The organism is Pseudomonas sp. S3_G06 (assembly GCF_054667565.1).
In genome coordinates, this window is sequence record NZ_CP162738.1 from 2,100,181 (window position 1) to 2,156,796 (window position 56,616).

Here is a 56,616-nt window from a genome sequence, read left to right on the forward strand (position 1 = left end):
TGTACGAGTTTCAGGACGGCACGCTCAAAGGTCTTGGCCTTGGCACCGGACTGAAATACGTCGACGAGCGCGCCGGGCAGACCGCCAACACCGCGTTTTCCATGGGCAGTTACACCGTGGTCGACCTGCTGAGCTTCTACAAGGTCAACGACAAAGTGCGGCTCAACTTGGATGTGAAAAACATCTTCGACCGCGACTACGAAGAGGGCGCCTTCGGCAACGTTTACGCCTACCCGGGGGCGCCGCGAACCGTGCAGGTGGGGATTTCCTACACGCTGTAAATCGCCGCAGCGGTTGCCGCCGACCCATGCTGGCCTGAGAGTGGCATGTCGAAATCAGACATCGGCATGCCGCACTCAGGCTAGTTGTGCGGCGGTCGGGCCACGTAAGGTGAAGCATCATTTCGTCGGCAAAGCGTCTGCGTCGCAGCTTTCGCCTGATGCCGACACCGGAAATGATGATCGCCTGACGCTCAGTCAGTGGCCCAAACGTCGATCATGAGAACAATAAGAACCCATGACTAGCCTGAACCCCAAGGACTCCAACGGTCAGTTGGCGCAAGGTTTCAAACCGCGTCACGTCACCATGCTTTCCATTGCCGGCATCATCGGCGCAGGACTTTTCGTTGGCTCAGGCCACGCCATCGCCGCCGCAGGACCTGCGGTGCTGCTCGCTTATCTGTTCTCCGGTCTGCTGGTCGTGCTGGTCATGCGCATGCTCGGCGAAATGGCCGTGGCGCATCCCGACACCGGCTCGTTTTCCACCTACGCCGATCAAGCCATTGGCCGCTGGGCCGGCTTCACCATCGGCTGGCTCTACTGGTGGTTCTGGGTGCTGGTGATTCCGATCGAAGCGCTGGCCGCCGGGCACGTGCTCAACCAGTGGTTTCCCCAGGTCGATGCGTGGTTGTTCGCCTTGCTGTCGATCGTCCTGCTGGTGATCACCAACCTGTTCAGCGTGTCGAAATACGGCGAGTTCGAATTCTGGTTCGCCATGGCCAAGGTCATCGCGATCATCGGTTTCATCGGCCTGGGTTTTGCGGTGCTGATGGGCTGGATTCCCGAGCGTGAAGCCAGTGGCTTGAGCACGCTGATGGCCGAGCACGGCGGCTTTGCGCCCAACGGCATGTCGGCGGTGGTCGGCGCGTTCATCACCATCATGTTCAGTTTCATCGGCACCGAAGCGGTGACCATTGCCGCTGCGGAATCGAACAATCCGGCGCAGAACATCGCCAAGGCCACGCGCTCGGTGATCTGGCGTATCGGCATTTTCTATCTGCTGTCGATCTTCGTGGTGATTTCCGTGGTGCCGTGGAACGACCCGCAACTCGCCTCGGTCGGTTCCTACCAGCGCGCACTGGAACTGATGAACATCCCCAACGCCAAATTCCTCGTCGACGTGGTCGTATTGATCGCGGTGGCCAGTTGCATGAACTCCTCGATCTACATTTCCTCGCGCATGCTCTATTCGCTGGGCCGACGCGGCGATGCGCCGCCGGCATTGAAGGTGACTTCGGCGGCCGGCGTGCCACGCGCGGCGGTCATTGCCAGCACGGTGATTGGCGCGGGTGTGACCTTGCTCAGCTATTTCATGCCGGCCGGGCTGTTCCAGTTCCTGCTCGCCAGCTCCGGCGCAATTGCCTTGCTGGTGTATCTGGTGATCGCCATTTCGCAGTTGCGCATGCGCCGCCGACTGGAACGGGAAAAGGTCGAAATGACCTTGCGCATGTGGCTGTTTCCCTGGCTCACCTGGCTGGTCATCGCCTTCATCTGCGCGGCGTTGGCAGTGATGATGATCACCCCTGAACACCGCCTGGAAGTGACCTCGACCATTGGCCTGGCGTTGCTGATCTCGTTCATTGGCCTGGTCACCAGCCGCCAGCACGGGCCGGCGGCCAGAGTGGCGGCGGTGAGCAAAGCCTAAGCAAACAACGCCTTGAGCCCACGGGAAAACCAGCCGTTCGGGCTCGAAGGCAGATGCTCACGTTGATTGAATGAGCCCGTCAATGCGCAGGTTTCACCGGCGAGCGAGCCCATCAGTTGCGGCAGTAAAAAACTGCGTTCGCATTCACTGGCGGACAGTCCGGTGTTCTCTTGCGGCCAAACCACGTTGGTTTCTGCATACGGCTTCATGGCGCACCTCCTCATGATTCAAACGTCCAGCACCAGGGTTTCGCTGCCCTGCGCCGGGGCGGCGCAGCAGATCAGCACTTCGTCGTCCGCCAAGCGCATGGCCGGCGGGGTGAGGTAATGCACCTGGCCGCTGGTAAGGCGGGTTTTGCAGGTGCCGCAGGAACCGCCGCGACAGCTGAACTCCGGATTCAAGCCACGTGCCTCGGCAAGTTCCAGCAAGGTGCCGCTGCCCGGTTCCCAGCGTGCTTCCTTGCCGGACGTGGCGAACAGCACCTTGACGGGTTCTTCGGCGACCGGCACCTGCGGCGGCGCCGGGGTACTGATTTCGACATCGCGGATCAGCGTCGACGGGCCGAAGGTTTCGGCGTGGATGCGATCGTCGGGAATACGCATTTTGCGCAAGCCGTCGTACAGCGCCTGAGTGAAGCTGCCCGGGCCGCACAGGTAGAAATCGTAGTCATCCAGCGGCAGCAGGCTCTTCAGCAAGGCGATGTCGATGCGCCCGGCGTGATCGTAACCTTGCGCTGTTGCTTCCAGCGGCGGCTGGCTGACCACGCGCAGCACCTTGACCTTGTCACCGGCGCGCGCAGCCAAGGCATCGATTTCTTCGCGAAAGGCCAGATCCTCGACGGTGCGACTGCTTTGCACCACCCAGGTCGGGCGCATGCGGCTGATGCGTTTGCCCTGATAGACCACCTCGCGCAGCATCGACAGCAACGGCGTCACCCCGACCCCGGCGGCGAGCAACACCAGTGGCCGGCGTTCGGTGGCGTCGACGGTGAAATCGCCTTGCGGGGCGCGGGCTTCGATCAAATCCAGTGCCTGGACCCGATCATGCAGATGCGAGGAGACCGAGCCATCGCGTTTGACGCTGATGCGCAGAAACTCGTCCGACGGCGCGCTGGACACGCTGTAGGTGCGGATCGACGCGGCATCCTGACCGTCGAGCAAGACCTTGATCGGCAAGTGCTGGCCCGGTTCAAAGCGTGGCAGGCCGAAGCCGTCGTTGGCTTGCAGGTAAAAAGAACGGATCTGCGGACTCTCATCGACCACCCGCGTGACGTGCAGCGCGCGCCATTGATTGCGCAGCGCCTCGGCCTGCAAACGCTCGCGGGTCTGTTCCCAGCTGCCGGTCATTTGCGAGTTGGGCGAATCGCCTTCCGGTTGCTCGGCCCAGCGCAGTGGCAGCGCGGCCTGACGGTAAACGATGCGCTGCGGCTTGAAGCGCCACAGGCGCTCGGCGCCTTGAAACGCGGCGATTTGCGGATCGTCGAGCAGCACTTCCGCGCTGCCGGTCATCTGCAACAGATCGCCGCTTTCAAAATCGATGAAGGTCAGCCCGGCGCGCGGGTTGAGCAGGATGTTGCCCAGGGTGTTGAAGAACAGATTGCCGGAGAAATCCGGGATGGTCAGGGTGCCGTCTTCGTCCATATGCACGAAACCGGATTTGCCGCCGCGATGGGACACGTCGACTTGCCGCTCACCGTCGCGCACCACATAAGTGGCCACGTAGAACGAGTCGGCGGCAGCGATCATGTCGCGCACCAAGGGTTCGCTGACCGGCAAGTCGAGCGCGGTGTCGGTAGTCTCGTCGACGAAGGCGTAATGGCGCAGATTGATGTAGCGCGGGCAGTTGCCGTAAGCCTGGGTCACGCCGATCTCAAGAATGTTGTCATCGCGGCGGCTGATATTGCCGTTCATGCGATTGCGCCGACGGGTGTGCAGTTCGATGCCGAGCATGCCGATCGCATCGCCGGGTTGCAGGCCTTGATTGGCCGGGTCGTTGGGCTGCGCGTCGAGTTTGATCTTCAGAACCTCTGGTGACGGCGAATCCATGAACCCCGGTTGACCGGTGCGCAGCGTTGCCCACGGATCGCCCTGGCTGTCGACGGCGCCGAGCACGACGAAGGGCAGTTGCGCATAGAACTCGCGGTGCTGGTCCGGCATCCAGTCGCGGGCCAGTTGCCGCTGGCCGACACCGACCATCATCTCCACCGCGCCGACGGCACGTTGCAGGGTCAGCTCACCTTCATGCCAGGGCGAGGGCTGCGGTTTCGACGCTGTGTCCATTTCGATTCTCCTCGGGTACAAACGGGCCGGTGAGCCGCCTGGGGCTGAAGCTCAAGTGGGCTCATGTTCGCCCTCGGCCGGTTGCGAGGGAATGGCCAGAAACTGCAATCCACTGTTTCACGCGGTGAAATGATCCCTACGCGCGCCTAAGGACGAGGATGATTATTTCACTGGCTGAAATGCTCGATTGTATTGGCTGAGGATTCCGCGATTTGCGGCAGGGGAGCAGGATGAGCCCCATCGACACGATCAGCGGGTCGACCTCAAATAATCCAGGAGCACGTCATGTCTCAGTCAGCCGTCAAACTGTACCGCCATCCGTTGTCCGGCCACTCGCATCGCGTCGAGTTGATGTTGTCCCTGCTGGATGTGCCGACCGAACTGGTGTTCGTCGACCTGATGAAGGGCGCGCACAAAACCCCTGAATTCCTCGCCCTCAACCGATTCGGCCAAGTGCCGGTGATTGATGACAGCGGCACGGTGCTCGCGGATTCCAACGGCATTCTGGTTTATCTGGCGAGCAAATACGGCAACGGCCAGTGGCTGCCGAGCGATCCGGTCGAACAAGCCAAGGTGCAACGCTGGTTATCGGTGGCTGCCGGGCAGATCAGCTCGGGTCCTGCCACGGCGCGCTTGATCACGGTGTTCGGCGCCGGTTACGACGCAGCTGACGCGATCAAGCGTTCCCATGCGTTGTTGCAGGTGATGGAAGACGAGTTGGCCAACAGCGCATTCCTTGCCGGCGACAAGGCAACCGTTGCCGATGTGGCCGCCTACACTTACGTCGCCCACGCACCGGAAGGCAATGTCTCGCTTGAGGATTACCCGAATGTGCGGGCGTGGCTGGCGCGGGTCGAGGCGCTGCCGAAATTCGTCGGCATGCAGCGTACAGCGGTGGGCCTGCAAACAGCTTGATTCACAACGATGCACATATCCTGTGGGAGCGAGCCTGCTCGCGAAAGCGGTGTGTCATGCAACGGTGATGTTGACTGACAGAATGCCTTCGCGAGCAGGCTCGCTCCCACATGATTTCACTGTGTTTTCGAAGTTTTTTACAGGTTCCCGCCTATGGATCGTTTTCAGGAAATGCGCATGTTCCTGGCCGTGGCCGAGGAGGGTGGCTTTGCGGCGGCGGCCCGGCGTTTGAACACCTCGCCCCCCAGCGTCACCCGCGCCATTGCCGCGCTGGAGCAACGCATCGGCACGCGTCTGTTGTCGCGCACCACGCGCAGCCTGCACCTGACCGAAGCCGGGCACCGTTATCTGGACGATTGCCGAAGAATTCTGTGCGACGTCGACGAAGCCGAAGAGGCCGCTGCCGGCAGTTATCGGGTGCCGTGCGGGCATTTGAGCGTGACCGCGTCGGTGTTGTTTGGCGAGCTGTTCATCGCGCCGTTGCTGGCGCAATACGTCGACGCGTTTCCTTCAGTGCATCTGAAGGCGTTGCTGGTCGATCGCGTGGTGAACATGGCGGAAGAGGGTATCGATGTCGCCGTGCGCATCGGCCATTTGCACGAGAACAATCAGCATGCAATCAAGGTCGGCGAGGTCCGGCAGGTCATCTGCGGCACGCCGGATTACTTCGCCCGCTATGGCCGACCGCAACATCCGAACGAGTTGAGCCGCGCCAATATCGTCATGTCGTCCGCCAGTCATTTGCTCAGCGATTGGCAATTCGCCCATGCCGACGGGCCGTTGAGCTTTCGCTTCGAACCGCGTCTGGTGGTCACCGCGAATCAGGCGGCAATCAACATCGCCAGTTCCGGTTGGGGCATTACCCGGGTGCTGTCTTATCAAGTCGCCAGCCAGGTTGCGGCCGGTGAACTGGAATTGGTGTTGCAGGCCTTTGAGCCGCCGGCGTTACCGGTGCAACTGGTCTATCTGAAACATCCGCGCGTACCGGCGAAGGTGCGCACGTTTGTCGATTTCCTCAGCGAACGTCTACAACATCATCCAGCGCTGAAAGCCGTGAACAGGGTTCACGGCTAAGGCTTCAAGGTTCAACTCAGCAATGGATCACTTCCCGGTCGCAGCGGTTTCGATCAGGCTGGCAACGGCTTTCGGGTTGGACACCATCACCACGTGCGACGCGCCTTTGACCACGACGGTCTGCTTGGAGTGCGCGCGCTCGGCCATGAACGCCAGGGCTTGCGCCGGGATGTTCTTGTCCTGGTCACCGTAGACGAAGTACGACGGCACGGTTTTCCATGCAGGCTCGGTGGCGGCTTCGTTGAGCGCGGCGACGGTCACCGGGCGCTGGGTGGCGGCCATCAACTTCGCATCTGCCGGGGAAACATCAGCTGCGAACTGCTCATGGAATTTGTCCTGCTGAATGTACAAATCCTTGCCACCATCGGCCAGCTCAACCGGGGCCGACAGGGTCGGGCCAAGGGTGCTGCCAGGGAAGCGGCCGGACAATTCGGCTGCGGTTTCACCCTTTTCCGGGGCGAACGCGGCGACGTACACCAGCGCTTTGACATTGGCATTGCCGTAAGCGGCTTCGCTGATCACCGGGCCACCGTAAGAGTGGCCGACCAGGACCACCGGAGTTTTCACGCTGGCCAGCACATCCGCCACCGATTGCGCATCACTCTTGACCGAGCGCAGCGGGTTGGCCGCAGCGATCACCGGATAGCCATCCTTCTCGAGAATCTTGACCACGCCGTTCCAGCTGCTCGAATCGGCGAATGCGCCGTGTACCAGCACCACGGTAGGTTTGACCGGCGCGGCGAACGCAGCGGTGGCGCCGAACATGGCAGCGGTGAGGGCGAGGGTAGCGAAGACTTTGTTCATGGTGATGTCCTGTCGATTGGTTAAGGTAGGAATGGAAACGACAGTGGTATTTAGCGCGCTAAATGTGTCAGTTCTGTGTGCGCAAGGCTGAACTTCGCATGCGTGTGTATCTGTGTCGGCAAAAGCTACATGCTGATACAAACCGCTCAGTTTTGGCTCAGCAGTGCAGCGGAATCGAACTTTTCAGTCCGCTGCAGCGTTTCCGGAACAGCGATCAACAGCAGCAGGAATGCTGCCGCTGCAACTCCGGCGAGAGTCAGGAATGCCGCGCTGTAACCGGCGGCCTCGACGACGAATCCGGCCAGCCCATTGCTCAGCGCCGCGCCAAGGCCAAATGCTGTGGTCAGCGCGCCGAGGCTGACATTGAAATGCCCGGAGCCGAGGGTGAGATCCTTGACCATCACCGGGAACAGCGCGCCGAACAGCCCAGCGCCGACGCCGTCGAGCAGCTGCACGGCGACCAGCCAGTACGGATCATCCGAGAAGGTGTAGAGCAAGCCGCGCAGCGGCAGGATCAGAAAACCCGCCAGCAATAACGGTTTGCGCCCCCAGACATCGGCTTTCGCACCGGCCAGCAGCGCCATCGGCACCATCACCAGTTGCGCGGCGACGATGCACGCCGAGGTCAGCGGCGTGGCCATGTGCAAGTTGGCTTGGGCGAGTTTCTGGCTCACCAGCGGCAGCATCGCCGCGTTGGCCAAGTGAAATAGCGCGCAGCACAGGGCAAACATCAGCAACGGGCGATTGCTCAGCAGTACCTTGAATCCGGACGGCTGATGGCTTTGATCGCCAGGCTGCAAACCGCGCGCGACGTCGTGATCTATCGCTTCTGCCGAAACGAACAGCACGGCAATCACACTGGCCAGCGCCATGACCGCCATCAGATAAAACACCGCCACCGGACCGAACAGATAGGCAAACAAACCGGCCAATAACGCCGCGCACGCGTTGCCGGCATGGTTGAACGTCTCGTTGCGACCGGTACGCCGGGTAAATGCTCGTGGGCCGGTGATGCCCAGGGTAATCGCGGAAATCGCCGGGGCGAAAATTGACGCTGCCGCCGCGCTCAAGGCTTGAGTCAATGCCACCAGACTGAATGACGAAATGAACGGCAGCAGCAGACAACTCACCGTGACCAACAGCGCGGCGATGATGACCAGCGCCCGTTTCGTCCGGCTGCTGTCAACCAGCGCACCAGCGGGCGTCTGCGTGATCAGTGCGGCGATACCGGCAATGGTCATGACCACGCCGATACTGGCCGGGTCCCAGTGGTGTACGGCGAGCAAGTAGATGGCGAGGTACGGACCGAGACCGTCGCGGACATCGGCGAGGAAGAAATTCAGACTGTCCAGCGAGCGGTTGTTGCGGCGATCGAGATGGCTGATCACGTTGGGCAGTCTCTTGAAAGTGAGGTCTGCGTAAATGTATCAACCTCGGCAAACCTAATGACCGAAGCGGCGGGAGATTAGTTGCAGAACGGCGGAGCAGTTGCTGCTCCGCAGATATTCATGCGTCAGGAGTTTGCAGTATCTCGATCCACAATGCGCCTTTGCCGGAGGCCGCTTCACCGACACGCTTCAGCGCGCCATCCTTGCTCACTGCGTACGTACCGACCTTGGCGCTTTTCTCGCCCGTCACCAGCAGCCAGTGGCCATCTGGGGAGAAGGCGATATTGCGTGGTTGTTGTTCCTGCACTGAGTAGTTATCGAGAAACGTCAGTCCTCCGGTTGCCGGATCCACAGCAAATGCCGAAACGCTGCTGCTGGTGCGCTCACTCATCAGCAGCAGTTTTCCATCCGGCGACATGCGCAGGTCAGCGGCCCAGATGCGTCGGGTCGGATCGTCTTTCAAATCGTTGTTGCGCGCATCACGCACTTCGCCGTGGGCCAGCTTCAATCGCTCGGGAATGCCATTGGCTTCAGCGATGCGGGTCAACGCGCCGCTGGCCTCGTCGATCGAAAACGCCGTCACGGTGCCGCTCATTTCGCCGACCACGTAAAGGAATTTGCCGTTGGGCGAGAACGCCAGGTGCCGAGGCCCGGTTTTCTCCGGAACACTGACCGAGCCGCTGCCGATCGGGCTGAGCTCGCCAGTCTTGGCGTCCAGGCGATATTGCAGCACCTTGTCGGTGCCAAGGTTGCCAGCGTAGGCAAAACGATTGCTCGGCTCGGTGCGAATCGAATGCGCGTGCAGGCCGGTCGGGTAACGCAGGATGTTGGCGGAAGGCTGATGATCCTCGCCGATCTTTTGAACGCTGAGGGTATCGGCGCCGTAGGACGCGGCGAGCAGGTAGCGACCTTTTCGATCGGTCGACAAGTAGGCCATGCTCTCTGCCAGCGGAGCTTGGGTGAATTTCGTCAGGTGACCGCTTTGGCGATCGATCCGGTAGCCCAGCACCTGGAAGGGTTTGACGCGCAAGGCTGCAAACAGCACTTTGCCGTCCGGGGTGAGGGCCATCGGATTGACCTGATCGCCGGCCTGGATTTGTTCAATGAGGGTGAGTGCGCCGTTGCTCTGATCAAGGCGATATTGCGAGATCAGACCGTCGCCGGGGCTTGAGATGTAAGCGTAGGTAGCGGCGTTAGCCGTCACGCTCAACGTGGAGGCGAGCGCAGCGATCAAGAGGGTTCTTTTCATCATTCCCAGCCTTATTGTTGTTGTGATCAGTCATCCTATGAGTGATTGGCTGGGCCATCAATGGCTATTTCGTAGGCCTGTAACGTCGCTACGTTTATTTCACATGCTTGTTCCAGATGATTTTGATCAGCGGAAATGATCGGAGAGGGCCGTCGTCATTGAGGTTTGACACATTTCTACATACTCTCCCGTTAGCGTTGTTGTACGACATCCTACCTAATGTGCGCAGTGCAACAACTCTCACAAAAACAATAACGGAGATACCCCTATGGCGAGCATGGCTCCACTCGATCATCAGGCCGCTGCGAAACCGCAAAACCTGTTCCTGCGTACGCTGAAACTGCTCGGCCCCGGCATTATCGCCGTGCTGTCGTGGCTCGGTGCGGGCGATCTCATCACGTCTTCAGTGGCCGGTGCGAACTACGGCTACGCAATGATGTGGGTGCTGGCGGTCTCGCTGTTGCTCAGGTACCTGATCGTCAACATCATTGCCCGGTTCCAGCTGTGTAATAACCAGGGCATGACCATCCTGCAGGGCTACGCCCAGCTCAACCCGGTGTTTGCCTGGTTCATGCTGGTTTATGCCCTGTTGATGGGGCACTTGATGAACGCCTACATGATCAAGGGGGCAGGGGAGTCGCTGGCGATGCTGTTCAAGATCGATCAGCCATTGCTGTGCTCGGTGGCGGTGGTGCTGGCGGTCTGGATGCTGGTCGGGCGCAACATCTACACGATGATCGAAGGCGTGATGAAGCTACTGCTGGCGATCATGACCCTGGCGTTCATCGCCTTGGCGGTGATGTCCGGTCCGGATGTCAGCGGCATCATCAAAGGCACCATCGGCTTCAGCATTCCGCCGGACGAAGGCGTGCATGGCGCGTTGCTGGTGGCGGTTTCAGTGATCGGCGCGGTCGCCGGCTCGATCGCCAACTTCGTGCACCCGTATGTCATGCGCCAGAAAGGCTGGACCGGGCCGCAGCACAAGCGCATTCAGCGTAACGACCTGCTGTTTGCGGTGTTCGTCGGGATCATCATCAACCTGGCGATCTGGATCGTCGGTGCGGAAATCCTGCGGCCCAACGGCATCGAGGTGAAAACCTTGGGCGATCTGGGCAAGGCGCTGGAAATCTTCTTCGGCCCGATCGGCTGGTACGTGTTCTTCATCGGCGTGTTCGCAACGCTGTTCGCCAGTATTTCAGGCAAGACCACGGCGTTTCCGATGCTGATCACCGATGCCTTCCAGCATGTTCGTCCTGAGCGTCGCGAGAAGTACGGCAAAGAGTTCCATCACGACCCGATGCACAAGTGGTTCATGCTGTTCATTCTGGTCACGCCGCTGATCTGGTCGATGCCGGGCATGCCGGATTTCGTCACCCTGACCATTGGTGTCAGCGCATTGAACATCATTGGTTTGCCGGTGATTTCCCTGGGCTTGCTGATCATGTCCAACCAGAAATCGCTGCTGGACAAGCAGTACCGCAACAACCTGTTTGAAAACATCGCGCTGATGTTTGCTACAGGTCTGGCGCTATGGGTAGCGTTCCAGTTGGGCGTTGATCTGTTTACTTGACGGGAAGCAGTCGAGGGGGCAAACGCCCCCTCGAATCGCCGCTTACAACGGCACATCCATTTCGATCCGGCGCCAGGCCGCTTCGGAAAAGCTGTACACCGAAAACGCGATCAGCCCCAACGCCATCAGCATCAACAGCACGCCGCCTGCCGGCAGATTCTGCAAAGCATCCAGTGCTTCCTTCATGCCGGGTGGATTGGTTGCCTGGTAAACCGAGCCACTGACCGCCATCAACACTGCAATCTCGATAAACACCACGCCTCGGGCGATCAAGCCAAAGCGCGACACCGGGCGCACGTAACGCATCACTTCGTCATCCGCTTCGAAGTATTTCTCGAACGTGGCCTTCCAGCCTTTGATGATGTGGGCGATACCGACACCCAGCGGGATCAGCGCGATCAGGTAAATCAACAGGTTCGAATGCTCGAACGACAGCAGCTGCGCGAGCAGATCCTTGGTCTTGCCATCGCCGGAGCCGCCCGAACTCCTGAGACCACTCACCAACAGACCCAAGGCAAAGAAGGCCAGCGCCGCATTGACCAGACCGCCGGCGAGCAGACCTGCGCGAATGACCAGGCCTTTGAACTCGGTGCCGTGGTGGTCGACATCGCGGATCGCTTGCAGCGCACGCCAGGCGGCGAAGGCCAGCAGGCCGGCGACCACAACACCGATCAGCACGTAGCCGAACGGCTGGCTGAGCAATGCTTCAAGGCTCTTGTGGCTGTCTTTCGGTTTGGTGGAGTCGTGCGCCGCCAGCAGCGCGAAGATGCCGATGATCAGATACAGAACGCCGCGCGCGGCGTATCCGCCTCGGGCAAGCAGGACAAGCGTATGTTGAGTGGACATGGGTTTTACTTCCAGGGAATCGATGTGAAGCAGACCCGTGGACGGGGCAGGGGTTCGATAAATGCGTCGCCCTTTGGCGACGCGCGCCTTATCAGCCTGCCATGCAGCGCTTGCCTCGCTTCGGCGTCATAACGGCGTGGTCAGCGAAAATGGAATGCGCAGCTCTTCGACCGGCCCTGAATCCCGGCCGCACATTTCGTCGTGCACGCATTGTTGCACCAGTACGCAGGGAAACGCCGGCACGGTCTGCAGCAAGTCGCGCAGGTGGGTGATTGAACGCAGATGCATTGGCTTGGCCGCATCATCGAGCAAGGTGAACTGGCCCTGATCTACGCGAATTCTCGCCAGATAAAATCCACCTTCGAGTGACAGCAGCTCCAGTTCGCGAACTTCACTGTTGGCCGCACGTTCGGTGAGGGTTTGCAGATTCATGCTTCACTCCTTGCCTACCAGGGCAGGCGTTCTCCATCGTAGGCGAAGAAATGGCCGCTATCGGCCGGCGTCAGCGTGTCAATCAGACTCAGTAATTGCGCAGCGGCAATGTCTGCCGGGCGGGCGCTCGAGGCTCCGCGAAAAGGTTGCGACAACGGCGACACCACCGTGCCCGGGTGCAGGCTGAGCAAGCGACTCTGCGGCCGAGTGCGCGAAAGCTCGATGGCGGCGGTCTTGATCAGCATGTTCAGCGCAGCCTTGGAGGCGCGATAGGCGTACCAGCCGCCCAAACGGTTGTCGCCGATGCTGCCGACTTTCGCCGACAGCATCGCCATCGCGCCTTGAGGCGCAAGCAATGGCAGAAAGTCGCGCAGCAGCAATGCCGGCCCCAGCGTGTTGACTTGAAACACGGCCTGCAGCGACTCGGCTTCGATTGCGCTGTAGCTTTTTTCCGGCTTGATCTGGTCACGATGGAGCAGGCCGGCCGCGTGAATGATCAGGTGATAAGGCGCTTCAGCTGCCAGTTCGGCGGCGGCGCTGGCGATCGTTTCGGGCTGCTCGAGGTCGAGCTTCGGCACAGTTTTGCGTCCCAGCGTACGGACGCTGGCGCAGCGTGGATCCTGGTTCAAATGTTGACAGAACGCCGTGCCGAGGGCGCCACTGGCGCCGATCACCAGAGCGCGATAACCGTCGCCGAACGAGGCCAGGGTCAACCCACTGCTCATGGGTTCGCTCCAGCGTTCTGGCGCCGGAAGAACACCGTCACCTGACCGACTTCGAAACCCCACTTGGACATACGGGTGCGGTTGATCAACGTGTCTTCGTCGACCAGATACATCCAGTCGTCCATGCTCATCTCGTAGGTCGAGTCGTCGACCGGCAGATTCAGGCGATAACGCCAGTGGAAGGTGTTGCCTGCGATCTGGCCCTGCGCAACCCCGACCACATCGTGCGCGCGACCGCTCCACTGACCATTGCCCCCGGGAGTGAGGGTCCAGACCCGACGTTCACGAGTGCCGTCGCTGTAACGGAAGCGCTCGTCGAGGATCAGGTTTTCACCCTCACGACGGCTGGCAATATCGACCTCAAACCGCTTGACCACTTCGCCGTTGCGCTTCTGAAACATGCCCCAGGCTTTGACGGGCTGGCTGAAAAACTGCTCCAGACTCAATGCCGGTTGCTGATCCGCGTAACGAGCAACATCGACACTGCCGCAGCTTGCAATGCTGAGCGCCAGTCCTAACAGCAGCAGAAATCGGGTCATCTTCCTACTCCTTGAGCTTGTACAGTTAACAGGCTGTGTATAGGCCTAGCGCCGGCCGATGAGCTGGAGAAATTCCTGCCGCGTCGTCGAGCTGTCGCGAAAGGCACCGAGCATGACCGAGGAGGTCATGATCGAATTCTGCTTCTCGACGCCGCGCATCATCATGCACATGTGCCTGGCTTCAATAACCACCGCGACACCGGCAGCATCGGTGATCTGCTGGATCGCCTGAGCAATCTGCCGAGTAAGGTTTTCCTGGATCTGCAGACGCCGCGCGAACATGTCGACCACCCGTGCCACCTTGGACAGCCCCAGCACCCGACCCGTGGGGATATACGCCACATGCGCCTTGCCGATAAACGGCAGCATATGGTGCTCACACAGCGAATAAAGCTCGATGTCGCTGACGATCACCATTTCATCGCTCTGCGACTCGAACAGCGCACCGTTGGTGACGTCTTCCAGGCTCATCGCGTAACCGTTGCACAGGTATTGCATCGCCTTGGCGGCGCGCTGGGGCGTGTCCAGCAAACCCTCGCGTTCCGGGTTCTCACCGACGCCAACGAGGATTTCACGGTAATGGCTGGCTAGTAGTGGGCTCATTCGGGTTACTCGTGGCGGTGCGGGTTAAGGACACAGTCGGGTGAAAAGGTTGTACGCATACAGGTTGGCTGTATAGGTTTTATTGAAGATAGGCTGAAAAGGATCAACTGACAACGCATCGGTGGTTTTTTTGTGCGGGTTGGGAGTTCAGGCAGGACAAACCTGGGAACAGGTGTTGTGAGTGGCTTGCTTGGGCCAGATGTACGGGCGTCTCAGCTGATAGCTGCCGGTGGCGGATGGCAGCTAACGGCCAGAAGTTACCAGACCAGGTTTTCATGTTTTCGAGCGGCCACCTGCCTTGGTCGGAAGCTAGCGCACACGAGCGACCGCTAATGGCCGATTACCGTCCACGAGCATCAATTTTCGAGCAACCTTTCGATCACAAGTGATCGCAGGGCTTTTGCTTACCTGCTGGATCCTCGATGCCGCGTGTTGACCTTTCTGCTAGTGGCTTCCCTTGAGTAACTAATTCACGCGCAGTGGCGCTTGGTATCTGCGTAAACGATACCTTCCCACCAAACACGCGATTGGTGCATTGCTACACAGCTCGCTAAGGTCATGATTCGTTTTTGATCCTGCCCGCAAACCGGGCGCAAAGACGTCACCATTACCTGCAGCGGAACCCACATGCGATATCGACGCCTTGACCTTAATCTGTTGGTTGCGCTGGACGCCTTGTTAAGCGAATGCAGCGTCAGCCGGGCGGCCGAGCGTCTGTGCCTGGGGCAGTCAGCTGCCAGTTCGGCACTGGGCCGCTTGCGCGAACATTTCAACGACCCGTTACTGGTACAAGTCGGGCGCCGCCTGGAACCCACAGCGCGGGGTCTGGAGTTGCTGCCAAAGGTACGTGCTGCGTTGGCACTGACCCGGGAGATCGTCGATGCACCCCTGAATTTTGACCCGGCGAACTGCGACCGACACATCACTCTGGTAGCCTCCGATTATGTCGCCGATGTGCTGCTCCCTGCGGTCAGCCATGCATTGGCGCGTGTCGCTCCGGGTATTCGCTTGAGCCTGCGCGACATGCCTGTCCCGCGCGACGGTGATGTCGTCAGCGAAGCGCTCGATTATCGGCGCAGTGATTGCGTAATCGTGCCGCAGCGACGGGTGAACCCGGCCTATCCCCATGTGCCGCTCATGACGGACCAGCTCTGTTGTATCGTCTGCGCCCAGCAGCCAGAGTTTACCGAGCAACTGAGCATGGCCGACTATCGCGCGGCAGCGCACGTGGTGCGCGAGTTTGCCGACGGGCACAACCTGGCGATGGATGCCATGCACCTGCATGAACTCGGCATTGAGCGACAAGTGGCCGTGACCGTTGAAAGCTTTGTACTGATGCCGCAATTCATTGTCGGTACCGCACGCATTGCCACGGTGTTTCGACGACAGGCGCAACGCTTCGCCCAGTGTTATCCAATACGCGTCCACCCCGCGCCGCTGGAATTCCCAGAGGCCGTTCAAGTCTTGCAATGGCATCCCTATCAAGAACATGACCCGGTCATGCAGTGGTTTCGCGGCCTGCTTCTGGAACAGGCCGCGTTACTCGATCAACCCTCTGTCTGATCGCCGCTGTCGGCGACCAATCCGGCCTTGGCGATGGCCAGCAATGCGCAACGTTCGTCGTTGGCCGAGGTATCGCCGCTGATGCCGATGGCCCCGAGCACCACGCCCTCGGCATTTCGAATCAGCACGCCGCCCGCCACCGGAATCACCTCGCCGCCGGTCAAACTGTTGATCGCAGCGAAAAACGCCGGCATGGCCTGCGCGCGCCGCGCCAGCTCACGTCCGCCAAAACCCATGCCCAGGCAGCCACGCGCCTTGCCGGTGGCGATTTGCGTGCGCAGGAAAGTGGCGTGTTCGTCGCGCAATATCGCCAAGGGATGACCGGCGGCATCCAGTACTGCGACGCCCAAGGGTTTGATCCCGGTTTCCCGAGCGATGCGGATGGCATCGCTCGCCATATTCGTGGCGGTCAGCAAGTCGAGTCGTTGCATGATCTCAGTCCTCATACGGCCCACTTGCCCAGTTGGGCCACGCGGTCGCGGGTGTAAAGATCGGTCCATTTCAGCGAGTTGAAGTCGGACACTTGCTTGGGGTTGTAGGGGCTGCGATCCATGCGTACCGGTTGGCCGGCCTTGTACACCGCTTTGAGGCGCGAACGATCTTGGAGGATGCGAATGTCGTCCAGCGGTGAACCCTCGAGCAGCAGAAAATCCGCCTGCTTGCCCACTTGCAGCGAGCCGAGTGTTTCACCGCGCGGCATACAGCGCGCACCAACACCGGTCGCGGCGTATAACGCTTCGGCCGGTGTGAATCCAAGCCGAGTCACCAGCAACTCCAGCTCACGAGCATGCCACTCTCCGTAAGGCGTCACCGCGAAGCCGCTGTCACTGCCGCAGGCAAAGGGTACGCCAGCCGCTTTGGCCCGTTTGAGTACCGCCGAACCGACCTCCAATGTGCGAGCACAATAACCGGCATAACCCGTGCTGATCGCCGGGTCATGGGGCTGACAGAAATCCACGGTGTTCTGCGGGAATGTCATGGTCGGGGCAAGGATGCTGCCGGCCTCAAGCAACGCTTCGATGCACGCGTCGTCCATGTAAAAGGCATGGAAAACCAGATCAACCCCCGCGCGCGCCGCGTACATCACGGCTTCGCGACCGTAGGCATGCGTGGCGACCTTGCAGCCCAGACGATGCGCTTCCTCAACCATTTCGAAGGTTTCGTCGGCGGTAAAGGCCGCAATGATTTCGCCGTTGGGGCGACGGTGCGTGCCGTCCATGGCGATCTTGATCAGGTCAACGCCGTCCTTGGCCTGCTTGCGGATCTCCGCGAGGGCGTCGCTACGGCTGGTGACCAACTGCGCCGTGAAGTATTCCGGGGCGCCGACCCGACTCGGGAACCAGTCATTGAGACTCTGGCGATTGGTGATGACGCGGCTGCTGGCCGCGATCCTCGGCCCTTCGAATAAACCTGCGGCGACGGCATTGCGCACGGCGATGCTGAGCTGGCCGCTGTCGCCGGGGCAGACCATGCTGGTGACGCCGGCGGCCAGCACGTGTTGCGCGAAGAACATCCCGCGCAACGCGCGAAATTCGTCGCTGGTCCATAGATCAATGTCCTCTTCGCTCTGCGCGTTACCGAAGGCCAGATGCGTGTGCACATCCACCAGCCCCGGCATGACGAAATCATTCCCTGCATCCACTAGGGTATCGCCGGGTTTGGGAGCAGGTGCCAGCGCGGTGGGTCCGACGTAACTGAGCAAGCCGTTTTCGACGATCAATGTCTGTTGTTGGCGGGTTTGCAGTCCGGTGCCGTCAAACAGGGTCTGGCATTTCAGGTGCAGGGCAGTCATGGCGTCTTCGCTCTGTGATTGTTATGCAAAGAGAGGCTAGAGAGCAGGCGAGGGGACGACCAGCAGATTGCATCGATGGCTGCGCATTGACGGCATCAATAGCTGCACCAGCGCTTGAATCCGCTAATGCAAAACGCCGGACAATCGAAAGATTGTCCGGCGTTTTCATGGCGTGTTTTTCAGTGGATCAAGCGGTGCGACCGCCCAGGGTTTCGGCAACCCAGTCGGCAATGTATTGCCCGGCATTGATGCTGTTGTCGAAGCTCGAATGCTGCACACCCCCTTCACGTTCGGTGAAGACTTTCAGTTCGCATTTTGGACTGTTGACCAGTTGTTCGTAGGTGCGATGCGCCCACTTCAACGGAATCTGCGAATCCTGCTCGCCGTGGGTCACGAGGAAGGGCACCTTGATTCGGTCGAGCACGCCGTCGAGGTGGACGTTTTCGGCGATCGTCATGAACTCTTCGACGTCCTTGGCGCCCCATACCCAGCAGACATGCGCCCAGTAGTGCGGCACCGGGAAGCTGCCTTCTTTTTCCAGTCGACGCTTTTGCACATCACGCCAGTCGTGATTGGCGCCCCATACAACACCGCAGGCGAAGCGTGGTTCGAAGGCAACCGCACGCGGGCAGTAATAGCCGCCCAACGAGACACCTTCGAGCCCAATGCGAGTGGCATCGACGTCGCTTCGGGTTTCCAGCCAATCCACCACGCGACTGGCCCAGTGTTCACTGTCGAATCGTGCGGTCAGGCCATGCAGGCGCAGCGCTTCGCCGGTACCGGGCTGGTCAATGATCAGCGAAGAGATGCCGCGTTTTGCCAGCCACGCAGGCAGACCCACGCGGTATTTCATTTCTTTGGTCGAGTCCAGACCGTTGACTTGCACCAGTATCGGCGCCGGACCCTCGACGCCTTCGGCGCGCACGAGCAAGCCGGAAAGATGTTTGCCCTCGTAAGGGATTTCCACCCGTTCACAGTTTTCACGCGACAGTTCGATGCCGCGCTTGAAGGTTTGCAGGAAGCGTTGATAGAGCTCGGTTCGGCCCGGCGCGCCATGGGCTTGCAGGCGCTCGCAGGTCAGATAATAGGTGGCGGCGCGGTTGTATTTTTCGCCAGCCGAGAGCATTCGGCCATTGCCTTCGTCTTCTTCGGCCAGACCGCAGAGCTTGTCAGCCATTTTCGCCCAGGTTTCGCGAAAGGCGCGGGTGCCGGCCGCGTCCGGCTGCTTGGCCGCCTCTTGCAGCGTGGCGCACATCTCTTCGATTTCGCCCATGCGGGCGCCCATTTCAATGGCCAGGTCGACAGAGAGATTCCAAACGTAGTTGGTCGGGAAATAGCGAAACATGATTATTGTTGTCCTTATGGTTGCCTTGGCATTTCCAAGGCACGTTAAGGATCACCCGACTAATTGGCCAATCGTGACGGCGGATACGAGGTATCGCGAGATACGATGGGCACGTGTTGCAGATGCTGGATGGATTCGCTGATGCGTTCGCGCAGCCAGCGGTGCATCGGGTCGCCGTCAACGCTGCGGTGCCACAACATGTACTCGCGCATGACCGGAATTTTCACCGGCGGAGGCAGGATGCGCAGTGGCAGATAGTGCGCGTAGAGGTTCGCCAGACGCTGGTGCATCGTGGCGATGCGCTGCGTGCCGACAATCAGTTGCGGCAAGGTATTGAAGTCGCTGGTGATCACTTCAATACGCCGATTGAAGCCGTATTGATTCATGAACCATTCTTCGATGCTCATGTGCCGGGTACGGCCGAAGCCCACGGAGACATGGCCCATCTCCATGTATTGCTCAAGGGTCAGGGTGTCGCCGACTTGCGTATTGCCTTGCCACACCACGCACACATGTTCTTCCTCGAACAGCAGGCGCGAAGGGTGGCCATCAATGATGTAGCGCTCGGGAACAATCATCAGATCGACCTCGCCACGCACCAGCAACTCACCGGAATTGTCGCTGGGGCCAAGCATTTCGAAGGTAATGTTGGGCGCTTGCTGATGAATGTTCTGGATCACCTGGGCGAACAGCACGCTGATCAGATAGTCCGAGGTCACCAAGCGAAAATGTCGCTTGCTGGTGGCCGGGTCGAACACCGGTTTGGCGGTAATCGAGGACTGAATCGTCAAAAGGACTTCACGCACCGGTTTGGCCAGTTCCGTGGCGTAGGGCGTGGGCTGCATCTTGCGCCCCACCTGAACCAGCAACTCATCCTCAAAGTAGGTGCGCAAACGCGCGAGCACGCCGCTGGTGGCCGATTGGGTCATGTGCAGGCGTTCGGCAGCGCGGGTGATGTTCTGCTCTTCGAGCAATACATCGAGCGCGACCAGCAGGTTCAGGTCCAGATGGTTGAAACGCATGGGCAGGTCCGTTCTTGTATTTATTTTCGCAATACATTCGAACGAATCAATCGGCGCGTCAACCTTCGTCGCAGGTATCGCGTTTGCCGATAGGTCGCATCCCGACTCGCGATTAGTCAGCTGCCAGCCCTTGCGCCAATCTTCGCCGCAGTCGGCCCTGCTGCCGACACCACCACCGGTTTCCAGTCAGGCCCGGCGCGCTGCAAGGCGTCCATGGCGGCAGTCACCGGATCATAATTTCAATGGAGTGGTAAGCCATGAACATCATTGGCCTTGATGCCCTGATTTTTGGCGTCGATGACATTCAAGCCTGCACCGATTGCCTGAGCGACTACGGCCTTGCGCCCGTCGGCGTTGACAGCAACGGCGGGCGTTTCGAAGCGCTGGACGGCACCGCCGTGATTATCCGTCGAGCCGACGATCCTGACTTGCCGGCGGCAATCGGCCCGGCGCCGTCGATTCGCGAGACGGTCTACGGGGTCGGCGCGATCAGCGATCTGGATGCCATCGAAGATGAGCTGGCCCGTGATCGTAGTGTCAGTCGTGATCAACACGGCGTGCTGCACAGCGTTGACGACATGGGTTTCGCGATCGCGTTTCAGGTTAGCGTACGCAAGCCGTACAGCGCACCGGAAGACCTGACCAACGCCGCCGGCCATGCGCCACAGCGGCCGCTCAACCAGCCGGGCATTACCCTCGATATGGGGGCTGTTCCGCGCACTTTGTCGCACGTGGTGTATTTCGTACCCGACGCAGCCAAAGCAGAAGCTTTCTACGCCGAGCGCCTCGGCTTTCGCACCACAGACACCTTCATTGGCGCCGGGCCGTTCATGCGTCCGGCAGGCTCTGATGATCACCATTGCCTGTTCATGATCCAGACCCCGCCGCACATGAAGGGCTGCGAACACTTCACCTTCCACATGGGCAGTGGCACCGAAGTGCTGCTGGCCGGGACGCGATTCGAGCAAAAAGGCTGGACCAGTTTCTGGGGCCCGGGCCGTCACCTGTTTGGCTCCAACTGGTTCTGGTACTTCAACAGTCCGCTGGGCTGCCACATCGAATACGACGCCGATATGGACAAGCATGATGACGCCTGGGAGGCCCGTCGCGCGCCGCTGTCGGCGGATAACTCGCAGCTGTTCCTGTTCAGCGCCAAAGAAAAATGGGCCCCGGGCGGACCACCGCCAAAACTCGGTTGAGGCCGGCGCTGATCATGAGCGGTATTGCGCAGCCACTGTGTCGGCTGGACGAACTGGAGGAGGGCCGGGCGCGCGGGTTCGACCCGTTGGCGCAGGGACGCGACAGCGTGTTTGCCTTGCGTCATGACAATCAGGTGCGGGTCTATCGCAACCGTTGTCCCCATCTGGACGTGCGCCTGGAGTATCGCAAGGACCGCTTCATGTCCGCCGATGGCCAGTTGATCGTCTGCTACGCCCACGGTGCGCAATTTCTGCCGGCGACGGGCGAGTGCATCTACGGCCCTTGCCTGGGCCAGACGCTGGAGGCGCTGCCGAGTTGCGAGAAGGACGGCTGGCTGCTGGTGCAAATGCCTGAAGAGTTGCCGCTGCCGGGATAAATCGAGGTATCGCGTACGGCGATACATCGCATCCTTACTCGCGATTAGTCAAATCCCTGCTTTGCCGGGAAGCTTCACCCAACGATGCCGTGCCCGACGCAGCATCGATCACAAGAATAAAAAGAGAGAACACCATGAGTGCAGTGAACAACGTTCTGATCGTGGGTGGTGGTATCGGCGGCTTGTGTGCGGCCATTGCCTTGCGGCGTAAAGGTATTGAGGTCGACCTGATCGAGCTCAAGTCCGAATGGACAGTCTACGGCGTCGGGATTATTCAACAGACCAATGTCGTCCGAGAAATGGCCAAGCTGGGCGTTCTCGACGGATATCTCGATGCCGCTTATGCCTTCGAAGACGTCGCCATCTACGGCCCCGGCGGACAGCAGCTGGCGCGCATTCCGGGTCAACGCCTCGCCGGCCCGCAATACCCTGCCAACGTCGGCATTTCCCGCTTGGCGCTGCACAAAGTCCTCAGCGAAACCGCCCTGCAACTCGGTGCCAACGTGCGTTTGGGCTTGAGCGTGGAAACGCTGAACGACGACGGCACAGAGGTCGACGTGTTGTTTACCGATGGCAGTCAAGGCAGCTACGACCTGGTGGTCGGCGCCGATGGTCTGTTCTCGAAAGTCCGCAGCCTGGTTTTTGGCGATGCCTACACCCCGCGTTTCACTGGCCAGTCGGTATGGCGCTACAACTTTCCCCGCGCGCCACAAATCGATCATCTGGCCAACTATCAAAGCGCTGACGGCAACGCCGGGCTGGTGCCGCTGGCCGGTAATTTGATGTACCTGTTTCTGACGTCCCACGAACCGTCCAATCCGTGGATGGATCCTGCCGAGCTGGCTGCGCAGATGCGCCAGCGCCTGCAAGGCTTTACCGGGCTGATCGGCGAACTGCGCGAGCAAATCACCGACAACAGCCAGGTCGTCTACAAGCCGATGGAAGTGGTGTTCGTCGATGAGCCTTGGCATCGCGGACGCGTCCTGCTGATCGGCGATGCGGCCCATGCCACCACGCCGCACCTCGGTCAAGGCGCCGGCATGGCCATCGAAGACGCGATTGTGCTCAGCGAAGAACTGACTCGCGAGCAGTCCGCCTCCACCAGCGTCGAACAGCAGCTGCAGCGCTTCATGGCGCGGCGCTTCGAACGTTGCAAATACATCAGCGAAAGCTCGGTGCTGGCCGGCGACAAGGAAATGCAACACGACCGCGCCTTCGATCGCATTGGTCTGGTCAAGCAAATGCTCGCGCGCACTGCCGAGCCAATCTAAGCCCATCTGCAACGCATCCACAGCAGTTACCACTATAAAAACAAGAGGTTAACGCGATGGTTAGTTCTACGACTGCGGCGCTCGCGCGTCGCCCGGTCTGCTCGTCTGCACCCTTTGGTTTGAGCGTTGCTGCGCTGCTGGTGCTGTGCAGCCAGGCCGCTCATGCTTTCGACATCGATACCGGCAACCCGGATTTCAAGTTGCGCTGGGACAACACGATCAAGTACAGCGCTGCCTGGCGCACGCAGAATCCGAGCAGCAAGTTGACCGAGGGTCAGGTGGCGCTCAATCAGGACGATGGCGATCGTGCCTTTAAAAAGGGCCTGATCTCCAATCGCACCGACATCCTCTCGGAGCTGGATCTGTCGTTTCAGGATTTCGGCGCACGTCTGAGCGGCGCAGCGTGGTACGACAGCGAGTACCAGGGCAACAACGACAATAACGATCCGTCCCGTGCCAACGCACGTTCGGTGGGCTACGACGAGTTCACCGACGACACCCGTCATTTGCACGGTGGTGACGGCGAAATCCTCGACGCGTTCGTCTACTGGAACGGTGAATTGGCCGACCGCGCAACGTCGGTGCGCGCCGGCCGTCACGGTCTGATCTGGGGCGAAAGCCTGTTCTTTGGCGCCAACGGCATTGCCGGTGGCATGGCCCCGGTTGACGTGGTCAAGGCGCAGTCGGTGCCGAACACGCAGTTCAAGGAAATCACCCGTCCGGTCAATCAACTGTCGGGCACCTTCCAACTGACTGACGACGTATCGCTCGGCGCGTACTACCAACTCGAATGGGAAGAAACCCGCCTGCCTGCCGCTGGCAGTTATTTCTCCACTAGCGACACCATTGGCGAAGGCAATGAGCGCTTGATCGTCGGTGCGCCGTTTCCGGCATTCCTCGGCGGCAACCCGGCCAGTCCCGCCGCGTTTTTCCACGGTAATGACAAGGAAGCGCGCAGTTCGGGGCAGGGCGGTTTGCAGCTGAAATACAGCGCTGAGACCGTCGAGTACGGTCTCTATGCCATCCAGTACCACGACAAGACGCCGAAGCTGTATCTGAAACCGTCGACGGCGGCGTCGAACTTCAGCACCGGCCAGATCGGCGAGTACTACTGGGTTTACCCCGAAGATATTCGCGCGCTGGGCGCGAGTTTTTCCACCACCGTGGACGAATACAGCTTCGCCGGTGAAGCGTCGATGCGCTGGAACATGCCGCTGGTTTCGAACGGTCAGACCGTGCTGCCCGGCGTCATTGCCGACAACGATGATGACGCGCTCTACGCCGTGGGCCGCACCGCTCACGTCAATTTGAACGTGTTGGCATCGTTTGGCCCCAACTTCATCGCCCGCGAGTCTGGACTGGTTGGCGAAGTGGCATGGAACCGCCTGCTCAGCGTCACCAAAAATCGCGCCGCGCTGGACCCGAACGCCACCGATGATGGCCTGGGTTTCAAAGTCGTCTACACGCCGACGTACCGCCAGTTCTTCTCCGGCATCGATATCAGCATTCCCGTTGGCGTCAGTTATTTCCCGCTGGGCAAATCAGCGGTGGTCAGTTCGTTCGGCCCGGACAACGGTGGCGACATCAACATTGGCATCACCGCCACTTACCTCGATCGCGTCACGGCCGGCCTGACCTACACGCATTACTACGGCGCCGAGGACACCAATCTCAACGGCCTCAGCCAGTTCAATTACAAGCAATCGCTGAAGGATCGGGATTACCTCGCCTTCTCCGTCAAGACCACGTTTTAAGAGGACTTGCGCATGACTTCTCACCACCACAATCGCTTCCCACGGATGAAGGCCCTGTGCTTTGCCTTGCTCGGAACGCTGACTGTCCTGAGTCAGGTTGCAACTGCGGCCACCGCAGAAGAGGCGGCCAAACTGTCGAGCAGTCTAACGCCAATGGGTGCCGAGCGCGCAGGCAATGCCGACGGCAGCATTCCAGCCTGGCAGGGCGGTTACACCAAGGTCGACCCCGCGTACAAACCGGGCGGCAAACGCAGCGATCCGTTTGCGGCCGACAAGCCGCTGTTCAGCATCACCTCGAAAAACCTGGCGCAATACGCTGGCAAGCTCAGCGATGGCACCAAGGAAATGTTCAAGCGTTTTCCCGACACCTATCGCATCGACGTCTATCCGACCCGTCGCACGGCCGCCGCGCCGCAGTGGGTGTACGACAACACTCTGAAAAACGCGACTCGCGCCAAACTGGTCGACAGCAGCGCTGGACCGGTGCCCGAAGGTGCGTTTGGCGGTATTCCATTCCCGATTCCGCATAACGGTGCCGAAGCCATGTGGAACCACATCCTCAACTGGCGCGGCACGTCACTGGCCATGCACTTTCGCCATTACCTGATGACTGCAGACGGCAAACAGGTGATGACCACCGACGGCCAGGCGATCCAGGACATGCCGTATTACTACCAGGACGGCACGCCGGAAAGCTTCGCCGGTGATTACTGGCTGTTCCGCCTGCTGAACGTCGGCCCGCCGTTGCGTGCCGGGGAGCAAATCATGGGGCGCACCAATATCAACGGCGACAAGTCCCAGGCCCACGTCTATCTGACCGGCCAGCGCCGCGTGCGCAAGTTGCCGAATGCCTGCTGCGACACACCGACACCGGCAACCGCCGGGGTGATGTCGTTCGACGAGTTGAGCGTGTTCCAGGGGCGCATCGATCGCTTCGACTGGAAACTGGTCGGCAAGCAGGAAATGTATATCCCCTACAACACCAACAAAGTCCTGACCGCCGGCAAACCGGAAGACCTGTTTCTGGCCCATCACATGAATCCTGATTACGTGCGCTGGGAATTGCACCGCGTGTGGGTAGTAGACGCCGAACTCGCGCCGGGCAAACGTCACCAACTGCCGAAGGGCCGCTACTACCTCGACGAAGATACCTGGCAAGCCATGCTCGGCGATCGCTGGGACGCCAACGGCCAACTCGCCAAAACCTTGTGGTCGCTACCGGCCGTGCTGCCGGATCTGCCAGCGCAAGCGCAGCTGTCTTCGGGTTTCTACGACCTGACCTCCGGCGCCTGGTTTATCCAGAACGTCTACACCGGCCTGCCTGAGCAGTACGGCGTGGTCGATCGCTACAAAGCGTCTGAATTCTCGCCGGCGGCGATGGCGGGTGCCGGGGTTCGTTGAATCGGGCCGGATCGCGACACGCTGTGGCGATCCGGTTTCACAGGTGGTTTCGAGGTCGGTATGAACAGAATCTGTCAGGTGCTCGGGCGGTTGTTAGCGTTACTGGCGCTGTCTTGCGTATTACCCGTGAGCCAGGCTCAGGCTGCTGTTGTCGGTGATGTATTGCACACCCCGGCGATGCGCGCGCCGCAGGCCCGGCAAGCGGTCTTGCTTGATCTGGCGCGGGCAGGTGCGCGGTTGGTGGCGGTCGGCGAGCGAGGCATCGTCTTGCTCTCCGATGACAACGGTATCAATTGGCGGCAGGCGCAGGTGCCGGTCTCCGTCAGCCTTACGGCGGTGCAGTTTATCGATGCGAACACCGGCTGGGCGGTCGGCCATGCCGGTGCGGTGCTGGTCTCCCACGACGGTGGCGAAAACTGGGCGTTGCAGCTGGACGGTAACCGCGCTGCGCAACTGGAGTTGGACGCCGCACAAGAGCAACTGCCGACAGCCACTGACCCCGACGCAGCGGCGGCACGTGTGCAAACCGCCGAACGGATGGTCAGCGAAGGCGCGGACAAACCGTTTCTGAGTCTCAACTTCACCGATGCGCGTCACGGCCTGATCGTCGGCGCCTACGGCCTCGCGTTTACCACCGAGGACGGCGGGGTGAGCTGGCAGTCGCTGATGGGCCATATCGACAATCCGATGGGCGCGCACCTGTATGCCATCGCGCAACAAGGCGAGCGTTGGTTCATCGCCGGCGAGCAAGGCTACGTGGCGCGTTCCGAGGACGGTGGACAATCTTTCGTCGCGCTCGACAGCCCGTACAGCGGCAGTTTCTTCGCCCTGCAAGTACGCGATGACGGCGCGCTGCTGGCGGCAGGGCTGAAAGGCAACGCGTTTATTTCCACCGACGACGGCAACAGCTTCGTGCCCGCGCCCGTACCGATGCCGGTGTCCTTCAGTGCAGCGATTCGCACCGCCGACGGCCAGCTGTTGTTGGTCAATCAGGCGGGCGCAATGTTTCGCACCTCGGGTGATGCACCCACCCTGCAGCCTTTCGGCAAACCGCTGGGCAAACCGATTGCCAGTGTCGTGCAGGCCGCCGATGGCAGCCTGGTGCTGGCCGGTTTCACCGGGTTGACGCGGCTTGCATCGCCCACTGCTACAGCTTCGGAGTGAGGTTATGAAACCATTCGACAACGCCACGGCCAGCCTGGCGAGTTTCGACCCGCGCTCCGGCTCGGTCGTGGAACGCACTTTGTTCAATCACCGGTTGTGGGTGTTGCTGGTGTGCCTGGTGACCACGCTGTTCTTGGGCTATCAGGCCACGCGTGTCGAGCTGAACGCCAGTTTCGAAAAGATGATTCCCACGCAACAACCTTACATCGCCAATTATCTGCAACATCAAAAGCAGCTCAGCGGTCTGGGCAACTCCTTGCGCATCGTTGTCGCCAATCGCCAAGGCGATATCTACAACGCTGACTATCTGAAAACCTTGCAGGCCTTGAGCGACAAGCTTTACCTGCTGCCGGGCGTTGATCGCGCCTACATGAAGTCGCTGTGGACGCCGGCAACGCGTTGGGTCGCAGTGACTGAAGACGGGCTGGATGGCGGCCCGGTGATTCCGGACGATTACGCTGGCACCCCGGCCAGTCTCGAGGCCTTGCGCCGCAACGTGCAGCGCTCCAACGAACTTGGCCAACTGGTCGCGTTCGATCAAACCTCGAGCATCATTTATGTGCCGTTGCTGGCAACGACTGCTGACGGCCAGGCGCTGAATTACTCGGTGCTGTCGGAGCAACTGGAGGCGTTGCGCAGCGAGTACCAGAACGACAGAATCGACATTCACATCACCGGTTTCGCGAAAAAGGTCGGCGACCTGATTGCCGGGCTCAAGCAGATCCTGTTGTTTTTCGCCGTCGCGATCCTGATCACCACCGCTGTGCTGTTCTGGTACACACGCTGCCTGCGCAGCACCGTGCTGGTGGTGTTCTGCTCATTGGTAGCGGTGGTCTGGCAACTGGGTCTGTTGCCGTTGCTCGACTATCAGCTGGATCCGTATTCGGTGCTGGTGCCGTTTCTGGTGTTCGCCATCGGCATGAGCCACGGCGCGCAGAAAATGAACGGCATCATGCAGGACATCGGTCGCGGCATGCACCGGGTCGTTGCCGCACGCTTCACCTTTCGACGGCTGTTTCTGGCCGGGCTGACGGCATTGCTCTGCGACGCAGTGGGTTTTGCCGTGCTTATGCTGATCAAGATCCAGGTGATTCAGGATCTGGCGGTGATCGCCAGCATCGGTGTAGCGGTGTTGATTTTCACCAACCTGATTCTGCTGCCGGTGTTGCTGTCCTATGTCGGCGTAACGCCACGCGCGGCGCAACTGAGCCTCAAAAGCGAACAGAACGATCAGGCCGGCGCGCGGCGTCATGGCTTCTGGCGTTTTCTCGATCTGTTTACCCAACGTCGCTGGGCCAGCCTGTGCATTGCCATCAGCCTGGCGCTGGCGGCATTGGGCTTTGTGGTCAGCCTGCAATTGAAGATCGGTGATCTGGATGCCGGTGCACCGGAGCTGCGGGCCGACTCACGCTACAACCAGGACGATGCGTTTCTGACCCGGCATTACGGTGCCAGCAGTGATTTGTTCGCGGTGATGGTCAAGACCCCGGCCGGGCAATGTGCGCGTTACGACATCCTTGCCAAGGTCGATGCGCTGGACTGGCAATTGCGCGCGCTGCCGGGGGTGGATTCGACCAACTCGCTGGCCTTGCTCAACCGGCGCATGCTGGTCGGCCTCAGCGAAGGCAGCGCCAAGTGGTACGAGCTGCAGAATAATCAGGCGATGCTCAACATGATCACCGCCAGTGCGCCACGCGGCTTGTACAACGAGGATTGCAGCCTGCTGACGCTGTACGCCTATCTCACCGACCACAAGGCTGAAACGCTGACGCGGCTGGTCGATCATGTCGAGCAATTCGCCGCCGCCAATAACAACGATGATGTGCAGTTCCTGCTGGCAGCGGGCAATGCCGGCATCGAAGCGGCGACCAATATCGTGGTCAAACAGGCCAATCGCGAGATGTTGTTCTGGGTCTACGGGGCGGTGATCGTCCTGTGCCTGATCACCTTCCGTTCGTGGCGCGCCACGCTGTGCGCGGTGATTCCACTGATGGTCACCTCGATCCTCTGCGAAGCGTTGATGGTCTGGCTGAACATCGGCGTGAAGGTCGCGACGTTGCCGGTGATCGCGTTGGGTGTCGGCATTGGCGTCGACTATGCGTTGTACGTGATGAGCATCCTGCTCGGTCATTTGCGCCAGGGCGCGAGCCTGTCAGAAGCCTATTACCGCGCACTGGTGTCCACCGGCAAAGTGGTGATGCTCACTGGCATCACACTCGCGATTGGTGTGGCCACGTGGATTTTCTCGCCGATCAAATTCCAGGCTGACATGGGCGTGCTGCTGGCGTTCATGTTCGTCTGGAACATGGTCGGCGCGCTGCTGCTGTTGCCGGCGCTGGCGTACTTCCTGCTCCCTGCACGGCGGACGAACACCGACGCAGAAACGCCGGCGGAGGCCATCAATCTGAGCCTGCCGTCGCGAGCCGTGGCGGTAGATATTCATCAAGCGCGCCACCGGGAGACCTGTCATGGCCGTTGAGTCTTCATTGGAAAACAGCGGCCGCCGCGCCGGTTTGGCGCAATCGTTGCTGTTGCTGCTCGGCAGCTGTCTGCCAGTGCTTGGCGCGGTATTGCTTGCACCGGTATTGCCGCGCATGCAGGCACATTTTGCCGATGTCGCGGGCAGCACCGTGCTGGTGCCGATCGTGCTGACCCTGCCGGCATTGATGATTGCGCTACTGGCGCCGTTTGCCGGGGTCATCGCCGATCGGCTCGGACGCAAACCGCTGTTGTTGGCGAGCATGGCCCTGTACACGCTCTGCGGTGTGTTGCCGCTGTGGCTGGATTCGCTGCCGGCGATTGTCGCCAGCCGCACCGGGATCGGTCTGGCGGAGGCGGGGATCATGACCTGCTGCACGACGCTGATGGGCGACTACTACAGCGGCGCCCGACGCGAGCGTTTGTTCGCGTTGCAGATGGTCGCGACGTCGCTCTCTGCTGCGGTGTTTATCGCGCTGGGTGGTTTTCTCGGACAGGACGACTGGCGCACGCCGTTTGCGCTGTACGCGGTCGGGCTGATTTTCCTGCCGCTGATGGCGTGGAAACTCTGGGAACCGCAACCCCGCGTGCAATCGGCGGCAACGGCATCTGTGTCAGCCCCGCACGCATTTCCATGGCGGGCACTGACGCCCCTGTATGCATTGTCGCTGCTCGCGGGCCTGAGCCTGTTCATCGTGCCGGTGCAGGCTGGCTACTTGCTCAACTTGTTGCACGTGGATGCGCCGCAGCAGATCGGCATGACCATGGGCGCCAATCAACTCGGTGTCCTCGCCGGGGCCTTGAGTTTTCGCCTGTTGAGCGGTCTGCGCAGCCAGCATGTGTTGCTGATTGCCTATGGCCTGGCCGGTATTGGCGGCTTGTTGATGGCCGCCGCCGGCAGTCACGCGCAAGTAGTGGTCGCAGTCTTGGTGAACGGGCTGGGCATCGGCCTGATGTTGCCGACTTTGATCACCTGGATCATGGCGCAAGTCGGCTTTGATCAGCGCGGGCGAGCGGCGGGGTGCTTCACCGCGGCGATTTTTGCCGGCGAGTTCATCAGCCCGCTGGTGGTACTCGCCATCACTTCCGGGGCTTCCACGGCGTTGCCTCAAGCACTCGCCATGATCGGTTGGCTGCAATTGGTCGTGGCGCTGTTTTGTCTGTCCGTGCCGAGGCTCGGTGGACTGTTGACCCACAGCCATGTCGGCGGTCACGACTCCATCGGCAACGGCCACTGAACGAGGATTTTCCATGCAAGCGCTTCCCCAATTCAAACGCGTGGTCACCGGGCATGATGCCCATGGCCGCGCGGTCGTCGCCAGTCTCGGAGCAACCGCCAACGTCTTCGCACTGCAAGCGGTGCCAGGCACTGTGTTTCATGAAATATGGAACAGCAGCGGCAGTCCGGCACTGCTCGACAATGCCGATGACCCAACCAGCAAACCCTTACAACTGAGCCCCGGCCCGCTGGGCAGTGTGATTCGTGTCGTCGACATTCCGCCAGACAGCGTGCAAAACCAGATCAGCGATGCCGCTGCAGCGGCCGCATTTGCCGAGATTGGCCAGGCGCATGCCGGCACCGGCCAAGCGAACTCGCGGCACAAACTGATGCACCGCACTGAAACCCTCGATTACGGCATCGTCACCGAAGGCGAAGTCTGGTTGGTGCTCGACGATACCGAAGTCCATCTCAAACGCGGCGACGTGGTGGTTCAGCGCGGCACCAATCACGCGTGGAGCAACCGTACCGAGGCCATGGCGCGCATGGTCTTTATCCTGCTGGACGGGCGTTTCGCTGCGCAATTGCAAAACTGCCCGGGAGAAAAATCGTGAAGCTCGCAACCTTGAAAAACGGTAGCCGTGACGGCCAGTTGGTGATGGTTTCGCGCGACATGTCCCGGGCTATGGACGCCCGTTCGGTAGCGCCGACCTTACAGCAAGCCATCGAAAACTGGGCTGAAGCCGAGCCGCGTTTGCAAGCCCTGGCGCGTGAGCTTGAAAACCATGATTGCCGCGAGGCCTTTGCCTTCGACCCCGCGCAGGCGATGGCACCGTTGCCGCGCGCTTATCAATGGTGCGATGGCTCGGCGTTTCTCAGTCACGGCGCACTGATGCAGAAAGCGTTCAACCTCGACCCGATTGAAGGCGCCGACCGCACGCCGTTGATGTACCAGGGCGCCGGTGATGACTTCATCGGCGCACACGATGACATCGAACTGCCGAGCGAAAGCCAGGGCATCGATTTCGAAGGCGAATTTGTCGTGCTGGTCGATGATGTGCCGATGGGCTGTTCGGCGGAAAACGCGTTGCAACATATCAAACTGATCCTGCAGATCAACGATGTCAGCCTGCGTGCGCTGGCACCGCGTGAAATGCGCACCGGGTTCGGTTTCCTGCAAGCGAAACCGTCCTCCAGCTTTGCCCCGCTGGCGATTACCCCGGATGAACTCGGTGAAGCCTGGCGTGATGGGCGTGTGAATTTGCCGCTGCAAGTGCAATGGAACGGCGAGTGGTTTGGCCAGCCGCACGGCGCGCAAATGAACTTTCACTTTGGCGAGCTGATCGCTCACGCGGCCCTGACCCGTCGCTTGCGCGCCGGCACGCTGATCGGTTCTGGCACGGTGTCGAACGCCGAGCGCAACGTCGGCTCGGCGTGCATCGCCGAACGTCGAGCCATTGAGATGATCGAGCAGGGCGCGCCGGTGACAGGCTTCATGCGTTTCGGTGATCGCGTGCGCATGGACGTCACCGGCAGCGATGGCCAGTCACTGTTTGGTGCAATCGATCAACGCGTCGTCAAGGCCCACGGCTAAGGAACGCCCATGCGTGTACTGATTACCGGAGCCAATGGCTTTGTCGGTCGCGAACTGCTGCGTTGTCTGCTCGCACGCGGCAGTTTGCGCGGGCAAGTCATTCGTTCGTTGCTGGTGCTGGACACTGACGTCCAAGGCCTGCCCGACGACCCGCGCCTGCGTCGGCACAGCGGCAGCGTGAAGGATGCAGCGTTGATGCGCCGGGTCTTGGCCGATGGCATTGATGTGGTGTTTCACCTGGTCAGCATTCCCGGCGGAGCAGCGGAGGCGCATTACGAATCGGGTTATCAGGTCAACCTGCTGGCCAGCCTCGAACTGCTTGATCAACTGCGCAACAAGGCGCGACCTCCGGTGTTGGTGTATACCAGCAGCGTTGCGGTGTACGGCGCCGATCTGCCGGCAAAGATGAACGAACAGGCTGAACTGCACCCGCAACTGTCGTACGGCACACACAAGATGATGGTCGAGCGGGCGCTGATCGATCTGGGTCGGCGCGCTGAAGTCGATGGCCGCGCGGTGCGCCTGCCGGGCATTGTCGCGCGACCGCGCGAACCCAACGGCTTGCGCTCGGCTTTCATGAGCGACTTGATGCGTGCGTTTGCCGAGGGCGCTGACTATTGCTGCCCGGTATCACCGCAAGCGACGGCGTGGTGGATGTCGGCGCGCTGTTGCGTGAACAACCTGATCCACGCCGCCGAACTGGATGAAGCCGCCGCGCAACAGCGGGTCTGGCAACTGCCGGTGCTGCATTTGTCCATCGTCCAAGTCATCGATGCACTGGCGGCAACTTACGGCGAGCAACGCCGTGCGCTGATCAGTTTCGCCGCTGATCTTGAGCTCGAAACCCTGTTCGGGCGCATGCCGCCCTTGAAAACCCCGCAGGCCCGCGCTGCCGGTTTCTGCCATGACGGCAACGTCGCCACGCTTATTCGCAACGCCCTCAATCCAGCCCCTTTTCGGCATCTGCCGTTGAACGGAGACACGCCTCATGTCACAGCCCATCCAGCGTAAACGTCGTTTGGTCGATCTTTCGGTGACCCTCGATAACAACCCGTACACGGATCCGCCGCCGCTGTTGCCGAAAATCGATTACATGGATCACCAGCAAGGCTGGCCCGAGATGGCGGCGATGTTCCCGGGGTTGCAGCTTGAGCAGATGCCCGGCAATGAATCGTGGGCCGCCGAGCGTTTGCAGATCACCACCCACAGTGGCACCCACATGGACGCCCCGTGGCATTACGCCTCGACCACCGATGGCGGCGAGCCGGCGTTTGGCATTGATGAGTTGCCGCTTGACTGGTGTTTGCAGCCGGGGGTCAAACTGGATTTTCGCCACTTGCCTGACGGTCACGTGGTGACGGCAGAAGAGGTCGAAGCGGAACTGGCGCGCATCGAGCACACGTTGCAACCGCTGGATATCGTGCTGGTCAACACACGCGCCGGGGCACTGTTTGGCCAGCCGGGTTACCTCGATGCCGGCATCGGCATGGGGCGCGAAGCGACGATGTATCTGCTGGAGCGTGGCGTGCGCGTGGTCGGCACGGATGCCTGGAGCTGGGACGCGCCGTTCAAATACACGCGTGAGCGTTTTGCTGCCAGCGGCGATGCCTCGATCATCTGGGAAGGGCACAAGGCCGGGCGCGATATCGGCTACGGGCAAATGGAGAAACTGGCCAACCTCGAGTCCCTGCCTGCGAGCGGCTTCACGGTGTCGTGCTTTCCTTACAAGATCCGCCATGCGTCTGCAGGTTTCGTGCGTGCGGTGGCTATTTTCGAAGAGTGAGTTCCGGACACTCCTTCAACAACAATAAGAGAAAAACGATGGCTCTATCGCGATTACCGCTGACGGCATTTTTTTGCGCCCTGGCAATGGGCGGCGGCGTGGCCATGGCGGCCAGCCAACCGAATATTCTGCTGATCGTGGCGGACGATCTCGGATATTCGGATCTGGGCAGCTACGGCGGCGAGATTCACACCCCCAGGCTGGATGAACTGGCTCAACAGGGCGTGCAATTCACCAGCATGTACGCGGCGCCGACCTGTTCCATCACTCGATCGATGTTGCTGTCCGGCACTGACAATCACTTGGTCGGACTGGGCACCATGGCCGAAGCCTTGCAACCGTTTCAACAGGGTAAACCGGGGTATGAAGGGTTCCTGAACGGGCGCGCCTACTCGGTTGCCGAGCTGCTCAAAACGGGCGGCTACAACACGCTGATGGTCGGCAAATGGCATCTGGGTCTGGAAACTGATCAAGGCCCGGACCGACGCGGTTTCGAGCAGTCGTTCACCTTGCTGGAAGGCGGGGCGACGCACTTCAAACCCGCCAGCGTTGCACCGACGCCTTTGGAGCAAGTGCATTACCGTGAAAACGGTCAGCCGGTAGAGGTTCCCGAGACGTTCTACTCCACAGACTTTTACACCGACAAGCTGATTGGCTACCTGCAAAACACCCAACGCCAGGGCAAACCGTTTTTTGCCTATGCCGCCTACACGTCACCGCACTGGCCGTTGCAAGCGCCTAAGGAATACCTGGACAAATACCGCGGCCGCTTCGACCAGGGCTACGACACGGTGCGTTCGTCGCGCATTGATCGGCTGAAAAAACTCGGCCTGGTGGACAAGGACTTTCAGCCGGCGCAACCGTTGCCCGTAAACCCGAGACTGCCCGGTTGGCAGCAGCTCACGGCTGAGCAGCAGAAAATCGAAGCGCGGAAAATGGAGATCTACGCGGCAATGGTCGACAACCTCGACCACAACATTGGCCGGGTTATCGACTACCTGCGCCAAAGCGGCCAGTACGACAACACGGTGATCGTCTTCATGTCCGACAACGGCGCAGCGGCGGAAAACCATGCGCAGTTCTATCCACCCGGCGCGAACACCGATAACAGCCTGGCCAATCTGGGCCAGCGAGGCTCGCAGATCGACTATGGGTTGCGTTGGGCGGAAGTCAGTGCCGCGCCTTTTCACTTGTTCAAGGGCACCACGGCCGAAGGCGGAATCAGTGTGCCGGCGATCATTCAACTGCCCAAGACACTGCGTCGTCAGGGCGTAGAAAGGGGCTTGGCACGGGTGGATGATCTGGCGCCGACGTTCCTTGATTTGGCGGGCATCGCCTTGCCGAGCGAAGCGGACAAACACCCGATCACCGGCCGATCCATCCTGCCAATGCTTGCAGGCAAGGGCAGCCCTCACGACGCTGAGAGTCTGGCCGGAGAGTTGTTCGGCAATGCTTATTATCGTGAGGGCAACCTCAAATTGTTGGGCATGCGCCCGCAAGCGGGGTTCGGCGACCATGCGCAGCCGCCGCAATGGCAGTTGTTTGATGTTGCCCAGGATCGTGGTGAAACCCATGACCTGGCGGCGGCTCAACCGCAGACGGTCGAACGGCTCAAAGCCGCATGGCTCAAGTATGCCGAGCGGGTCGGCGTAGCTTTTCCGCCGCGTTAGCACGGCAGAAGCTTTGAACACAGTGGACGGCATTCGCCGCCGCCACTGTGTTGCGGCCATCAACTTGTCGGATTGCGCAGTCGCTCGATGATTCTACGAGCACGATTGGCTCCGACGTCGACGTGAATATCAATCATCGGGCGCGTACCGAACCGGCACATGTTCTGGTATTGCGCTTCGATCACCACTTTGTCTTCGTCGAACGTCAATCGCGTCTGATGCAGAACTTTGGCTTTGACGGCCTCGGGATCATGTTCAGGGTTGGTGGCCATGGTCCAGAAGTAGTGGCTTGTGGTGTCTGTTTCCGGTGTTACACCGTGAAAGCCGCGCATATGAAACCCACCTCGATCCGGGTTGTTCAGATCGTCCGTGCCCGTGTCTATCGCGCCGGTCCAGATGCGCAGGTGATTGAAGTGAAATTCGATCTCCTGCCAGCGGTCGATGTTGCCTTTGAACGGGTAGGCCGCGGTGTAGGTCGGTGGCGGAACGGAATCGGGCATGTGACGAACCACGCGAACCATTGAGTCGTCGCCGTCCACACTCATCTGCGCGTTCATGTGAATACTGGCGTTGCCGCCAATGGTGTGCAGATGGACATAGCCCAGGTGACTGAGGTCCATGAGGTTGTCGTGGATGAGTTGATAGGGCGCGTCGTAGTGATAGACATCACCGTCGAACAGGTACTTACCGCTGCTGTGCACATCGTAGACCGGTGGTGCGAATGTCGGCTGCGGATGCTCAGCGCTGCCAAACCAGATCCAGATGATCTGATCCTGCTCCCGGACAGGGTAGGCAGGCACTTTGGCTTTGCTCGGGATCTTGTCCTGTCCCGGAATTTCGATGCATTTCCCGCCTTCATTGAATAGCAGACCGTGATATCCGCAGCGCAACCCGCGTGCTTCCACCGTGCCGCCGGACAGAGGCAATGCACGATGGCAGCAGCGGTCTTCCAGCGCGGCGACCTGGTTATCCTCCGTGCGAAAAAGCACCACCGGTTTGTTCAGTAACGTGCGGCCAAGAGGCCGGTCGTTCAGTTCCCGGCTCAAGGCCGCGACATACCATTGATCTAAGGGGAAGCGCGGCGTAGTAGCTGGGGCAATTTCATGTGCGAGGGGTTGGGCAGCGGTTGTCATGATGTTCTCCGGCGAGCGGTCGATGCTCGGTTCAGGTCAAAGATCCAATACCAGACGGGGCGATTTGGCACGTGAGCAGCAGGGGGTGAAACGGTCGTTGGCAGCGTGTTCGGCGGCGGTCATGAACTGGTCACGGTGATCGCCAATGCCTTCGAGCAAGCCCGTGACACAGGTGCCGCAGACGCCTTGCTCGCACGATGACTCGATGGCAATCCCGGCCTCATCGAGCACTTCGAACACAGTGCGATCGGCGGGGATGTAAAAAATCTGCCCTGTGCTCGCAAGCTGGACTTCGAAAGGCGAATCAGCGCTTGCATCGACAGGTGCGGCGGCGAAAAACTCTCTGTGCACGCGATCTTCGGGCCAGCCAGCGGCCTGCGCGGTGTCGAGGATGAAATTCATGAAGCCGGCCGGGCCGCACACGTAGAGGTGAGTTGTAGTGTCTGGCGCGCCGAGGAGGGTGGTCGCATCGAGTTTCTGCTCGGGCGCGCCGCTGTCGTCATGCAAATACACGTGGTTTGCGAATGGCGCTTGCCGCAGGTATTGGATAAACGCGGCACGCTCGCTTGATCGAAAGCAGTAATGCAGCTCGAAATCCGCACCTTGATGATGCAGTTCATGAGCCATTGCCAACAGCGGCGTAATGCCGATACCGCCGCCAAACAGCAGGTGACGCTTCGCTGATTCGGCGAGTGGGAAGAGGTTGCGTGGTTCGCTGATGCTGAGTGTCTGTCCCTGACTGATGGTGTCGTGCATCGCGTTGGAACCGCCGCGTGAGGCAGGATCCTTCAGCACACTGATTACGTAGCGATGACGTTCTTTGGAGTCATTGCACAGCGAGTATTGCCGGGTGAGGCCGCGGGCAATGTGGATGTCGATGTGAGCGCCGGCGTTGAATGGTGGTAACGGCCGACCGTCCGCTGCGCACAGCTCGAAACTGCAAATACCCTCGACCTCGACGACCTTGCGGGTGACGTTGACTTGAAGCATGACTTCTCCCTCCACATTGAAGTGGCTGCTGAAAAACGAGCGGTAAAAAAGGGGGCGAGCGGGTGACGAATCAGCCGGGCGCGAAGAAGTAGAAACGGTGGGAAATCATGGGCGCCACGGAAGGGCAAGGCTGGCGAGAGTTCATAAGCAAGACCTGTTAATTATTTTTTTGAGGTTGTGCTACGGCGTATCATGCGGCGCATTGTCCGCAATGTTTGGCTGAGTAAATCCTCAGATAAATTGGTTGCGGTGTCAACCAAATTACAAGATCTTCGATCTACGGTGTTTTCTCGATGGCTACCGATACACAACTGAACCTGTCGCGTTATGTACCTGGCCTGGTGACGTTCCTGGCGAACAAACTCGCCACCGGGGCTTCCCAGTGCTATCGCAAACACTTCGGGATTGGCGTGGTTGAATGGCGGATGCTTTCAATGCTGGCCGTGGAATCCGACATCACCGCCAATCGAATCTGTCAGGCGATCGGTCTCGACAAGAGCGCTGTCAGTCGTTCATTGCAAACGCTGGAAGCAGCGGGGCGGATCACCAGTCAGCTGGATCCCAAGGATGCACGGCGTTACACCGTGCGATTGACGGCCAGCGGCAAAGAACTGCATGACCGTGTACTCAAAGTTGCGTTGGAGCGAGAGTCGCGCCTGCTCAGCGGACTGACCCCGGCTGAGGTCGACACGTTGATTGACTTGCTTGGGCGCCTGCATCTGCAAGTGCCCAATGTGAACAGTTACGACCCGAGTGAGGAGTGAGTCTCGGCAGACAGCAGCGTGGAATTGGCGTTGAAAGCTGCTGCGCGGTGCGAGTTGCCGGACTGCTGATATCTGCTGTGCATGGGTGTACACGTCTAGCCGAACGCCTGAATTCCGCCCATCGTGACTGAAAGAAACCGGCCAGGAATGATCACCATGATGCACCTGGAAAACGAGCTGATTTAATGATTGGAGGAGTTGCTCAGTCGCTGAAGCTCAAGTTGCCTGGCGGCACTGGCTTCCAGCGTTGCACGCTCTTCATCCAGATACTGATAAATGCTTTGGAGGTTGCCGATTTTCTGTTTGATGTCTGCCATCTTCTTTTCAATCAGCTTCGCACCTTCAGCACAATCGATCAGCTTGTTCCGCTGCGCATCCAGAATCTCGCCTATTTCCCCCAGAGAAAACCCCATGCTTTGCGCGCGCTGGATAAAGTCCAGATCCTGCAGAGTTTGCTCGTTGTAAACGCGATAGTTGTTGGTTTGCCGCAGCGGTGAGATCAGGCCGATTTGCTCGTAGTAACGCAACGTATGGCGGCTGGTGCCGCTGCGCGTTTCGAGTTCGCCGATTTTCATGCAAACACCGCTTGACTGTAGAGTGGGGTCGATACTTTACGCTTGATTTCTCACCTTCAACAAGGAACATGGAAATGAGCGTGGAGTGCTTTGTCACAGGAGGGACTGGTTTCATCGGTCAACATTTGGTGGCGAACCTGAGTGCGAAAGGTCACACCATTCGGGTGTTGATGCGTCGCCCGGAGCGACTGGCCGCCTTGCGCGAGCAAGTTGATAATTTGGGCGGGTGCGCAAATCAGGTATTCGCCGTAGCTGGCGATCTGGAACAAGACAACCTCGGGCTGAGTGTTGCTGACCGAGAAGTGCTGAGGCGCGCCAGCGTCATATTCCACTTGGGTGCTCACTTCGCATGGGGGCTTTCAGTGGAACACTCTCGAGCGGTGAACGTAGAAGGGGCAAAGCGGGTGGCGCTGTTGGCGGCTGAGCAAAAAAGCCGTTTAGTGATGATCGGCGGCTACATGCTGAAAAATCAGGAACACCTGCAACGCATCGGAATTGACGCTCGTTATCCGCAACGGACGAATTGGCCTGCCGTCTACCGGCGTGTCGGTGGTTACGAAGGAAGCAAGCTGGAAGCGCATTTTGCGACCCTGGAGGTCATGGCAGCCAAGGGCGGGGAATTTACTGTTGTCCATCCTGCGACGGTCTGTGGCCACAGCCGCACAGGGCATATCCTTGACGGTCAGCCGCTGGTGGAGCTGATACGAAACCTTGTGCAGGGCAAGTTGACTGCGGTGCCCGGCACCGCCAAGCACTGGCTGCCACTGGTCACCGTGGACTACCTGGTTGAACTGGTGGCAGTTTGTGCGTTTGATCCTGCCATGGTGGGTCAGGAACTGCTGGCGCTTGATGACCAGACGCCAAACCTGCGAGATCTCCTGAAACAGGTTGCACAACCTTTGGGATTAAAGTCTCCCAAGCATCACATTTCACTTCGATTGTTGAAGCTGCTACTGAGTATTCCTCCCGTCGCGTGGTTCTTGAATACAAAACCCGAAGCTTTGGACTTTATCCAGACCACTCGTTTTAGTACGGCGGCGGTTGAGCAATTTGCCAACAGGCATGGAATAGCTAAACCGGATATACGACAGTCTTTGCAGCACACTGCAATGTTCGTCAACACGTATTGCATAGCCAAGGGCCAGCCCCTCTGACCTCTGGCGACACAAAGGCGAATAGCGCTGTATCGTCAAAGGGAGTCTGCTACACGTGCAGTACTGCGCGCTCAAGCCCTTCTCTGATTACGAGAGACTCGTTTCCTCCTGATCAGCGCAGATCCCGCAGCCTGCCTGATTGCAGGTCAAAATTTTACGGAGAATTTACGCAGTCTTTATTGAGGGCATCCGATACTGCGCGGCGCTAATTTGGAACGGTATCGTGATGTCCCTCGCAGCAATTCGGCTTATCGGCTTCATCTTGGGTATTTTTCTGATCACCCTGGCGGTAAGCATGGCTATACCCATGATGACGCTGGTGGTCTATGAGCATAGCGACGATCTGTCGGCCTTTCTCTGGTCGAGTCTGATTACCTTCATCTGTGGTCTGCTGTTGATCGTGCGAGGGCGTCCGGAGACCGGCAATCTTCGGCCCAGGGACATGTACCTGCTGACTACCGCGAGCTGGGTTGTTGTGTGCGCCTTCGCAGCGTTACCCATGGTTTTCATCAGCGATATCAGCTACACCGATGCGTTCTTTGAAACGATGTCGGGCATCACAACCACTGGCTCGACGGTACTCACCGGTCTGGATAGCGCCTCTCCCGGCTTGTTGATCTGGCGTTCCATGCTGCATTGGTTAGGCGGCATCGGTTTTATCGGCATGGCTGTCGCGATTCTTCCGCTCTTGCGAGTCGGCGGCATGCGTCTTTTCCAGACAGAGTCCTCGGACTGGTCGGAGAAAGTGACACCACGTTCTCATGTCGCAGCCAAGTACATCCTTTTGCTCTATCTAAGCCTGACGGGTATCGGCACTTTGGCGCTCTGGCTCGCAGGAATGACCCCATTCGAAGCGATCAACCACGCAATGTCGTTGATCTCTACCGGCGGGTTCTCGACGTCGGACTCCTCCCTCGGGCACTGGGAGCAGCCAGCTATTCACTGGGTGGCGGTAGTCATCATGATCCTGGGCAGCCTGCCGTTCACCTTGTACGTCGCAACCTGTCGGGGCAATCGGCGTGCGCTGATCAGGGACCACCAAGTACGCGGGTTTGTTGGATTCTTGCTCGTCACATCCTTGGCGGTAGGTACCTGGCTGTATTTGCACAGCGACTACGGATGGTGGGATGCGTTTCGTATCGTGGCGGTCAATGTGACCTCGGTCGTCACGACCACCGGAGTTGCGGTTGGCGACTACACCTTGTGGGGCAGCTTCGCTGTGTTGCTGTTTTTCTATCTGACCTTCGTCGGTGGCTGCTCCGGCTCAACGGCAGGCGGGCTGAAAATCTTCCGTTTTCAGGTAGCTGCCGCACTTCTGGTCAGCAGCTTGAAGCAGTTGATCCATCCCCGAGCCGTGATTCAGAAAAAATACAATGGTCATCCCATCGACGAGGAGATCGTCCGTTCGCTGCTGACCTTCTCGTTTTTTTTCACCATCACGATTGCCGCCATCGCTTTGGGCCTGGCGCTGATCGGGCTTGATTGGATTACCGCACTGAGCGGTGCCGCTACGGCGGTGTGTAACGTCGGCCCCGGCCTGGGCACAATCATCGGGCCGGCAGGTAATTTCTCGTCACTGCCCGATGCGGCGAAATGGCTACTCACCGTTGGCATGCTGCTAGGCAGGTTGGAAATCCTGACGGTGTTGGTGCTCGTGACCCCGGTTTTCTGGAGATATTGAGCCAGTCAATCGCTGGCAGAGACGCCGATTGTTGCCTGTTTCGGTGAATAGCACGGCAGTCATGGTTTTACCGCGTGATCATCGTCAGTACGGGGAGCGTCCATCGGTTTCTTCTCCGGTACTGTAAAACTCACTGTCGTACTGGTGATGATCTGGTGCGTCGGGTCGGCCACTTCCAAGAGAACCTTGTGAGGACCGGGCGTTAGCCCGACCAGGATAATCGGGTCTTCACTGGTGTGCGCCCACGTACCTTTCCAGTCATCGACGGTCACGTGAAGGTGACCTAAGCGTGGTGATACCTCAGCAGCCACCTTGCCAAAAACCGGCATGATCCTGGCGTGCTCTGTTCGAAACTGGATGATGACCACTCCACGGGCAAGCGGCTCGGCAAGCGGCGGGTAGGCAATGAGTCTGGGCGCACTCTCGGATGCCAATGGCAGTATTGCCGGTGGAGAATCGCTGTCTGCTGCCCCTTGTCCGAGCACGGATGTGCAAACGAAGACACCCAAAACCAGGGCCAATAGCTTTCCGGGAGCGAGGGACATGATCTGTTTCTCCGCGTGATTTCATTCAAGCGTAGATCAACCTGGGTATTGCCCGCGGCTCATTTGAAAATGGAATCATCCAACGTATCTCATCGATACTGACTGGCCGCTTCTGACCGATCTTCGTGTCACGGATCGCCAAATACCCAAAAGCGGCCACCCTTGTGTTTGTGTACTATCTCAATTCGCTAGCGCCAGTGAGCGCGGGTCTCGATACCCGCTTTGTCACCTTTATCTGATGACAGTCCAAGTCGACCTCTGCCGAATAAGCCCCGGGGGAAAACGGGACCACCCAATCAGAAGCTGCTTTCGAACCATAGCTGTCGCTAAACAGCAAATCTGCCAAAATGCTTTCTAACAGGCTTGTCCTGAATCCATCGCAAAACCGAACTCACGAGTACTTTGATCATATGGCCACAGGTCTTAGTGATGCCGAGCTTGATTACGTACTGGGGATGATTGAGAAAGCCCCTAACACCGAATTAAATGTTATGTGTGAGCGCCTGCAGATCGACAGCCGCGTTCTTCTCAATCAGTTGGCGATCTCAGTGGCAAGACTGTTTATCACCGGCGGCCGCGATTTTCACTACTGTGATGAGGTGATGAATATTGTCATCAGCGATATCGTCGATCTGTCCTTGTACGCAGAGATGCCCGAGCCGGCATTTTCGATCTATCAGGCATTTGATGCGGGCGAGTATTGGCACAGCGGCGATGACCGGGAGGTATTCCCTTGGGAGAGGTGGACCCGTCCTGAGCTTGAGAGAATTTTGCGTGAGGTCGGCGGCTAACAACCAAGTTGAAGGTGCCCGCGGTAACGCGGGCACCGTTTTCTGTGTGGGGAAAACGCTGACCCGCCTGCTTACCAGTTGTAGCTCAGCTTGGCGGTAATCTCGCGGCCCGGGTTGTAGAAGTTCGCGGTGCCGGAGCCGACCACGTGCTGCTCGTCCAGCAGGTTGCTGACATTCACCGCCAGGTCGGTGCCTTTGGCGATCTTGTAGTTGAAGGCGGCGTCGAACAGCGTGGTGCCATCGCTTTTGCCGGAGTTGGCTGCATCGAAGTAATAAGCGCCGACGTAGCGCGCACCCAGGCCCACGCTGACATCGGTGGCGGGTACGTCGTAGTAACTCCACAGCGAAGCGGAGTGCTTGGGTGCCGTGGCGAATTCGTTGCCCTTCAGGGAACTGCCGTCATACAACGAACCGCGCAGTACCTCGGACTCCATATAGGAATAGCCACCGATCAGGCTGAGGTTCTGCGTTACCTGCGCCTTGGCCTCCAGGTCGAGGCCACGCGCCCGCGATTCGCCCACTGTCTGCTGCTCGATGATGCCGCTCGGCAGCACCACGGCGATGGTGACGTTTTCCTGGGTCAGGTCATACACGGCGGCGGAGAACAGTGCATCCATTCCCATCGGCGCATACTTCACGCCCACTTCGTACTGCCTGCCTGTCTGCGGTGTTACGCCAACCTGCGGCGGGGAGACGGATTCGACCATGCTCACGTAGGTGGACACCTCATCGTTGACGATATAGGTCAACGCACCTCGGTAGGAGGTTTCGGAGAAGGTGTCTTTCTCAGTGGATTGCAAGCCTTTGCTGGTCAGGTCCATCGAGTCGTTGCGCACGCCTCCGGTGACGATGAAACGCTCGTAGAACGACAGGTTCTGCTGAAGGAAGACGGCCTTGGTGGTCGCGTCTCGCTTGTTGACGGCATACGGCGCGATTGAGCGTGGAACGCCAGTAAACACAGGGTTGGCAATATCGATTGGTGTCGCCAGGGCGTAGACCGAGCTTTCCTTGGTGGTCGAATCGAGATACTCCACACCCACCAGGCTACTGCTGTCGATGTTCTCGAAGCGGGCATCGTATTGCAGCATCAGATTGCCGTTGAACTGGTCAGCTTCGGTGTCGGTGCCAAACAGGTATCGATCGACGGTGGTACCGACACGTGCGGCGCTGTCGCTGAGGTACACGTAGCCGAAATCATCGGTCAACTTGCTGTAACGCAGATTGCTGCGCAGCACGAAACCGTTGTCGAAATCATGGGTGACGTTACCGCTGAGGCTGGTGCGCTCGACATCGTGGAAGTTGTAGCTGGGCTCGCCATAAAACTTGCTGCGGTCGTATTCCCGATCCAGTGGATAGCCGCCGCTGTTGGGCGAGCTTTCGGTTTTCAGGTAGTCCAGAATCATCGTGGCCGACGTGTAATCCGTCGGTGCCCAGGTGAGGCCACCCATAAACAACTGGTTGTCGTCCTGCGAATGATCGTACTCGCGATCGCTGTTCTGGCCTTTGGCAGTAAAGCGGCCGGCCAGGGTTTTCTCGTCGTTCAGCGCATCGCCGACATCGATGCCTGTCTCGACATGGTCAAACGAACCGTAGGTCACATAGCCTTGGCCAAACTTCTCGAAGCGCGGCTGTTTGGTCACGAAATTTACCGAACCGCCCGGGTCCGCAGGGCCAAACAGGGTGGAGTTGGCGCCACGCAGAATCTCGATGCGCTCATAGGCGAATGGGTCTTCGCGTACGCCGCGCATTGAGCTGAGGGTCAAGCCGTCACGGTAGGTGGTGGCCTGGAAGCCGCGGATCTGGAAATAGTCGTTGCGATCATCCGTACCATAAAAGTCGCTGACCACGCCCGGCGTGTATTGCAGCGCTTCTTCCGTGGTGCTGACGCTGCGTTGCTGCATTTCCTTGTTGGTCACCACCGACACCGATGCCGGTGTATTGAGAATGCTGGTGGCCACCTTGCCGCCCACCCAGAGCTCCTTGGCAACCACCGAGTTGGCGTCGTCGTCGGCACTGACCCGGACCTTGGCATTGATGATGAGCGGGGCGAGGCGGTAGTCCTCAACAGCCGTTGCGTCGAGCTCCAGCGGGCCGGCGGTTTTTGCTTGAGGGGTCAGCAGGTAAGCATTTGGGCCTTGCTGTTCGATCTGCAATTCGCTGCCCTGGAGCAGGGATGACAGCGCTGCCGATGTATCGAGCGAGCCATTCACCCCAGCCGTGGTGCGGTTCGCCACACTCGAGGCGTCGAAGGAAAGACTGATGCCAGCCTCGCGCGCAAAGCGGTCAAGCGCTGGCGCCAGTGGCCCGGGGGCGATATTCCACTGTTTGACTTGATTGCTGTGATCAGCGCCCGAGGTTTGCGCCAGCGATGGCAATGCGTAGCTGCTCACGATCAAACCCAGGATCGCACCGTGCATGGCACGACTTAATGGATGGCGCTGTGAAACCGGGGACGAACTCATTTTCTCGCTCCAAGAAAGGACATCGGCAGACTGGCCTGTATTCCGGCCTTCCTTAGAGGTCGAACGAGAATGAGAAACCACCTCATTATTTTTCAGGTAGCGAAAAAATATTCGGGTGGAGTCAGGTGGCAGCGGTTACGGTGACCCAGTAACGGGTTCGGTAATCAATGTGCAGGCGCAGTGACTGCGCGATCAATGCCAGGACCCGATCGTTGTCGGCGAGCTGGAAGGTGCCGGAAACGCGTCGATCAGCGACCTCTTCGGCGCAGCGCAGGACTCCTGGGCGATAACGCGACAACTCTGCGATGAAGTCACCAAGGCGCATATGGTTCGCACTGATCACACCGTCACCCCAACCCCATAGATCAAGGCCGATGTCCCTGAACGTTCGGGTGTCGCTTGAGGTGAACAGCAGTTGATTTCCTGCCAGGACGTTGCGGCTCGCAGACGCTTGACCGGAACCGGGGAAAACCGTGACTGATCCTTCCTGAGCTGCGACCAGAGTGCCGTCGTCACGCTCGCGGACCAGAAAGCGCGAGCTATGGGCTCGCATGATCCCGTCGCGTGATTGCACCCACAACGGTCGCGCTTGCGGCGAGTATTGATCCGCACCGATATTCACGATGATTTCACCACGGCGCAGGATGATCAGGCGCCGCTGGGCGTCGAAATCGCTGTCGACGGCGCTATCGCTATTGAGCTGGATAAGGCTGCCATCATCGAGTTCGAAACGTCGTTGCTCGCCGGTGCTGCTGCGCTGCTGTGCAAGCATGGAGGGCAGGGGGGTGTAGTCGCGGCCGAGCCAGGCTGCCGTGCCGACGGTCGCCAATACGCCCAGTAGCTTCAGGCTTTCCCGCCGGCGCATTCCCTGCTGGGCGCCCTTAAGGGTTTGTCGAGCCAGCTGAGCTGGTACGCCTTCAAATTCATCGCCAAGCGTTTCCACACGCTGCCACGCCAATCCATGCTCCGGGCGCTGCTGCAGCCAGTGCTCGAACGTGCGCTGTGTCTGTTCATCGGCTTGATTGAAGCGAAGGCGCACCAGCCATTGGATCGCCTGCTCGACAATGGCCGGATCCAGCGCCTCGGGCTCAGGCCTCGACATAACGCAAGCGATAGCAGTGTTGCAGGGCCGTGGCCAGATCGCGCTCCACCGTCGCGCGGGAAACACCGAGCTTTTCGGCGATTTGTGCGCAGGTCAGACCGTCGAGTCGGGCAAATAAAAACGCCTGGCGAACTCTTGGTTTAAGCGAGTCGAGCAGACGGTCTATGCGCTCGAGGGCATCAAGAATCATCAACCGGCTTTCTTCCGAGGGAACCTCGTGTTGCGGCAGCAAGGTGATGCTTTCCAGGTAGGCACGTTCGAGTTCGCGACGACGATACTGATCAATCATCAGACCGCGGGCAATGCTGCTCAAATAAGCACGTGGCTCGCGCAGGGCGCCGGACTGATGACGGTGTTTGAGCACACGCACAAAGGTGTCCTGCGCCAGATCTGCGGCGTTGTCGCGACAGCCAATGCGACGGACCAGCCAGCCCTGTAACCACGAGAAGTGGGTGCGATAGAGCAGCCCTGGATCTGCAGTACCTAGTGTTTCGTCGCTACGCATCGGCATCCCGGGACATACATGATTGATAATGAATCGCATTCTACTCAGGCGATGGGCGTCAAGCAAATACGCGTATGAAGCGGTTAATGCAATAAGCCACGCATAAGAGGGGCTTATTAAAAAAGGGATGTCAGATATTCTTTAAATACTGCAGTTTGTTCGCCAAGTGATGGATCGAGCGTTCTTTGAACACGGTTCATGAATAATCGCACCACGGTTTGCGACTTTTTCTTTAGCGCCAACGATTTCAGGATGTAGGCAACTACAACAAGGAGTCACCTCATGTTTGCCGGATTCCTCAAAGACCAGCGTCATGTCAACGGTGTGGACATTGCCTATCGCATTGGCGGGAGCGGGCCGGGCCTGCTGTTGCTGCACGGTCACCCTCAGACCCATGTCATTTGGCACAAGGTCGCCGAACAACTGGCCGAGCATTTCACCGTGATTGCCGCCGACCTGCGCGGTTATGGTGATAGCGGTAAGCCTCTAGCCAACGAAAATCACACCAACTACTCCAAACGCGAAATGGCCAAGGACGGTGTCGAGCTGATGAATTCCTTGGGCTTCGAACGCTTCTCTCTGCTGGCCCACGACCGTGGCGCCCGCGTTGCCCATCGCCTGGCGTTGGATCATCCCGCTGCAGTGCAACGCATGGTGCTGCTCGACATCGCGCCAACCTTGTCGATGTACGCCCAAACCAACGAAGCGTTTGCCCGCGCGTACTGGCACTGGTTTTTCCTGATTCGCCCGGCACCATTGCCGGAAACCCTGATCGAAGCCGACCCCGAAGCCTATCTGCGCAGTGTGATGGGCAGTCGTAGTGCGGGGCTCAAACCGTTTACTCACGACGCTTTCGGCGAATACCTGCGCTGCCTGAAACTTCCGGGCGCCGCCCGGGGTATCTGCGAGGACTACCGCGCCAGCGCCAGCATAGATCTTGAGCATGACCGTGCTGACATCCAATCCGGTCGTCACCTGAGTCTTCCATTGCTGGTTTTATGGGGCGCCGAAGGCACGGTCGGTCGTTGCTTCGAACCGCTCAAGGAATGGCAACAGGTCGCCACAGATGTTCGTGGCAAGGCGTTGTCCGCCGGCCATTACCTTGCTGAAGAAGTCCCAGAGGTATTGCTCGCCGAGGCAATGGCTTTCCTGCGTTGACACCCGCCTTTCACTGATATGAACCAGCCTTGCGCCGCAGGACATCATTGGCCTGCGCGCAATAGTCATGCCCGAAACACGCCTGGAGTTAATAACAATGACAATCAGAAAACTGCTGGGAACGCTCTATGTGCAGGTCGTCATAGCAATCGCCATGGGCATCGTTGTCGGCCACTACTGGCCCCAGATTGGCGTCGACTTCAAGCCATTGGGTGACGGATTCATCAAGCTGATCAAGATGATTATCGGCCCGATCACCTGGCTCAGGCGACCAACATCGATTTGAGTCTTGAGCAACAACTGACTTTGCTGGCAGTGGCCATGCTCACCTCCAAGGGTGCGGGCGCAGTGGTCGGTGCGGGTTTCGTCGCGCTGGCCGCGAGTCTGGCGGTAGTGCCTACCGTACCTGTGGCGGCGATGGTGTTGATCCTCGGGGTCGACCGTTTTATGGCGGAATGCCGATCCCTGACCAATATCATCGGGAATGCCGTCGCAGCCCTTGTAGTGGCGGCTTGGGAGGGTGAACTGGATCGCAGCAAGATGGCACCGATCGCCCTCAAGCGCGGCCGTCGTTCACGAGCAGCCGCAGCGGCAGCCAAGCTTTCCACCGAATAAGTCGCCCCTGACGCAGATTCCATTCTGTTGGCTCATGGCGCCAGTACTACGCCGCATTGGATCGCAACACAGTGCCTTGGCGTTGTTCTGCTCAAAATATGACCTCCCCACAAATGGATGTCCTAAAAAAGCACTTACGATTATTCACGCATCGTGCACAACGCCTTCACCTTATCGCTATTGATAGAGAATCTGCGGCAAAAATAAGCTGTTGACATACCGCACCCATATTCATGCTTAGACCGGAAAAGAGCCCATTCAATGAATAAGCCAAGAACGCTCTACCAGAAACACATCGACAGCCACACTGTTTGTGTTCTCGATGATCAGGGCCATGTCCTTTTATACATTGACCGCCAGGTCGCTAATGAATACACAAGTCCACAGGCTTTTAGCGGTATGCGCGAAGCAGGTCGCCAGGTCTGGCGCCCGAGCGCGACTTTGGCGGTGGTAGACCACGTTAACCCGACTGCTCCAGTTCGTATTTCTACAATGCCAGATGCAGGTGGCGCACAGCAGGTCTCTTACTTCGAAGAAAACTGCCGAGACTTCGGAATTGAACTGTTCGATATTCTCGATAAACGTCAGGGTATTGAGCACGTCGTAGCGCCCGAGCAAGGCTTCATACTGCCGGGCATGATCGTCGCAGCCGGTGACAGTCATACCACGACCTATGGTGCATTGGGCGCGTTTGGTTTCGGCATCGGTACCTCCGAAATAGAACACTTGCTGGCATCACAGACACTGGTCTACAAACGCTTGAAGACCATGCGTGTAACGGTGAACGGTTTACTTGCAACCGGCGTCACCTCCAAGGACATCATCATGGCTCTGATCGAAAAGATCGGAGCTTCGGGCGCCACAGGTTACGCAATTGAGTTTGCGGGGCCGACAATCAATGACCTCAGCGTTGAAGCCAGGATGACCATCTGCAACATGGCTGTAGAAGCGGGTGCGAGAGGCGCCTTCATGGCACCGGACGAAAAAGTCTTTGCCTACCTGCAATCCAGGCCCCGCGCACCTCAAGGCGAGATGTGGGAGCAGGCAGTCTCGAAATGGAGAGGACTGCATAGCGACGAAGGTGCTCTGTTTGATTGTGAAGTCACTCTCGATGTTGGTGCGCTGGAACCCATGGTCACCTGGGGGACGAGCCCTGATCAGGCGGCGCCGGTTGGAAGTCGTGTACCAGATCCCGCCAGTCAGACAGACCTCATATTGCGTCAGGGCATGCAACGAGCCTTGGACTACATGGGCCTGGTACCCGGAATGCCGCTAAGCGATGTGATGATCAGCCATGCGTTCATTGGTTCCTGCACCAATGCCAGGATTGAAGACTTGCGTGATGTTGCACGAGTGGTGCGCGGTAAACGAGTCGCTGCCCATGTGCGAGCAATGATCGTCCCGGGATCGACCTTGGTGCGTAGCCAGGCGGAAGAGGAGGGGCTCGCGCAGATTTTCCTGGATGCGGGTTTTGAGTGGCGGCAATCAGGCTGCTCGATGTGCCTGGCCATGAATGATGACGTGCTCGCACCCGGTGACCGGTGTGCATCCAGTACCAATCGCAATTTTGAAGGCCGGCAGGGCGCCGGTGCGCGCACCCATCTGATGAGCCCCGCGATGGTCGCTGCGGCGGCGATTACCGGGCATTTGACTGACGTTCGATCTTTCGCTCTGGAGGCGTGAACATGCAACCTTTCACCACGGTAATCGGCAGTGCAGCACCGTTTTTGGCCTCCAACATCGACACCGACGTCATCATGCCCAAGCAGTTCCTCAAGGGGATCGATCGCAAGGGGCTGGACCAAGGCCTGTTCTTCGATCTGCGATTCCTTGAGTCCGGCGAACCCAATCCAGCTTTCATTCTCAATCAGCCCGCCTGGAACGATGCCGCTTTTCTGGTGGTCGGGCCAAACTTTGGTTGTGGATCAAGCCGCGAGCATGCCGTCTGGGGTTTGAAGCAAGTCGGTATCAGAGCACTCATTGGCACCAGCTTCGCCGGTATTTTTTATGACAACTGCCAGCGAAATGGGGTGCTGGCCATCCAGGTGTCCGAAGCGCAGCTGAAACAAATTGCAGGCGTTATCAGCAACGCAGCAACAGCGAAGATCAACGTGAATCTGCCAGAGCAAACGATCGAATTAGCTGACGGTGCAGTTATTCACTTTGAGATTGATCAACTGCGTAAGCAGTCGCTGTTACTCGGCCTGGATGCCATTGGCACCACGCTTCAGCGTACCGAACAGATTCGCAGCTTTGAAACTCGGTATCTGTCGGAGAATCCCTGGTTGTGAACCAGATGGAAACACCGTGGACGGTAGATCGCATGCTGGGATCTACCGCCAGGGCATCACTCAACCGATAGATGGCGAAAATACTCTTCGAGAAACTCGACACAAACCCTCAATTTTGCCGACTCGCTAAGTCTGGTGGGGTACACAGCCCATACGTTTGCACTTTGAGTGTATTGGTGAAGGACTTGCACCAGTCGTCCTTGTTCCAGCATCGGTTTAACGTCCCACATCGACCGCAACAAGATCCCTCCACCGCTCAATGCCCACTCCAGAACAATCTCACCGTTGTTGGAGGACAAAGGGCCGCTTACGCGCACCGACTCTTCGTGTCCGTCCTTTGTCAGGTTCCAAACGCCGAATGCGTTATTTCGCTCTTTCAGTACCAAGCAATCATGGGCGGTCAGGTCATCTAATGAGTGAGGCATGCCTCGCCGCTCCAGATACTCCGTAGTTGCACACAGCACTCGTCGATTGCTCACAAGTTTTCGGCCCAGGTGCTGACCAGGCAGGTCATCCCCGACACGTATCTCAAGGTCAAACCCTTCGCCGACGATATCGACTACACGGTCAAACACGTCCAGTCGGATATCGAGTTTCGGGTAGGTCTGCGATAGTTTGCAAATCGCTGGTGCTACGTGGTTACGTCCAAAACCGAAGCTGCTGCAAATATGCAGCGACCCTGTAGGTTGATGCCGCGCTTCGGATATTTCACCAAGAAATTCCTGGAGGTCTCCCAGCAGTTTTTCTGCCCATTGCCGGGCTCGTTCGCCGTCGTCGGTCAGCGCAATACGTCTTGTTGTGCGGTGCAGCAGCTTTGTGGCTAGAGTCGACTCAAGTACGGAAATGCGTTTGCTTATGTAGGCAGGTGAATAACCCAACTCTTCAGCGGCATTCGCGAAGCCGTTTTTTCGGATAACAGTCAGGAAGACCTTTAAATCTTCCGGCAACGGAAACTGCTCACGATTCGTGTTCATATACCGAATAAAGCCGCCATTTATCTGTAGTGCGGGAATAATAACAGCGATTCAGGTCATTAGCGTTCTATGGCTCTGAGTCTCTATAAGACGCTTTTGGCCGAGTGCGCTCTAAAGAGATTACAAGGAACTATGCACCCACAAACTCGATGACCGTCTTGCCCTTGCCGCGGCCTTCGGCGACTTGGCGAAATGCCTCGTTGACGTCTTGCGGCGCAAAGTGCTGTTGATCCACGCGGATCGTCAGTTGACCCGCATTGGCCAGCGCAGCGGCCTCGCGCAGGATAGCGCCGTGATGTTCGCGTCCTTTGCCGGTGAGCAGTGGCGCCAGGGTGAAGACGCCCGAGTAGGTGGCACTTTTGAACGATAACGGTGCCAGGCTGTGCTGGCCCCAACCCAGGCAGCTCAGCACGTGCCCGGTATAGGCTTTCACGGCTTTGAATGATGCATCCAGCGTGCTGCCGCCGACGGTGTCGTAGACAATGTCGAACCCTTCTCCGGCGGTGTAGTGCTCGACATAATCCTCAACGCTCTGTGCCTGATAGTCGATCGCCGTGGCCCCCAGCGAGCGTATGAAGTCGAAACTGCCCGCCGAACCGGTGGCGTAGACATCGGCACCGCGAGCCTTGGCCAGTTGCACAGCCACTTGGCCGACCCCACCCGCGCCCCCATGAATCAGGACACGCTGACCAGAGCGGACATTGGCGCGATCGACCAGACCTTCCCACGCGGTGATGAATACCAAAGGCAATGCAGCCGCCTCACGCATGCTGAGGGTGTGTGGCTTGACCGCGATCAGGCGGGAATCCACGGCAATGTACTCGGCCATGGTGCCTTGGGCACCGCCGATCCCGCCGGGCATGCCGAAGACTTCCTGGCCCGCGGTGAACCCCTCGACCGCTTCGCCCGTTTCGACCACCGTACCGGCAAGATCAAGGCCGAGCACCGCCGGCAGCGTTTGGCGGGCGTGAGCCCCTGCGCCGGCGGCAATTTTGCTATCGAGCGGATTGACCCCTGCGGCGTGAACCTTGACCAGGACTTGCCCGTTACCGGGAACAGGGCGGTCGATGTGACGGATGGCCAGCGGGGATTGAGCGGACTCGGCGATGGCGGCAAGCATGGAATGTTTCATGACGGGAACCTGTGTTGGGATGGACGCTTACAGATTGCCGCGCTTTAATCATTCCGATAAGAAACCCAATTTGCATATGACTTATTCCGCAAAGAGAACCAATCGTCGATGGATCTGTTCGACAGCATGCATGTCTTTGTCCGCGTCGTGGAGCGCGGGTCTTTCTCGGCGGTCGCCCGTGAACTGAACATGGGGCAGCCGGCGGTGAGTAAACAAGTGCGCGCGCTGGAGCAGTACCTGGGTGGGCCATTGTTCGCACGCAGCACTCGGCACCTGGCCCTGACCGACCAAGGTCAACGCTTCTACGACCACTGCCAGGAAATTCTCGGCCACGTCGAAACTGCCACGCGAAGCTTCACCAGTGGCCAGGAGCAGATTGCCGGCCCTTTACGAGTCGCCGCCCCGGTCAGCTATGGAAGGTTATGCATCGCACCGCTCATAGGGATTTTCCTGCAACGCCATCCTGATGTGCGGATTGACCTGCGGCTGAGTGACCACAATGAAGACCTGCTCAAGGAAAACATCGATCTGGCGATCCGCATTGGTGTAGTGAAGAGCGAGGGATTGGTGGCACTGCCACTGGGCAATAGCCCACGGCGTGTCTATGCGGCGCCCGGTTATCTGGATCTACACGGCGTGCCACGTGAGCCCAGCGAACTGTCAGGACACAACTGCATCGGCTTCACGTTGCTGGAGCATTACGACCGTTGGCACTTTACGCACCTCGGCCAAGCGTTCGATGTAGGTATCCAGGGCAACGTCACCAGCAACAGCAGCGAGGCCATCCGCGAAATGGTGCTCTCCGGGCTGGGTATTTCCCTCTCACCGCAATGGCTGTTCACAGCTGACGTCGAGCAGGGCAGGGTGAGTACCGTACTCGACAACTATCAGACCAGCGCGCTGCCTGTCAGCGCCGTACTCAGCCGCGAGCGACGACGTTCAGCGCGGACGATGGCGTTCGTCGATTTTCTACGCGAGCAATTGTTGTAGCAGCGCCTTGTGATACGCCGTCCGCTGCTTTCTTCTCCGGGACCCTGAAACTATCTGATGACAGTCCCAAGTCGATTACTGGCGTATTTTTCCATCTACCAGACATTTGATACGGCCGAGTATTGGCACGGCAGCACGTGCCGGGGAGATCAGCTCATGAGCGTACGCCTGTGGCCTGCTGCAACCGCCGCACCGCGTCCCGGGCCTGGGCGCCGAGTTCGGCCAGGTCGAAGTCAGGCAACTGGTCGTCGTGTACGGTCAACCGGCCACCGACCAGCAAGGCGCGTAACGTCGGGCGTCCTCCGCCCACCACCGGCCCGATCGCCGGGTCATGCAGGCCGAAGTATCGCGGCTGGTCCAGGCGATAGATCGCCAGGTCGGCCGCCATGCCCACTTGCACGCTGCCCACGGCGTCCAGCCCCAGCACCCGAGCCCCGCCAGACGTACCCCAGCGCACCACGTCTTCCACCGTGGCGGCGCTGGCACCGCCTTCCTCGTCACCGCCGGCATAACGCGGGCGGGCCCGTTCGCCAAGTCTGGCCCGTTGCATCAGCCAGGCGGCGTGGGTTTCGCTGATCATGTCGCAGGCCTCGTTGGAGGCGGCGCCATCCACGCCAATCGACACCGGCATTCCCGCAGCTTCCATGGCCACCACATCGGCAATGCCACTGCCCAGGCGGCCATTGCTTTGCGGGCAATGGGCAATGCCCGTACCGCTGGCCCCGAGCATGCGGATTTCCTCGGCGTCGAGTTTCACCAGATGCGCGAACCACACGTCCGGCCCCAGCCACTCGTGCTCGGCACAGAACGCCACTGGCGACATGCCGTGGCGTTGCTGCACCTCATTTTGATATTCGACGGTTTCGCTCAGATGGCTGTGCAGGCGAATGCCCAGTCGCCGGGCGACCCGGGCGGTTTCGCGCAGGTGTTCGGCAGGCATGGAGTAGGGCGGGCTGGTGGGCGCCATCACCACCCGCCGCCAGGCATCGGCGGCCGGGTCGTGGTAGCGCCGCACCAGACGCTCGACGTCGTCCAGGTATTGCTCCAGGGTCTCCGGCCCGGCCATGGACTTGCCTTCGGCTTGTCGTGCTTGCGTGGCGCCGCCACGGCAGAGGACAAACCGCAGCCCCAGCCGTTCGGCTTCCTCGAACAGCACCTCGGCACTGTCAAAGTCCATGCCCGGCAAGTACAGGTAATGATGGTCTGCGACGGTGGCGCAGCCGGATCGTGCCAATTCGACCAGGCCAATGCGCGCGGCGAGGCGAAAGCTTTGCTCGTCAAACGCGCCGCGATAGCGATAGGGCACGGCACCCAGCCAGGCTCCCAGGCTCTGGTCGATACCTGCGGGAATGCCTTTGAGCAGCGACTGAAACAGGTGATGGTGGGTATTGACCCACGCCGGGTAGACCACGCAATCGGTGGCATCCAGCACTCGCTCGCCGGGCTGGGGTTGCAGGGCGCCGATGGCGCTGATGCGGCCGTCGACGATACGGATATCAGGCCCGGCGTGGCGCGCCGCCGCGCCGGACAAACCGGTGAGGATGGCGCTGGCGTTACGTACCAGCCAGCTATTTTGAATCTTCATGTGAGGCTCCATACGCCGCACCTGCGGCGGATTCAAAGGGTCAGCCGAGTTCGCTTTCGTGCCAGTTGCGCAGGCTCAACCGGGCCAGCACGGCCATCAGGCTGAATAACGCGACACCGGTCAAGGCGATCAGCAGCAGGGCAGCGAACAGCCTTGGAATATTCAGTTGAAAGCCGGCCTGGAGGATCTG

The 56,616-nt window shown here is 59.4% G+C and carries 53 protein-coding genes and 1 pseudogene (2 of these 54 cut by a window edge); 29 read left to right on the forward strand and 25 right to left on the reverse strand.

Annotation, left to right across the window (positions count from 1 at the left end):
* Together AB4N47_RS09465 and gabP are read left to right on the forward strand one after the other, a co-directional pair.
* Window positions 1–281: the end of a TonB-dependent siderophore receptor gene (locus AB4N47_RS09465; protein WP_341637449.1), read on the forward strand. 1,846 nt of this gene lie to the left of the window's left edge; only the last 281 of its 2,127 coding nucleotides appear in the window; the start codon falls outside the window, past its left edge; it ends in the stop codon at window positions 279–281.
* Window positions 282–516: 235 nt separating this feature from the next.
* The gene (gene gabP / locus AB4N47_RS09470; RefSeq protein WP_460154469.1) at window positions 517–1,923 is read left to right on the forward strand and encodes a GABA permease; all 1,407 of its coding nucleotides are present in this window, start codon (window positions 517–519) and stop codon (window positions 1,921–1,923) included.
* Here the strand turns inward: gabP and AB4N47_RS09475 are convergent.
* Complete coding sequence (locus tag AB4N47_RS09475; RefSeq protein ID WP_122706258.1) at window positions 1,920–2,132, reverse strand: hypothetical protein; 213 nt, start codon at window positions 2,130–2,132, stop codon at window positions 1,920–1,922. The two genes, gabP and AB4N47_RS09475, sit on opposite strands and share 4 nt — an antisense overlap.
* A gap of 18 nt (window positions 2,133–2,150) precedes the next feature.
* Window positions 2,151–4,202 (reverse strand): 2Fe-2S iron-sulfur cluster-binding protein, encoded by a 2,052-nt coding sequence (locus AB4N47_RS09480; RefSeq protein ID WP_341637451.1) that lies wholly within the window; start codon window positions 4,200–4,202, stop codon window positions 2,151–2,153.
* A gap of 285 nt (window positions 4,203–4,487) precedes the next feature.
* On the opposite strand from AB4N47_RS09480, the gene AB4N47_RS09485 reads away from it, so the two are divergent.
* Window positions 4,488–5,117: a glutathione S-transferase family protein gene (locus tag AB4N47_RS09485; RefSeq protein ID WP_341637452.1), complete on the forward strand. Its 630-nt coding sequence runs from the start codon at window positions 4,488–4,490 to the stop codon at window positions 5,115–5,117.
* A 153-nt stretch (window positions 5,118–5,270) separates the two neighbouring features.
* Complete coding sequence (locus AB4N47_RS09490; protein ID WP_016774781.1) at window positions 5,271–6,191, forward strand: LysR family transcriptional regulator; 921 nt, start codon at window positions 5,271–5,273, stop codon at window positions 6,189–6,191.
* A gap of 27 nt (window positions 6,192–6,218) precedes the next feature.
* Here the strand turns inward: AB4N47_RS09490 and AB4N47_RS09495 are convergent, their stop codons facing one another.
* The 3 genes from AB4N47_RS09495 to AB4N47_RS09505 all read right to left on the reverse strand — a co-directional run bounded on the left by AB4N47_RS09495 (window position 6,219) and on the right by AB4N47_RS09505 (window position 9,635).
* Window positions 6,219–6,995 carry an alpha/beta fold hydrolase gene (locus tag AB4N47_RS09495; protein WP_122880600.1) on the reverse strand — a complete coding sequence of 259 codons (777 nt, stop codon included), beginning with the start codon at window positions 6,993–6,995 and terminating at the stop codon, window positions 6,219–6,221.
* Between the two features lie 146 nt (window positions 6,996–7,141).
* Window positions 7,142–8,383, reverse strand: a complete 1,242-nt coding sequence (locus AB4N47_RS09500) for an MFS transporter (protein WP_341637453.1) — start codon at window positions 8,381–8,383, stop codon at window positions 7,142–7,144.
* A gap of 118 nt (window positions 8,384–8,501) precedes the next feature.
* Window positions 8,502–9,635 (reverse strand): lactonase family protein, encoded by a 1,134-nt coding sequence (locus AB4N47_RS09505; RefSeq protein WP_341637454.1) that lies wholly within the window; start codon window positions 9,633–9,635, stop codon window positions 8,502–8,504.
* Between the two features lie 274 nt (window positions 9,636–9,909).
* Here AB4N47_RS09505 and AB4N47_RS09510 point away from each other — a divergent pair, with 274 nt between their 5' ends.
* On the forward strand, window positions 9,910–11,202 hold the full coding sequence (locus AB4N47_RS09510; RefSeq protein ID WP_371699886.1) for an Nramp family divalent metal transporter: 1,293 nt from the start codon (window positions 9,910–9,912) through the stop codon (window positions 11,200–11,202).
* A gap of 42 nt (window positions 11,203–11,244) precedes the next feature.
* On the opposite strand, the gene AB4N47_RS09515 is transcribed toward AB4N47_RS09510, so the two are convergent.
* The 5 genes from AB4N47_RS09515 to folE all read right to left on the reverse strand — a co-directional run bounded on the left by AB4N47_RS09515 (window position 11,245) and on the right by folE (window position 14,347).
* Entirely contained in the window at window positions 11,245–12,048 is an 804-nt protein-coding gene (locus AB4N47_RS09515; RefSeq protein WP_110600551.1) for a DUF1206 domain-containing protein, read from the reverse strand.
* A 126-nt stretch (window positions 12,049–12,174) separates the two neighbouring features.
* Entirely contained in the window at window positions 12,175–12,480 is a 306-nt protein-coding gene (locus AB4N47_RS09520) for a DUF6482 family protein (RefSeq protein ID WP_016774774.1), read from the reverse strand.
* Window positions 12,481–12,494: 14 nt separating this feature from the next.
* On the reverse strand, window positions 12,495–13,205 hold the full coding sequence (locus AB4N47_RS09525; RefSeq protein WP_122507411.1) for an SDR family oxidoreductase: 711 nt from the start codon (window positions 13,203–13,205) through the stop codon (window positions 12,495–12,497).
* On the reverse strand, window positions 13,202–13,744 hold the full coding sequence (locus AB4N47_RS09530; RefSeq protein ID WP_122746185.1) for a DUF3833 domain-containing protein: 543 nt from the start codon (window positions 13,742–13,744) through the stop codon (window positions 13,202–13,204). The genes AB4N47_RS09525 and AB4N47_RS09530 overlap by 4 nt, the downstream gene beginning before the upstream one ends.
* 45 nt (window positions 13,745–13,789) lie before the next feature.
* Window positions 13,790–14,347 carry a GTP cyclohydrolase I FolE gene (gene folE, locus AB4N47_RS09535; RefSeq protein WP_016774771.1) on the reverse strand — a complete coding sequence of 186 codons (558 nt, stop codon included), beginning with the start codon at window positions 14,345–14,347 and terminating at the stop codon, window positions 13,790–13,792.
* 627 nt (window positions 14,348–14,974) lie between these two features.
* On the opposite strand from folE, the gene AB4N47_RS09540 reads away from it, so the two are divergent.
* Window positions 14,975–15,910 carry a LysR family transcriptional regulator gene (locus tag AB4N47_RS09540; protein WP_341637456.1) on the forward strand — a complete coding sequence of 312 codons (936 nt, stop codon included), beginning with the start codon at window positions 14,975–14,977 and terminating at the stop codon, window positions 15,908–15,910.
* On the opposite strand, the gene AB4N47_RS09545 is transcribed toward AB4N47_RS09540, so the two are convergent.
* From AB4N47_RS09545 to AB4N47_RS09560, 4 genes are all read right to left on the reverse strand, one after another.
* Window positions 15,895–16,341, reverse strand: coding sequence for a GlcG/HbpS family heme-binding protein (locus AB4N47_RS09545; protein ID WP_341637457.1), 447 nt, complete (start codon window positions 16,339–16,341; stop codon window positions 15,895–15,897). The two genes, AB4N47_RS09540 and AB4N47_RS09545, sit on opposite strands and share 16 nt — an antisense overlap.
* 11 nt (window positions 16,342–16,352) lie before the next feature.
* Window positions 16,353–17,702, reverse strand: coding sequence for a metal-dependent hydrolase family protein (locus tag AB4N47_RS09550; RefSeq protein WP_460154470.1), 1,350 nt, complete (start codon window positions 17,700–17,702; stop codon window positions 16,353–16,355).
* A gap of 187 nt (window positions 17,703–17,889) precedes the next feature.
* Window positions 17,890–19,047: an alpha/beta hydrolase family protein gene (locus AB4N47_RS09555; RefSeq protein ID WP_460154471.1), complete on the reverse strand. Its 1,158-nt coding sequence runs from the start codon at window positions 19,045–19,047 to the stop codon at window positions 17,890–17,892.
* A gap of 59 nt (window positions 19,048–19,106) precedes the next feature.
* Window positions 19,107–20,069 (reverse strand): LysR family transcriptional regulator, encoded by a 963-nt coding sequence (locus tag AB4N47_RS09560; protein WP_122507406.1) that lies wholly within the window; start codon window positions 20,067–20,069, stop codon window positions 19,107–19,109.
* 257 nt (window positions 20,070–20,326) lie between these two features.
* Between AB4N47_RS09560 and AB4N47_RS09565 the strand changes: the two genes are divergently transcribed.
* The 13 genes from AB4N47_RS09565 (at window position 20,327) to AB4N47_RS09625 (ending at window position 35,979) form a co-directional block, all read left to right on the forward strand.
* Window positions 20,327–21,268 (forward strand): VOC family protein, encoded by a 942-nt coding sequence (locus AB4N47_RS09565; RefSeq protein ID WP_341637459.1) that lies wholly within the window; start codon window positions 20,327–20,329, stop codon window positions 21,266–21,268.
* A 14-nt stretch (window positions 21,269–21,282) separates the two neighbouring features.
* The gene (locus AB4N47_RS09570) at window positions 21,283–21,645 is read left to right on the forward strand and encodes a Rieske (2Fe-2S) protein (RefSeq protein WP_122746190.1); all 363 of its coding nucleotides are present in this window, start codon (window positions 21,283–21,285) and stop codon (window positions 21,643–21,645) included.
* A 134-nt stretch (window positions 21,646–21,779) separates the two neighbouring features.
* Entirely contained in the window at window positions 21,780–22,916 is a 1,137-nt protein-coding gene (locus AB4N47_RS09575) for an FAD-dependent oxidoreductase (RefSeq protein WP_460154472.1), read from the forward strand.
* 56 nt (window positions 22,917–22,972) lie between these two features.
* On the forward strand, window positions 22,973–24,670 hold the full coding sequence (locus AB4N47_RS09580; RefSeq protein WP_460154473.1) for a DUF1302 domain-containing protein: 1,698 nt from the start codon (window positions 22,973–22,975) through the stop codon (window positions 24,668–24,670).
* Window positions 24,671–24,682: 12 nt separating this feature from the next.
* On the forward strand, window positions 24,683–26,071 hold the full coding sequence (locus AB4N47_RS09585) for a DUF1329 domain-containing protein (protein WP_445941184.1): 1,389 nt from the start codon (window positions 24,683–24,685) through the stop codon (window positions 26,069–26,071).
* A gap of 60 nt (window positions 26,072–26,131) precedes the next feature.
* Window positions 26,132–27,235 (forward strand): WD40/YVTN/BNR-like repeat-containing protein, encoded by a 1,104-nt coding sequence (locus AB4N47_RS09590; RefSeq protein WP_341637462.1) that lies wholly within the window; start codon window positions 26,132–26,134, stop codon window positions 27,233–27,235.
* 4 nt (window positions 27,236–27,239) lie between these two features.
* Entirely contained in the window at window positions 27,240–29,714 is a 2,475-nt protein-coding gene (locus tag AB4N47_RS09595) for an efflux RND transporter permease subunit (protein ID WP_341637463.1), read from the forward strand.
* Complete coding sequence (locus tag AB4N47_RS09600; protein ID WP_341637464.1) at window positions 29,704–30,951, forward strand: MFS transporter; 1,248 nt, start codon at window positions 29,704–29,706, stop codon at window positions 30,949–30,951. Before AB4N47_RS09595 ends, AB4N47_RS09600 begins: the two co-directional genes overlap by 11 nt.
* A gap of 13 nt (window positions 30,952–30,964) precedes the next feature.
* On the forward strand, window positions 30,965–31,546 hold the full coding sequence (locus AB4N47_RS09605) for a cupin domain-containing protein (protein ID WP_341637465.1): 582 nt from the start codon (window positions 30,965–30,967) through the stop codon (window positions 31,544–31,546).
* Window positions 31,543–32,526: a fumarylacetoacetate hydrolase family protein gene (locus AB4N47_RS09610; protein ID WP_341637466.1), complete on the forward strand. Its 984-nt coding sequence runs from the start codon at window positions 31,543–31,545 to the stop codon at window positions 32,524–32,526. Before AB4N47_RS09605 ends, AB4N47_RS09610 begins: the two co-directional genes overlap by 4 nt.
* 9 nt (window positions 32,527–32,535) lie before the next feature.
* On the forward strand, window positions 32,536–33,537 hold the full coding sequence (locus tag AB4N47_RS09615) for an NAD-dependent epimerase/dehydratase family protein (RefSeq protein WP_341637467.1): 1,002 nt from the start codon (window positions 32,536–32,538) through the stop codon (window positions 33,535–33,537).
* A complete protein-coding gene (locus tag AB4N47_RS09620; RefSeq protein ID WP_341637468.1) occupies window positions 33,515–34,309 on the forward strand; it encodes a cyclase family protein in 795 nt (264 codons plus the stop codon). The genes AB4N47_RS09615 and AB4N47_RS09620 overlap by 23 nt, the downstream gene beginning before the upstream one ends.
* Window positions 34,310–34,347: 38 nt before the next feature.
* A complete protein-coding gene (locus tag AB4N47_RS09625) occupies window positions 34,348–35,979 on the forward strand; it encodes an arylsulfatase (protein WP_341637469.1) in 1,632 nt (543 codons plus the stop codon).
* Window positions 35,980–36,038: 59 nt separating this feature from the next.
* Here AB4N47_RS09625 and AB4N47_RS09630 read toward each other — a convergent pair whose 3' ends face one another.
* Both AB4N47_RS09630 and AB4N47_RS09635 read right to left on the reverse strand, forming a co-directional pair.
* A complete protein-coding gene (locus tag AB4N47_RS09630) occupies window positions 36,039–37,112 on the reverse strand; it encodes an aromatic ring-hydroxylating dioxygenase subunit alpha (RefSeq protein WP_341637470.1) in 1,074 nt (357 codons plus the stop codon).
* A gap of 36 nt (window positions 37,113–37,148) precedes the next feature.
* Entirely contained in the window at window positions 37,149–38,102 is a 954-nt protein-coding gene (locus tag AB4N47_RS09635) for a PDR/VanB family oxidoreductase (RefSeq protein ID WP_341637471.1), read from the reverse strand.
* Between the two features lie 293 nt (window positions 38,103–38,395).
* On the opposite strand from AB4N47_RS09635, the gene AB4N47_RS09640 reads away from it, so the two are divergent.
* Entirely contained in the window at window positions 38,396–38,866 is a 471-nt protein-coding gene (locus AB4N47_RS09640; protein ID WP_122692564.1) for a MarR family winged helix-turn-helix transcriptional regulator, read from the forward strand.
* 182 nt (window positions 38,867–39,048) lie between these two features.
* Here AB4N47_RS09640 and AB4N47_RS09645 read toward each other — a convergent pair whose 3' ends face one another.
* A complete protein-coding gene (locus AB4N47_RS09645; protein ID WP_341637472.1) occupies window positions 39,049–39,441 on the reverse strand; it encodes a MerR family transcriptional regulator in 393 nt (130 codons plus the stop codon).
* Window positions 39,442–39,515: 74 nt separating this feature from the next.
* Between AB4N47_RS09645 and AB4N47_RS09650 the strand changes: the two genes are divergently transcribed.
* Together AB4N47_RS09650 and AB4N47_RS09655 are read left to right on the forward strand one after the other, a co-directional pair.
* Entirely contained in the window at window positions 39,516–40,595 is a 1,080-nt protein-coding gene (locus AB4N47_RS09650) for an SDR family oxidoreductase (RefSeq protein ID WP_341637473.1), read from the forward strand.
* 226 nt (window positions 40,596–40,821) lie between these two features.
* A complete protein-coding gene (locus AB4N47_RS09655; protein WP_341637474.1) occupies window positions 40,822–42,276 on the forward strand; it encodes a TrkH family potassium uptake protein in 1,455 nt (484 codons plus the stop codon).
* Between the two features lie 59 nt (window positions 42,277–42,335).
* On the opposite strand, the gene AB4N47_RS09660 is transcribed toward AB4N47_RS09655, so the two are convergent.
* Window positions 42,336–42,821: a DUF6130 family protein gene (locus AB4N47_RS09660; protein WP_341637475.1), complete on the reverse strand. Its 486-nt coding sequence runs from the start codon at window positions 42,819–42,821 to the stop codon at window positions 42,336–42,338.
* 410 nt (window positions 42,822–43,231) lie between these two features.
* Between AB4N47_RS09660 and AB4N47_RS09665 the strand changes: the two genes are divergently transcribed.
* Window positions 43,232–43,612 (forward strand): hypothetical protein, encoded by a 381-nt coding sequence (locus AB4N47_RS09665; RefSeq protein ID WP_341637476.1) that lies wholly within the window; start codon window positions 43,232–43,234, stop codon window positions 43,610–43,612.
* A 71-nt stretch (window positions 43,613–43,683) separates the two neighbouring features.
* Here AB4N47_RS09665 and AB4N47_RS09670 read toward each other — a convergent pair whose 3' ends face one another.
* The 3 genes from AB4N47_RS09670 to AB4N47_RS09680 form a co-directional block, all read right to left on the reverse strand.
* Complete coding sequence (locus tag AB4N47_RS09670) at window positions 43,684–46,074, reverse strand: TonB-dependent siderophore receptor (protein WP_460154474.1); 2,391 nt, start codon at window positions 46,072–46,074, stop codon at window positions 43,684–43,686.
* A gap of 121 nt (window positions 46,075–46,195) precedes the next feature.
* Window positions 46,196–47,176: a DUF4880 domain-containing protein gene (locus tag AB4N47_RS09675; RefSeq protein WP_341637478.1), complete on the reverse strand. Its 981-nt coding sequence runs from the start codon at window positions 47,174–47,176 to the stop codon at window positions 46,196–46,198.
* Window positions 47,163–47,681: a sigma-70 family RNA polymerase sigma factor gene (locus AB4N47_RS09680; RefSeq protein ID WP_038862146.1), complete on the reverse strand. Its 519-nt coding sequence runs from the start codon at window positions 47,679–47,681 to the stop codon at window positions 47,163–47,165. The genes AB4N47_RS09675 and AB4N47_RS09680 overlap by 14 nt, the downstream gene beginning before the upstream one ends.
* A gap of 282 nt (window positions 47,682–47,963) precedes the next feature.
* On the opposite strand from AB4N47_RS09680, the gene AB4N47_RS09685 reads away from it, so the two are divergent.
* From AB4N47_RS09685 to leuD, 5 genes and pseudogenes are all read left to right on the forward strand, one after another.
* Window positions 47,964–48,839, forward strand: coding sequence for an alpha/beta fold hydrolase (locus AB4N47_RS09685; protein ID WP_341637479.1), 876 nt, complete (start codon window positions 47,964–47,966; stop codon window positions 48,837–48,839).
* A gap of 97 nt (window positions 48,840–48,936) precedes the next feature.
* Window positions 48,937–49,125: a cation:dicarboxylate symporter family transporter gene (locus AB4N47_RS09690; protein ID WP_445941185.1), complete on the forward strand. Its 189-nt coding sequence runs from the start codon at window positions 48,937–48,939 to the stop codon at window positions 49,123–49,125.
* Window positions 49,098–49,454: pseudogene (locus AB4N47_RS09695) on the forward strand (cation:dicarboxylate symporter family transporter); the annotation flags it as partial. The gene AB4N47_RS09690 and the pseudogene AB4N47_RS09695, both read left to right, overlap by 28 nt.
* A 261-nt stretch (window positions 49,455–49,715) precedes the next feature.
* Window positions 49,716–51,137 (forward strand): 3-isopropylmalate dehydratase large subunit, encoded by a 1,422-nt coding sequence (gene leuC / locus AB4N47_RS09700; protein ID WP_341637480.1) that lies wholly within the window; start codon window positions 49,716–49,718, stop codon window positions 51,135–51,137.
* Window positions 51,138–51,139: 2 nt separating this feature from the next.
* A complete protein-coding gene (gene leuD, locus AB4N47_RS09705; protein ID WP_348971245.1) occupies window positions 51,140–51,745 on the forward strand; it encodes a 3-isopropylmalate dehydratase small subunit in 606 nt (201 codons plus the stop codon).
* A gap of 56 nt (window positions 51,746–51,801) precedes the next feature.
* Here leuD and AB4N47_RS09710 read toward each other — a convergent pair whose 3' ends face one another.
* Together AB4N47_RS09710 and AB4N47_RS09715 are read right to left on the reverse strand one after the other, a co-directional pair.
* Window positions 51,802–52,719 carry a LysR substrate-binding domain-containing protein gene (locus AB4N47_RS09710; protein WP_110645311.1) on the reverse strand — a complete coding sequence of 306 codons (918 nt, stop codon included), beginning with the start codon at window positions 52,717–52,719 and terminating at the stop codon, window positions 51,802–51,804.
* Between the two features lie 130 nt (window positions 52,720–52,849).
* Window positions 52,850–53,851: a zinc-dependent alcohol dehydrogenase family protein gene (locus AB4N47_RS09715; protein ID WP_341637482.1), complete on the reverse strand. Its 1,002-nt coding sequence runs from the start codon at window positions 53,849–53,851 to the stop codon at window positions 52,850–52,852.
* A gap of 108 nt (window positions 53,852–53,959) precedes the next feature.
* Here AB4N47_RS09715 and AB4N47_RS09720 point away from each other — a divergent pair, with 108 nt between their 5' ends.
* On the forward strand, window positions 53,960–54,841 hold the full coding sequence (locus AB4N47_RS09720) for a LysR family transcriptional regulator (RefSeq protein ID WP_282382907.1): 882 nt from the start codon (window positions 53,960–53,962) through the stop codon (window positions 54,839–54,841).
* Window positions 54,842–54,995: 154 nt separating this feature from the next.
* Here the strand turns inward: AB4N47_RS09720 and AB4N47_RS09725 are convergent, their stop codons facing one another.
* Together AB4N47_RS09725 and AB4N47_RS09730 are read right to left on the reverse strand one after the other, a co-directional pair.
* Window positions 54,996–56,426, reverse strand: coding sequence for an amidohydrolase family protein (locus AB4N47_RS09725; protein ID WP_341637483.1), 1,431 nt, complete (start codon window positions 56,424–56,426; stop codon window positions 54,996–54,998).
* 40 nt (window positions 56,427–56,466) lie between these two features.
* Window positions 56,467–56,616 carry the final stretch of an ABC transporter permease gene (locus AB4N47_RS09730; protein WP_341637484.1) on the reverse strand. It continues 654 nt past the right edge of the window, so 150 of the gene's 804 nt are visible here — the last part of the coding sequence; its start codon lies beyond the right edge, outside the window; its stop codon occupies window positions 56,467–56,469.

Coding starts and splice junctions, on each gene's coding strand:
- AB4N47_RS09565 (WP_341637459.1), top strand. CDS start 20,327: ATGAACATCATTGGCCTTGATGCCCTGATTTTTGGCGTCGATGACATT.
- AB4N47_RS09620 (WP_341637468.1), top strand. CDS start 33,515: ATGTCACAGCCCATCCAGCGTAAACGTCGTTTGGTCGATCTTTCGGTG.
- AB4N47_RS09575 (WP_460154472.1), top strand. CDS start 21,780: ATGAGTGCAGTGAACAACGTTCTGATCGTGGGTGGTGGTATCGGCGGC.
- AB4N47_RS09570 (WP_122746190.1), top strand. CDS start 21,283: ATGAGCGGTATTGCGCAGCCACTGTGTCGGCTGGACGAACTGGAGGAG.
- AB4N47_RS09580 (WP_460154473.1), top strand. CDS start 22,973: ATGGTTAGTTCTACGACTGCGGCGCTCGCGCGTCGCCCGGTCTGCTCG.
- AB4N47_RS09645 (WP_341637472.1), bottom strand. CDS start 39,441: ATGAAAATCGGCGAACTCGAAACGCGCAGCGGCACCAGCCGCCATACG.
- AB4N47_RS09495 (WP_122880600.1), bottom strand. CDS start 6,995: ATGAACAAAGTCTTCGCTACCCTCGCCCTCACCGCTGCCATGTTCGGC.
- gabP (WP_460154469.1), top strand. CDS start 517: ATGACTAGCCTGAACCCCAAGGACTCCAACGGTCAGTTGGCGCAAGGT.
- AB4N47_RS09490 (WP_016774781.1), top strand. CDS start 5,271: ATGGATCGTTTTCAGGAAATGCGCATGTTCCTGGCCGTGGCCGAGGAG.
- AB4N47_RS09520 (WP_016774774.1), bottom strand. CDS start 12,480: ATGAATCTGCAAACCCTCACCGAACGTGCGGCCAACAGTGAAGTTCGC.
- leuD (WP_348971245.1), top strand. CDS start 51,140: ATGCAACCTTTCACCACGGTAATCGGCAGTGCAGCACCGTTTTTGGCC.
- AB4N47_RS09515 (WP_110600551.1), bottom strand. CDS start 12,048: ATGTCCACTCAACATACGCTTGTCCTGCTTGCCCGAGGCGGATACGCC.
- AB4N47_RS09715 (WP_341637482.1), bottom strand. CDS start 53,851: ATGAAACATTCCATGCTTGCCGCCATCGCCGAGTCCGCTCAATCCCCG.
- AB4N47_RS09590 (WP_341637462.1), top strand. CDS start 26,132: ATGAACAGAATCTGTCAGGTGCTCGGGCGGTTGTTAGCGTTACTGGCG.
- AB4N47_RS09510 (WP_371699886.1), top strand. CDS start 9,910: ATGGCTCCACTCGATCATCAGGCCGCTGCGAAACCGCAAAACCTGTTC.
- AB4N47_RS09550 (WP_460154470.1), bottom strand. CDS start 17,702: ATGACTGCCCTGCACCTGAAATGCCAGACCCTGTTTGACGGCACCGGA.
- AB4N47_RS09635 (WP_341637471.1), bottom strand. CDS start 38,102: ATGCTTCAAGTCAACGTCACCCGCAAGGTCGTCGAGGTCGAGGGTATT.
- AB4N47_RS09685 (WP_341637479.1), top strand. CDS start 47,964: ATGTTTGCCGGATTCCTCAAAGACCAGCGTCATGTCAACGGTGTGGAC.
- AB4N47_RS09585 (WP_445941184.1), top strand. CDS start 24,683: ATGACTTCTCACCACCACAATCGCTTCCCACGGATGAAGGCCCTGTGC.
- folE (WP_016774771.1), bottom strand. CDS start 14,347: ATGAGCCCACTACTAGCCAGCCATTACCGTGAAATCCTCGTTGGCGTC.
- AB4N47_RS09485 (WP_341637452.1), top strand. CDS start 4,488: ATGTCTCAGTCAGCCGTCAAACTGTACCGCCATCCGTTGTCCGGCCAC.
- AB4N47_RS09560 (WP_122507406.1), bottom strand. CDS start 20,069: ATGCGTTTCAACCATCTGGACCTGAACCTGCTGGTCGCGCTCGATGTA.
- leuC (WP_341637480.1), top strand. CDS start 49,716: ATGAATAAGCCAAGAACGCTCTACCAGAAACACATCGACAGCCACACT.
- AB4N47_RS09690 (WP_445941185.1), top strand. CDS start 48,937: ATGACAATCAGAAAACTGCTGGGAACGCTCTATGTGCAGGTCGTCATA.
- AB4N47_RS09655 (WP_341637474.1), top strand. CDS start 40,822: ATGTCCCTCGCAGCAATTCGGCTTATCGGCTTCATCTTGGGTATTTTT.
- AB4N47_RS09630 (WP_341637470.1), bottom strand. CDS start 37,112: ATGACAACCGCTGCCCAACCCCTCGCACATGAAATTGCCCCAGCTACT.
- AB4N47_RS09480 (WP_341637451.1), bottom strand. CDS start 4,202: ATGGACACAGCGTCGAAACCGCAGCCCTCGCCCTGGCATGAAGGTGAG.
- AB4N47_RS09640 (WP_122692564.1), top strand. CDS start 38,396: ATGGCTACCGATACACAACTGAACCTGTCGCGTTATGTACCTGGCCTG.
- AB4N47_RS09595 (WP_341637463.1), top strand. CDS start 27,240: ATGAAACCATTCGACAACGCCACGGCCAGCCTGGCGAGTTTCGACCCG.
- AB4N47_RS09475 (WP_122706258.1), bottom strand. CDS start 2,132: ATGAAGCCGTATGCAGAAACCAACGTGGTTTGGCCGCAAGAGAACACC.
- AB4N47_RS09720 (WP_282382907.1), top strand. CDS start 53,960: ATGGATCTGTTCGACAGCATGCATGTCTTTGTCCGCGTCGTGGAGCGC.
- AB4N47_RS09670 (WP_460154474.1), bottom strand. CDS start 46,074: ATGAGTTCGTCCCCGGTTTCACAGCGCCATCCATTAAGTCGTGCCATG.
- AB4N47_RS09545 (WP_341637457.1), bottom strand. CDS start 16,341: ATGCAACGACTCGACTTGCTGACCGCCACGAATATGGCGAGCGATGCC.
- AB4N47_RS09680 (WP_038862146.1), bottom strand. CDS start 47,681: ATGCGTAGCGACGAAACACTAGGTACTGCAGATCCAGGGCTGCTCTAT.
- AB4N47_RS09725 (WP_341637483.1), bottom strand. CDS start 56,426: ATGAAGATTCAAAATAGCTGGCTGGTACGTAACGCCAGCGCCATCCTC.
- AB4N47_RS09600 (WP_341637464.1), top strand. CDS start 29,704: ATGGCCGTTGAGTCTTCATTGGAAAACAGCGGCCGCCGCGCCGGTTTG.
- AB4N47_RS09555 (WP_460154471.1), bottom strand. CDS start 19,047: ATGTTTCGCTATTTCCCGACCAACTACGTTTGGAATCTCTCTGTCGAC.
- AB4N47_RS09530 (WP_122746185.1), bottom strand. CDS start 13,744: ATGACCCGATTTCTGCTGCTGTTAGGACTGGCGCTCAGCATTGCAAGC.
- AB4N47_RS09625 (WP_341637469.1), top strand. CDS start 34,348: ATGGCTCTATCGCGATTACCGCTGACGGCATTTTTTTGCGCCCTGGCA.
- AB4N47_RS09615 (WP_341637467.1), top strand. CDS start 32,536: ATGCGTGTACTGATTACCGGAGCCAATGGCTTTGTCGGTCGCGAACTG.
- AB4N47_RS09665 (WP_341637476.1), top strand. CDS start 43,232: ATGGCCACAGGTCTTAGTGATGCCGAGCTTGATTACGTACTGGGGATG.
- AB4N47_RS09540 (WP_341637456.1), top strand. CDS start 14,975: ATGCGATATCGACGCCTTGACCTTAATCTGTTGGTTGCGCTGGACGCC.
- AB4N47_RS09675 (WP_341637478.1), bottom strand. CDS start 47,176: ATGTCGAGGCCTGAGCCCGAGGCGCTGGATCCGGCCATTGTCGAGCAG.
- AB4N47_RS09505 (WP_341637454.1), bottom strand. CDS start 9,635: ATGATGAAAAGAACCCTCTTGATCGCTGCGCTCGCCTCCACGTTGAGC.
- AB4N47_RS09710 (WP_110645311.1), bottom strand. CDS start 52,719: ATGAACACGAATCGTGAGCAGTTTCCGTTGCCGGAAGATTTAAAGGTC.
- AB4N47_RS09525 (WP_122507411.1), bottom strand. CDS start 13,205: ATGAGCAGTGGGTTGACCCTGGCCTCGTTCGGCGACGGTTATCGCGCT.
- AB4N47_RS09660 (WP_341637475.1), bottom strand. CDS start 42,821: ATGTCCCTCGCTCCCGGAAAGCTATTGGCCCTGGTTTTGGGTGTCTTC.
- AB4N47_RS09605 (WP_341637465.1), top strand. CDS start 30,965: ATGCAAGCGCTTCCCCAATTCAAACGCGTGGTCACCGGGCATGATGCC.
- AB4N47_RS09650 (WP_341637473.1), top strand. CDS start 39,516: ATGAGCGTGGAGTGCTTTGTCACAGGAGGGACTGGTTTCATCGGTCAA.